Genomic DNA, 57,671 nt, shown 5'->3' on the forward strand with positions numbered 1-57,671 from the left:
ATCCCGGCCACTGGGGGCGGCGGCGCTACTCCGGCTCCGGGAGGCACCGGGGCCACCCCCGCGGCGAGGGGCGGCGGAACCGCTCCGGGCGGGAGGGCAGGTGGGGCCGCTCCGGCTGGAAGGGGTAGTGGGCCCGCGGGAGGCACCCCTCCGGCCGGGAGAGGGGGCGGGGCAGCGCCGGCCGGGGGAGGAGGCGGGGCAGCGCCGGCCGGGAGAGAGGGTGGGACCGCGCCGGCCGGGAGTGGTGGCGGGGCCGCGCCGGCCCGAAGCGGTGGCGGGGCCGCTTCGCCCACGACCGGAGCACCGGCCGTCGCGCCGCCCGGCGCTCGCAGGAGGGGCGGTGGTGTGAGCGGGGCGATGAAGATGAGGGGGACGGGGGAGACCCCGGGCGCGGGCGCCCCAGGAGGGGGAACAGGTCGCGCGGGCGGGGGCGCGGGGGCGACCCTCCGTCGGGCCGTGGCTCTGGGTGGCAGGGGAGCAGGGGCGCCCCGCTGCCCGGTCTGGGCCCTGGGCGGAGGCGGAGGCGGCGGAGGAGGCGGGGGTGGAGGCTGGACCCGAGGGGCCAGCAGGGTGAACTGCGCCGACGAGCGTGCCGTAAGGGGCGGGGGAGGGACCAGCGCACCGGTGCGCCCCAGCGTCGCGGTGCGGTCGCCTGCCTCGGCGAGGCCCCGGCTCACATAGGTGCCCGGCGCGGCCTGGACACCCGAACGGCAGGCCGCCGCACGCCCAGGGGGGAGCTGCGGCACGACGGGACGGCCGCCCCCGCAGTCGATGGCCTTCACCAAGGGCAGTGCGTCGCTGACACGGACGTCGTGAACCGTCAGGTCCCCCCGGTTGGTGACGACGTACTGGATGACGCCGAGCTGCTGAGTGACGCTCACCGTCTCGGCGAGGGCCAGGGCGCCGCCGACCCCGCGGTACCCGGCCCGGGCGCGGGCGCGGGACTGCGTGTGCAGGGAGGGGATCGCGCCGACGGCGGTGACGTCTCCCACGTGCACCCCGGTAAGGGCCCGCGTCTCGGCCGCGCACGTGGTCGAGCTGAGCCCGCGCAGCATCGCCACGGTGCCGCGGCCCGCGCAGGTGACGGTCGTCCCCCGGGGGAGGGCCGGGTCGCTCACCCGGACGTGATAGAGGTCGGCCCCGGTGCGATTGATCAGGCGGTAGACCTTGTGTACGGGGTCACCGACCCGGATGCCGGGCTGTAGCGCACCGGTTCCCGGCCGGGAGTTGATGTGCACTTGCAGTGCCAGGCCGCCGGTCCCCGCGCCGTCCGCTGTCGCGCGCCCTCCACCGGGTACGGCCACGGCGCAGACCAGAATCAGCAGTGCGGAGAGGTGAAGAAGCCACACGCGCTCCTTCTTCCTGCGGGTACGCATGCCGCCATGCTCGACGACACCCACCGTCCCAGCGGCCGGAACGCGCCCCCTCTCCCCGTTGCGGTGTGATTATCACTCCCATGGCCCTCGGTGGGGCCGACGCGGCACGTAGCCTGGGACGTCGCGCGAAGCCCGGGACGTCGCGCGAAGCCCAGGAGCGAGAGGAACCGCGGCCGCATGATGCACGGGACCGAGGACATCGAGCAGGAGAGGTGCCGCGTCGCCCGGCGCCCTGCCGCCCAGGACGCGCCCCCGGTGCTGTGCTGGTTCGACGTCGCCCCGACGGGGCCCGCCGACGCGTACGCGGCCCGGCTTCGGAACGTGCTCGACGCCGCGCTCGGACTGGCTCTCTCCGAGGACTTCGACGGGCCGACCTGCCCGTCGGCTCCGTCCCCGAGTGGTTCACCGCCGTGAGCGGTTCCGGGCACGCGGAGGCACCGGAGTTCGCGCGGCGGGGCAGGGAGCGCTACGCCGCGGCGATCCGGGGAGGATCCTGGGAACTCCAGGCCTGGCTCTACGAGTTCGACCCGGACTCCGGGACCCGGGGGTGGGCGTGGTGGGACCTGACGCACTCGGCGGACGACGGCACGACCCGGATCTGGGTGGACACCTGGGGCGAGTCCTTCTTCGCCTGCGACGAACTGCGCTGGCTCGCACTCGTCGCGGGCTCCGACGACGTGAGCGGCCCGTATCTCGCCAAGGTCGAGAGGTGGCATACGGCGGTCGCCGCGGAGCCGCCGCTCTCCAGCAGCGGGGATCAGGTAACCCGGCTCCGCCGGTGACCGGACCAGCTTTCCGACGTGATCGAATTCCCCGGACAACGTCCGTCATCACAGGTCACAAGGCCTTTCCTGGTGGGCGGTGCGTGTGCGGCAGGTCGCCGGTCGATGGGGTGGGCTTCAAAGGTTGAGCACAAGTTGCACACATCCCCTCTCCAGACGGGCGCCGATGGTCTAGATTGACCGTGCTTCACAGGTCTGGACACGAGGCGACACATTTCGAGGGATTCTTATGCCGTCCCGGCGATGAAAGAGCCGGATGGTATTCGAGAGGCGGGGGCCTCTCGAGGGGGAGGAACAGCGCGGCTCGGGAGGCGGGGTCTCCCGGGGAGAAACAGTGCGAGGCGAACACGTCGAACCACTGGTGACCTGGGGGGTCCCGTGCAGCAGGGGGAATTAGTCGACCCGTTTCCGTCGGCACGCGCGCGTCTGACGAACGGGACAATCAGCCAGTCCGCGATCGACTGGGAGCAGCGCTACCGCCGTACCGTCATCACCAGCGATACCGTGACCACCACGGTCGTCGTGGCGGCTATCGGCAACTTCTTCGGGGCCCGGGACGCGGCCAATTGGCATGAGAAATGGGTCATTCTCGCTTTCGGCACCGAACTCCTTGTGCTGGCGGCGCTCGCGGTGAGCCGGGCGTGGGCCCCGGCTGTTCTCGGCCAAGGGGCGGAGGAATTCCGCCGTCTCGGACGCTCACTGTTCACGGCGGCCGTCGTGCTCGCACTCGGCGGAATCGCCCTCACCTCACGCAATATCAAATTATGGATCTTCGTCGCGATTCCCGCGCTCGCGCTCGTCACCATGACCGCGCGATACCTGCTGCGCCTTTGGCTGCACAAACAGCGCAAAGAAGGACGGTGTCTGAGGCCGGTTCTCGCCGCGGGCAGCCCGGCCACCGTGCGCGACCTGATCAGCAGGGCCCGCAGATTCCCCCACCTCGGCTGGCGGGTGGAGGCGGTGTGCACGACGGACGGTCGCGGGCTCGACGGTGACCAACTGGAGGGAGTACCGGTCGTCGGCCGGCTGGCGGACGTCGCGGGCCACGTCCGCCGGGACGGCTACCGCGTCGTCGCGGTCACCCCGGACCCGCACTGGTCACCGGACCGGTTGCAGCGGCTGGCCTGGAACCTCGAAGGCAGCGATGCCGAGATGGTCGTGGCCCCCGTCCTCATGGAGGTGGCGGGACCGCGGCTGCACGTCGACGCGGTCCTCGGGATACCACTGCTGCGGGTCAGCATGCCGACCTTCAGCGGGGGCCGCCGAGTGGTCAAGGGGGTCGTCGACCGGCTGGGCGCCGCGATCCTGCTCATCCTGTTCGCGCCGCTGATGGTGCTCGTAGGACTGCTCGTGCTGCTGGACAGCCGGGGCGGGGCGCTCTACCGCCAGCGCAGAGTCGGCAAGGACGGCCGTGAGTTCACCATCTTCAAGTTCCGCACCATGGTCGCCGGGGCCCACGGCGCACGCGCCGCACTCGCCGACCGCAACGAAGGCGCCGGGCTGCTGTTCAAGCTCCGCCGCGACCCGCGGGTGACCCGGGTGGGAGCGGTGCTGCGCCGGTACTCGATCGACGAACTCCCGCAGCTCTTCAACGTACTCGGCGGGTCGATGTCGCTCGTCGGCCCGCGCCCGCCGTTACCGGAGGAGTCCGCCGCGTACGGCCCGGACATCCGGCGGCGGCTCCTCGTCAAGCCCGGCCTCACCGGCCTGTGGCAGATCAGCGGACGCAGCGACCTGCCGTGGGAGGAAGCGGTCCGGCTCGACCTGCGGTACGTGGAGGACTGGTCGCTCGCCCTGGACACAGTGATCTTGTGGAAGACGCTGCGTGCGGTGCTCCAGGGGCAGGGGGCCTACTGATGCGCGGGGAGCGTCGCCCGGTCGGCGCGCGGAGGCCAGGCCACAAGGGCCTGCCCGGGGGGAGGAACGCACTATGAAGGTCAGCGTCTTAGGGCTCGGCTATGTGGGCTGCGTGTCGGCCGCGTGCCTGGCCAGCATGGGCCACGAGGTCATCGGCGTGGACGTGAACCAGGTCAAGGTCGACCTGGTCAACGACGGCAAGGCCCCGGTGGTCGAGGAGCGGATCGGCGAACTCATCGCCGAGGTCGTGCGGACCGGCGCGCTGCGCGCCACCGTCGACGTCCGCGAGGCGATCACGGACAGCGAGGTGACCCTGGTCTGCGTGGGCACGCCATCGGAGCCCAACGGCAGCCTGTGCACCACGTACCTGGAGCGGGTCACCGAGGAGATCGGCGCCGTACTGGCGGATCGCCGTCAGCGCGGCGACGAGCGGCAGACCGTCGTGTTCCGCAGCACCATGCTGCCGGGCACCTGCCTGAACTTGCTGGTCCCGATCCTGGAGAAGCACGTCGGCGGCACGGCCGGGGTGGACTTCGGGGTCGCGGTCAACCCCGAGTTCCTGCGCGAGGGCACCAGCGTGCGGGACTTCTTCGACCCGCCGAAGACCGTCATCGGCGAGTTCGACCCGGCCAGCGGCGACGCGGTGGCGGCGCTGTACGACGGCCTGCCCGGGGAGGTGTTCAGGGTGCCGGTCCCGACGGCCGAGGCGATCAAGTACGCGGACAACGCCTTCCACGGCCTCAAGATCGGCTTCGCGAACGAGCTGGGCGCGGTGTGCCACGCGCTCGGGGTGGACTCCCACCAGGTGATCGACGTGTTCCTCGCCGACCGCAAGCTCAACATCAGCCCCGCCTACCTACGGCCCGGCTTCGCCTTCGGCGGCTCCTGCCTGCCCAAGGACCTGCGCAGCCTCGTCCACGCCGCGCAGCGGGCCGACGTCTCGGTCCCCATCCTCTCCCACGTGCTGCCCTCCAACTCCGCCCATCTGCAACGGGCCGTGGAGCTGGTCGAGCGCACCGGCAAGCGACGGGCGGGCCTGCTGGGCCTGTCCTTCAAACCCGGCACCGACGACCTTCGCGAGAGCCCGCTCGTGGAGCTGGCGGAGCGGCTCTTCGGCAAGGGGTACGACCTGAGGATCTACGACGCCAACGTGAGCCTCTCCCGGCTCCTCGGCGCGAACCGCGAGTACATCGAGACCCGGCTGCCCCACCTGGCACAGCTGCTCGCCGACTCCGTCGACGAGGTGCTCGACCACGCCGAGGTATGCCTGGTCGGCACCAGGGACCCGGCCGTGCTGTCGGCCCTGCCCCACGGCGGGGACGGCCCGGTGCTCATCGACCTCATCCACCTTCCCGACGCCGACGCGCGCCGAACCGAACCGGGGTACATGGGCCTTGCTTGGTGACACATCGCTCGACGACATATCCGGCGGCGACGGGCCCGGACGGCGCGCGCTGATCCTGGTGGAGAACCTGTCCGTGCCCTTCGACCGGCGCGTGTGGCAGGAGTGCACGACGCTGCGCGACGCGGGCTGGGAGGTGCACGTCATCTGCCCCCGCGGCAGTACGCGGGACACGGAACCGGAGGCGGAGATCGACGGGGTGCGGATCCACCGCTACCCGCTGCGCGCGGCCACCGGAGGCCCGGCCGGCTACCTGCGGGAGTACGGATCGGCGCTGTGGCACACGGCCCGGCTGGCCCGCAAGGTCGGACCGGTCGACGTGGTCCACGCCTGCAACCCGCCCGACCTGCTGTTCCTGCCCGCGCTATGGCTGAAGCGGCGCGGCGCGCGGTTCGTCTTCGACCAGCACGACCTGGTACCGGAGCTGTACCTCTCCCGCTTCGACCGCGGTGAGGACCTGCTCTACCGCGGCGTATGCGCGCTGGAACGGCTGACCTACCGGGCCGCGGACATCGTGCTCGCCACGAACGAGAGCTACCGGGACGTCGCGGTGCGCCGCGGCGGCCGACGACCGGACGACGTCTTCGTGGTGCGCAGCGCGCCCGCCACCGACCGGTTCCAACCGGTGCCGCCCGAACCGGACTTGAAGCGCGGCAAGCCCCATCTGCTGTGCTACCTCGGCGTCATGGGCCCCCAGGACGGCGTCGACTACGCCTTGCGGTCCCTCGCGAAGCTGCGCGACGAACTCGGCCGGACCGACTGGCACGCGGTGTTCGTCGGCGCCGGTGACGCCTTCGACGCGATGGTGCGGCTGGCCCGGCGGCTCGGACTCGATGAGCAGGTGCAGTTCACCGGGCGCGTCCCGGACGCCGACCTGGTGCGCTACCTATCCACGGCGGACGTATGCCTCTCTCCCGACCCGCGCAATCCCCTCAACGACGTGTCGACCATGAACAAGGTCCTCGAGTACATGGCGATGGGCCGCCCGATCGTCTCGTTCGACCTCCGGGAGGCACGCGTCTCCGCCGGTGACGCCGCCCTCTACGCGCCCGCCAACGACGAGTCCGCGTTCGCGGAACTCATCGCGCTGCTCCTCGACGATCCACACCAGCGGGCCCGGATGGGAAAGATCGGCCAGGACCGGATCAGCGGGCAGCTCTCCTGGCGCAACTCACAAGCGTCGCTGCTCGCCGCCTACGCCGCTGCCTGCCGTGACCGCACTCCCGTGGCGGCGCGCGCTTCGGCCCGGCGGGGGAGGAGGCCGCGCTCTTGAGCGACGATCCGATACGCCTGGTCACGATCGGGCGGATGCTCCGTCGGCGTTGGCGGCTGCTCGCCGTCCTCGCCGTCGTGGGCGCGCTCGTCGGCTACGGCGCCTCCGTGCTCTTCCCGCCGCGCTACACGGCGTCGGCGTCGGTCCTGCTGCCGGGGCAGTGGGAGGAGCGCGAGCTGCTGACCCAGGCGGAGATCGCGGCCAGTTCGGCCGTGGTCGACCGCACGGCCGCCTCGCTCGGCTGGCGGGACGTCAGCGGCGAGGAGTTGCGGGACCGGGTGAGCGCCGAGGCCGCCGACGGGAACATCATCAAGATCTCGGGCACGGCCGAGAACCCGGAGCGCGCGCAGCGGCTCGCCGACCGGCTGGCCCAGCAGTTCGTCGCGTTCGCGACGCGCGTCGCGGGCGGCGGCACCGACCCCGAGGCGGCCACGGGGCCCGACGCGCTGCGGCAGCAGGTGAGGGAGACCAACCGCCGCATCACCGACCTGGCAGAGGCGGCCGACCCCGGGCGGACCGTGGAGAGCGTGCAGGCGCGCACCTCGCTCGAAAAGCTGCGCACCGCGCTGGAGGAGGCCATGAAGAAGCTGGACCAGGCCGACCCGGCGGCCGCCAAGGCCGGCATGGTCGTCATGGGACCGGCGGCCCGGCCGACCGGCGAGGCGCCGCCCACCAGGACGCAGCTCATCGGCGGCGGAGCGCTGCTGTTCTTCCTGCTCGCGGTCGTCGGCCACCTCGCCGCCGCACGCGTGAACCGTCGGCCGCGCACCGAACCGGAGATCGCGGCGGCACTGGGCGCCCCGCTCCTCGGCACGGTCGACGTCCCCGGTGAGCGGCACCCCCACCGGCCCGAGGACCGCGGCCCGCTGGCCCGGACGCGCAGGTTCCTCGGCCTCGACACCCGGTGGGACACCCCCACCCCGCAGAGGTACGCCGACGAGGCCGCCACACGCGTCCGCTATCGGCGGGTGTGCGCGCGCCTCCGCGACCAACTGCCCGCCCCCCGACGGCTGCTGGTGGTCGTACCGGACGGCGACGCGATCGCCCGCCGGGCCGCCGGGCAGCTCGTGGCCGAGGCCGGGCGAGACCCGTCCCCGAGCGCTTCCAGAAGCCCAATCGGCAAGGGCTGTCCCAGACTGCGCGTAGTGGACGTCTCGGTGTCCCGGCCGATCGTGCCGGACCGCGACACCGAGTCCGGAGCCCTGGTCGTGCTCAGCGCGGGCAACTGCACCACGGCGGAACTCACCGGCGTCGCCGAGGCGTGCGCGGACGCCGGACACGAGGTCGTCGGCGTCGTCGTCGCCACCACGGTCCGTACCCGGCCGACACGATCCGCCGACCACCCTCCGAAGGACGCCACCCCGGCGCTCGCGGGCCGCGGCCGCGCGACGGGAGGCTCAGCGTGACGACGAGTACGACGTCCGAGCCGCCGGCAGCCGTTCCGCTCCTCGACCTCCAGGCACTGGTGGTGGCCGTACGCAGGCGCCGCCGCCTGTGGTGCCTCACGGCGGTGCTGGGCATGCTGATCGGCGCGGCGGTGGCGGTCCTGCTGCCACCGGCGCCGAGCGCGGTGGCCAAGGTGCTGGTCGTGCACCAGGACGACCAGCCCAACGACACCGGAACGCTCATCCGCACCGATGTCGAGCTGCTGGGAACCACCCGGATCGCCGACAAGGCCCTGCGGTCCCTCGGCTCACCGGAAAAACCGGAAGACTTCATGCGGGACTACCGGGGCACCGGCTTGACCAACAACCTGTTGCAGATCGACGTGACCGGTGACAGCGACACCGAAGCGGTGGCCCGCGCCAAGGCCCTGGCCGACGCGTTCGTCGCGGACCACGTACGGCGGATGCGGGAGACCGCGAAGGCCGAGGCCAAGGCACTGCTCGACCAGCGCGACCGCATGCGGGACGAACTCGCCCAGGTCAACAAGGCGATCGGGGACCGCTCACCCGACACCGACCCGAAGGCCTCGGCGAGCATCGAGACGCTCTTCGCCCGCCGCGCCGAACTCAACTCACGGATCGCCGATTTCGACGAGCGCGCCGCCGAGGCACGCACCGGCACGCCGGGGCTCATCGCCGGTACGCAGATCGTCGACGGCCCGCGTGCGGTGGGGCACTCCCTGCCCAAGGCCGCGGGCACCAACGCCGCGATCGGGCTCGTCCTCGGGCTCGTCCTCGGGCTCGTGCTGGCCGCGGTCGGCACGGTGGTGGCGGACCGCCCCGTGCTGCGCCGGGAGATCGCGGCGCACCTGGGAGCCTCGGTCATCGCGGAGGTGCCCCGCGCGCCCCGCCGCTGGGCCGAGCCGTGGCAGCGCCGACGCACCCGGACGGCACGGGAACGGCTCACCGCGACCCTGGCCCGCACCGTGCGCGGCTCCGCGGAACCGATGTCACTGCTGGAACTGGGCTGCGCCCGCACCACGAGCGCGATCGCCCTCGATGTCGCGAGGGCACTGGCGGCGCAGGGGCCGGTGGTCGTCGTCGACGGACTGCCCGGCCCACAGCTCGCCGACAGCCGCCGGAAGCCGGGAGAGCCGAACGTGGTCAGCGGCGAGCAGGCCGCGGCCGTGCCGCAGCAGACGCGCCGGCTCGGCGTCGGCTCGGTCGCGCCCGGCACGGCGTGGACCGACCTCCGCCACCTCGGCGGCCGGACCGTGCTCGTCGTGCGTGCCGGACACGGCAACGCCGCCTGGCTGCACACCGTGGCGCGCCAACTCGCGGACCAGGGCATCGCGGTGACCGGTGTGGTGCTGGTCGACCCCGATCCGCGTGACCCGACCGACGGCACGCTGTGGGACGGACCGCGCACGGCACCGCGCGGCCCGCATGAGCGGCCGGCCCGGCGGAACGGTGACGGTACCTCCCATGCCGTTGAGGCAGCGGGGGAAGGCCGGCCGCGTACGGAGCGGCCGTCGAGGGCGGCGGCGCGGGCCCCGTACAGCGACCAGGAGGTGCGGTAGGACATGTGTGGCATCGCAGGCACGTACCGGTGGCCGGACGGGAAGGCCGTGACCGACCGGCTCACCGACACCCTCGCCCACCGCGGCCCGGACGGAGCGGGCCGCTACGGCCACCCCACCGGTGACGGCGAGGTGCACCTCGGGCACCGCAGGCTGTCCATCATCGACCTGTCCGAGACCGGCGCCCAGCCGATGGTGTCGGGCGGCCTCGCCCTCACGTACAACGGCGAGTTGTACAACGCGCCCGAGCTGCGCGCCGAGCTGGCGGCCACCGGGGTGCGCTTTCGCGGTACCTCCGACACCGAGGTGCTCCTGGAGGCCTGGCGGCGCTGGGGCACCGACTGCCTGCCCCGGCTGCGCGGCATGTTCGCGTTCGGAATCTTCGACGAGCGCACCGGTGACCTGGTGCTCGCCCGCGACCAGCTCGGCATCAAACCACTGTTCCTGCTGCGGCGAGGCGAGGGCCTGATGTTCGCCTCCGAACTCAAGGCACTCGCCGCCGCGACGGGCGGGTCGCTGGAGGTGGACCAGGCCGCCCTGGTGGCGTCGCTGCTCTACTACTGGGTGCCCGACTCACGCTGCGCGTTGCGCGAAGCGGAGAAGCTGCCGCCGGGGAGCTGGCTGCGGTGCCGGCCCGACGGGCGGATCGAACGCGGCCGGTACTGGAACCTCAAGGACGTCGCGCGCGAGGCCCAGGAGCGGGCCCGCGCGGGCGAGCGGCCGGACGTGGCCGCCGTCGTCGAGGAGTCGACCCGGCGCCACCTGCTCTCCGACGTACCCGTGGCGACCTTCCTGTCCGGCGGCCTCGACTCCAGCTGGCTGACCGCGCTGGCCGCCCGCCACCGGCCCGGGATCTCCGCCTACACGATCGGATTCCGCGCCGAGGACGCCAAGTTCGAGGCGATGCCGGACGACCTGCGCTACGCCCGGCAGGTCGCCGAACGGTTCGGCGTCGACCTGCACGAGATCGAGATCGCCCCGAACGTGCTCGACCTGCTGCCGCGGATGACCTACCACTTGGACGAGCCCATCGGCGACCCCGCCGCGATCAACACGTACCTGATCTGTTCGGCCGCTCGGGAGGCCGGGGTCAAGGTGATGCTCTCGGGAATGGGCGCCGACGAGCTGTTCGCCGGGTACCGCAAGCACCTCGCCAACGTGCTCGCCCTGCGCTACCAGCGCATCCCGCGGCCCCTGCGGCGCGGCCTGTCGGCGGGCGTGGACCGGCTGCCGGTGGCCACCTCCCGCCGGGGCTACCGGTCGGTGCGCTTCGCCAAGCGGTTCCTGTCCTTCGCCGATCTGCCGGAGGAGACCGCGTTCCGCCGCAGCTACACCATGTACGACCAGGACGAACTGCTCGCCCTGGTCAATCCGGACCTGGCCGGGACGGTCCAGGACGTGCTGACCGAGCACGCCGACGTCTACCAGGACAACGACCTCGACGACTTCGTCAACCGCATGTGCCTGGGCGACGCCCGCATGTTCCTGCCGGGCCTGAACCTCGCCTACACGGACCGCTCCAGCATGGCGGCGTCGACCGAGGTGCGGGTGCCGTACGTGGACGTCGACGTGGTCCGGGCCGCGTTCACCGTCCCCGGCGACCGCAAGATCGTCGGACGGCAGGGCAAGGCGGTCCTCAAGGAAGCGGCCACCTCGATCCTGCCCCGGGAGATCGCGTACCGGCCCAAGGGCCTGTTCAGCGCCCCGCTGCGGGCGTGGATGAGCCGGGACCTGGCGCCGCTGGTGCGCGAGGTGGTGCACGACGGCGTGCTCGTCGGTTCCGGGCTGCTGCGCCGCGACGCGCTGGCGCGGATGGTCGCCGAGGACGCCGCCGGGCAGCGGGACTTCTCCAAGCATCTGTGGCACGTGCTGACCCTCGAGTACTGGTATCGCGACGCGACCTCTGGGTCCGGCCAGAGCACTCGGTTAACGGCTTAGGAATCAGAGGAGTTCGGGTGAAGCAGGTTGTACAGAACTACAAGAGCGGCGAGTTGGCGGTGCTCGACGTGCCGGTGCCGGGGTGCAAGCCGGGCGGTGTGCTGGTCCGCAGCGCCTACTCGCTGATATCCACCGGGACCGAGCTGATGAAGGTGTCCGAGGCCGGCATGTCGATGGTGGGCAAGGCCCGCTCCCGGCCGGACCAGGTGGCCAAGGTCATGCAGAGCGTGGCCACCAACGGAGTGCCCGCCACCTACCGCAAGGTGATGGGCAAGCTGGACTCCTACACGCCCCTGGGCTACTCGCTGTGCGGCGTCGTCGAGCAGGTCGGTACCGGGATCGACGACGTGAAGGCCGGCGACCTCGTGGCGTGCGCCGGCAACGAACACGCGCTGCACGCCGAGCTGAACTGGGTGCCGAAGAACCTCTACGCCCAGCTGCCCGATGGCCTCGCACCGCGGCACGCGGCCTTCGGCACCGTCGGGTCGATCGCGTTGCAGGGCGTCCGCCGCGGCGAGCCTCAGCTCGGTGACGTGGCGCTGGTCATCGGCCTCGGCCTGATCGGCCAGCTGGTGGCGCAACTGCTCACCGCCTCGGGAGTCCGCGTCGTCGGGGCCGACCCCGATCCGGCGCGCTGCGAGCTGGCCGAGCGCCTGGGCGCCGCGGCCTGCGGCGACCCCTCGTCCGCCGCCGTGGAGACCGCCGTCGCCGAACTGACCGGCGGCCACGGCGTCGATCAGGTGTACCTGGCCGCGGGCGGCGGCAGCAACCAGCCCGTGGAGCTGGCCGCCCGGCTCTGCCGGGACCGCGGCAGGGTCGTCGACATCGGCAAGTGCCGTCTGGACCTGCCGTGGAACGCGTACTACGAGAAGGAACTGGACGTCCGCTTCTCCCGCTCCTACGGCCCCGGCCGCTACGACCCGGAGTACGAGCTGGAGGGGCGGGACTACCCGATCGGCTACGTACGCTGGACCGAGCGCCGCAACCTCGCGTGCTTCCTCGACCTCCTGGCCCGCGGCCGCGTCGACGTGGAGCCGCTCGTCTCCCACATAGCCGCGTTCGACGACGCCGTCGAGACCTACCAGCGCCTGAAGGACGGCGAACTGAAAGCCGTGGCCGTACTGTTCCGCTACCCCGACCCCGTCGAACACCCGGCGGAAGCGACGGCCCCGGCCGTGGCGGTACCCGCGGTGAACGTGCCCGCCGCGAACGTGCGGCGGAGCCCCGGCCGCGCCACCAGGACACCGGTGCGCCTCGCGTTCGTCGGCGCGGGAAACTACGCCACGTCGATGCTGCTGCCCCACCTGGCACAGCGCGACGGCGTCACGCTGTCGACCGTCGTCACAACGACGGCGCTGTCCGCGGCCAACGCGAAGCGCAAGTTCGGCTTCGCCGAGGCGACCACCGACCTCGACGCCGTCCTCGGCGACCCGGCCATCGACGCCGTGTTCGTGGTCACCCGCCACAGCTCGCACGCCGAACTGACCCGCAAAGCGCTCCTCGCCGACAAGGCCGTGTTCGTGGAGAAGCCCCTGGCCCTCACCGAGGACGAACTGGCCGGGGTGCTCGCGGCGGTGGAGGAGTCCGGCAACGACCGGCTCCAGGTGGGCTTCAACCGCCGTTTCGCGCCGCTCCTGCACGAGGCCCGCGCGCGGTTCGGCGCCCGGACCGGCCCGGCGAGCCTGCGCTACCTCGTCAACGCGGGCCGGTTGCAGCACGGCAGCTGGTACCTCCAACAGGGCACCGAGGGCTCGCGGTTCGCCGGTGAGGGCGGGCACTTCATCGACACGGCGAGCTGGCTGCTCGGGGCCGACCCGGTCTCGGTGTACGCCCTCGCCGCGCCCGGCAACGAAGACCTCCAGGTCGTACTGCGCTACCCCGACGGGTCCACCGCCACCCTCACCTACGTCACCACCGGCCCACCCGGCTTCCCCAAGGAGACGCTGGATCTGATCGCGGACGGCAAGGTGCTGCGGCTCGACGACTTCGCGCGCGCCGCCGTGTACGACGGCCGCCGCAGGCGGTGGGTCGGTTCACGGCTGCCCAAGGCCCGGGACAAGGGCCAGTCCGCCGAGCTGGCCGCGTTCATCAAGGCCGTGCGGACCGGCGGGCCGATGCCGGTACCGCTTGCGTCGCTGGCCGCCACCACGGCGGCCACCCTCGCCGTACGGGCCGCCCTGGTCGGCGGCGTCCCGGTGACGCTGGAGGGCGCGCGATGACCATGACCGCGGGCTGGTACCTGCGGCGGCTGTCCCGGATGGCGCCGCGGGAGGTCGGCGGCCGAATCGGGGACGCGGCGCGCAGACGGCGGTGGCGTGCGGCGCCGCCCGACTGCCCGAGCACGACCGGCGCCCGGTTCACCGCCGTACTGCCCGCCAAGACGCTCGCCGCGGTGCCACCGGACGCCGCGAAACGGCTCATCGCCGAGGCGGACAGGCTGATGGCCGGGCACGCCACGTACTTCGGAGTGGACCGCGACGACCTGGCCGACCCGGACTGGTGGTACGACCCGAGGACCGGGCGCCGCGCCCCGTGGGGCTACGCCTTCGACGTGCCGTACCGGGACGAGGACGTCGTCGGGGACATCAAGCAGATCTGGGAGCTGTCCCGGCACCAGTACCTCACCGTGCTCGCCGCCGCCTACGCGCTCACCAGGGACGAACGGTACGCCGAGCGCGTGGCCGAACACCTGCGGCTGTGGTGGGCGGCCAACGCGCCGCTGCGCGGAGTGCACTGGATCAGCGGCATCGAGCTGGGGATCCGGCTCCTGTCCTGGGTGTGGATCCGCAGGCTGCTCGACGGCTGGCCGGGCGCGGCCGGCCTGTTCGAGGACAACCCGGTGGCGCTGAACCAGATCTGGCACCACCAGCGCTGGCTCGCCGCCTTCCCCAGCCGGGGCTCCTCGGCGAACAACCACGCCGTCGCCGAGACGGCCGGGCAGTTCGCGGCGGCCTGCGCGTTCGGATGGTTCCCCTCCTCGGCGCGCTGGGGGGCCGACGCGCTGCGGTCGCTGGAGCGGCACCTGCGCGCCAACACCTTCGGCTCCGGACTCAACCGCGAGCTGGCCACCGAGTACCACGGCCTCGTCCTCGAACTCGGCCTGGCCGCGGTGGCCGAGGCCGACGCCGCCGGCGTACCGGTCCCCGGTGCCGTACGTCTGGTGCTGCTGCGCATGACCGACGCGCTCGCGGCCGTCGTCGACAACCGGCTGCGGCCGCCGCGCCAGGGGGACGCCGACGACGGGTACGGCCTGGTCGTGGACGGCGCGGGCACCGACCGCTGGGGCTCGCTCCTCGCCACCGGGGACGCCGTGTTCGGCCGGCTCTCCTGGTGGCCGACGGTGACCGGCACCGATGTGCGCACCCCTCTGCTCGCCGCGCTCATCCGGCCGTACGCGCAGCAGAGAACCGTGACCCGCCCGGTGAGCCGGCCGGCGCACTTCGCCGACGCGGGCATGACCGTCCTGCGCGGTCCCGAGGAGATCTGGTGCCGCTGCGACGGCGGCCCGCACGGCTTTCTGTCCATCGCCGCGCACGCCCACGCGGACGCACTGTCCGTGGAGGTCCGGCACGACGGGGTCGACGTGCTCGCCGACCCGGGGACGTTCTGCTACCACGGGCAGCCCCTGTGGCGGCAGTACTTCCGCTCGACGCTCGCCCACAACACCCTGCAACTGGACGGCGGCGACCAGTCCGTCTCCGGCGGCCCGTTCCTGTGGACCCGGCACGCCCGCACCCGCGTCCTCGCCGTGGACACAGCCGACGGGAACGTGGCCCGCTGGTGCGCCGAACACGACGGGTATCAGCGCTCGGTGCACCGCCGCAGGGTGGAGCTGACCGCCTCGGACAAGGAACTGCGGGTGATCGACGAGGTGCGCGGCCCGCTGCGTCCCGCGCGCCTGGCCTTCCACCTCGGGCCCGCGGTCACCGCTGACCTGAGCGGAAACCGGGCCGTCCTGACCTGGGCCCGGGACGGCGAGGAGCGCTCCGCCGTTCTGGAGCTGCCGGGGGAGCTGAGTTGGCGGGCGCATCGCGGCGAGACCGATCCGCCGCTCGGCTGGTACTCCGCCGGCTTCGGGCGCAAGGAGCCGTCCACCACGCTCATCGGTACCGGATTCGCCGACGGAGCGCGGGGGTTCACCACCGTGCTCAGGTTCCGCGGCTAGGGGGACGCGTGGGGATCAAGTGGCGGAACTGGGTGGTGCCGCTGGCGGCGCCGGCCCTGCTGGCGACCGCCTGTACGAGCGGTCCTGACCCGGAGGCGGAGCCACAGAGCGCGCCGTCCACGTCGGGGGCCCGGCCCGTGGCTCGGGTGTGCGCCAACCCCGCGACCGGTCCGGCGAAGGCCCCGGCGGGCGCGGTGACGGTCGACCCCGCGGTGGTCGGTGACCTGGCGGCGAAGACCAGGCGCCACCCTGCGAACACCACGTTCTGGCTGCGGCCGGGCAAGCACCGGCTCAAACCCGGCCGCTACTCCCAGGTCGTCCCCAAGAAGGGGAACCGCTATCTCGGCGCGCCGGGCGCGGTGCTCGACGGCCGGAAATCCAACCGGTACGCGTTCGGTGGCGAGGCCCGCGACGTCACCATCCGCCATCTGACCGTGCAGCGTTTCGTGGCGCCGCCGGACGAGGGCGTGGTCAACCACGACTCGGCCGACGGGTGGGTGATCGAGCACGCGACGATCCAGCACAACTCCGGTGCCGGGCTGATGGCCGGCGCCCGCCAGCGGGTGCGCGCGAGCTGCCTGCGCGCCAACGGCCAGTACGGCATGAACGCGTACCAGGCCGAAGGCCCCCTGCGCGACCTGGTGGTCGAGGGCAACGAGATCGTGGGCAACAACGCCGGCGACTGGGAGCGGCGGCGCAAGGGCTGCGGCTGCACCGGAGGCATCAAGTTCTGGGCCGTCGACGGCGCCGACATCCGCGGCAACTGGGTGCACGACAACCGCGGGGCCGGGCTGTGGGCGGACACCAACAACAACGACTTCCGCATCGAGAACAACGTGCTTGAGGCCAACGACGGTGCCGCGCTGATGTATGAGACCAGCTACAACGCGGTCATCCGCAAGAACACGATCCGGCGGAACAACTGGGTCGAGGGCCGCAAGTACGCCGAGCGCGGCGACAGCTTCCCCTTCGCGACCGTCTACCTGTCCGAGTCCGGCGGCGAACCACGGGTCCAGGCCCGCACGGACAAGATCGAGGTCTACCGGAACGTGCTGGAGGACAACTGGTCCGGAATCACCCTGTGGGAGAACGCCGACCGGTTCTGCAACAGCCCGGCCAACACCTCCACCGGCGACTGCACGCTGCTGGTGCGGCGCGACGACCGCTGCGAACGGCCCGCGATCGCCACCGCGCCCCTCTACTCCGACTGCCGGTGGAAGACCCAGCGGGTCGACATCCACCACAACCGCTTCGCGCTCGACAAGTCCGTCGTCAAGTGCACGGTGAAGTGCGACCGCATGGCGGTGCTCGCCAACTACGGCACCTACCCGGACTGGTCGCCCTACAAGGGCGAGCGGGTGGCCGAGGCGATCACCCACAAGCAGCACAACCGCTGGCACGACAACGTGTACGTCGGGCCATGGACATTCGTCGCCCACGACCCGAGCCGGGTGCTCGACTTCGGGCAGTGGCAGGGCACGCCGTACCGGCAGGACGCGGGCAGCACCTTCCGCGCACGGGACGGTGGTTGAGATGAGTTGGGCCTCCACGGAGCACAAGGAGCACACAGGCCACACGGGCCACACGCCGAAGATCGTCGGCACCGTCTGGGGCCTGCTGGTCCTCAACACGCTCGGCTCCGCCGGGGCGAGGACCATCATCCCGCTGCCCCGATCCCTCATCCAGATGGTCACCATGGGCGCGCTGGCGGCGGCGTTCGCGCTGGCGCTCGCGGTCAATCTCCGGTTACGCGTCCGGCCCAGCGCCTTCGTCCTGCTGCTCACGCTCCTGCTGGTGCCGAGCGTGATCTCCAGCGCGAACCTGGAGTCCGGGTTCGGCGCCCTGTTCCGCTGCGCGCGGCTGGCTCTCTTCGTCGGCACCCTGTGGCTGCTCAGCCGCTGGTGGGACGGCGGCCTGACGTTCGTACGGCACCACATCCGGATGTACTTCGCGGTGCTCGGGTCCGTCGCCGTCGGCGCGCTCGCCGCACCGGGCGCGGCCATGCCCGACCTCTACGGCGGCCGCCTCGTCGGCGCGCTGTGGCCGCTCACCCCGCCGCAGATCGGACAGTACGCCGCGGTCATCATCGGGCTCACCGTGCTGCTCGTCATCGGCCGCAGGACCGACAGGGCCGGCGCGGCGGTCATCATCGTGCCCTCACTCGTCCTGCTGGCGCTGACCCACACACGTACGGCCACGCTCGGCCTGCTCATCGGGCTGACGCTGGCGATCGGCTCGCTCCTGCTCACCAGCGCCGTCGCCCGCCGTTTCTTCACCTGGGCGGTGCTCTGCGCTGTGGTGGCCGCGGTGGGATTCGCCTCCGCGCTGCGGGCGTGGTTCCTGCGCGGGCAGCGCCAGGAGCACCTCACCAGCCTCACCGGACGGGCCAAGGTGTGGGACGCGCTGCTGGCGGCGCCCCGGACGACCACGGAGAAGGTGTTCGGCATGGGTCTCGGCGACAAGTCGTTCGGCGGGCTGCCGATCGACAACAGCTGGCTGGCCGTCTACCACGAGCAGGGCTGGACCGGCGTCACCCTCGTGGCGGCGGTCGTCCTCGTGCTGAGCGGCGTCGCGTTGCTGCGGCCGCCGTCCCTGGCGAGGGCCTGCGCGATCTTCCTGATCAGCTACTGCGCGATCGCGTCGTACACCGAGGCCGGGCTCGGCGACGCCTCCCCGTATCTGCTGCATCTGGCCGTGGCCGCCTCCCTGCTGGCGGCACCCGCCGCGGCCACGCCCCGCGCGACGCCGAGAACCCCCAAGAGACATGTCCCGCGATGGGCCCAGGATCGGAGGTGACGTCACACATGCACGTCCTCGTGGTGCACAACCGCTACTCCTCGGCACAGCCGAGCGGTGAGAACAGGGTCGTCGACCAGGAGGCGGAGCTGCTGCGCGCGGCCGGCCACCGGGTCGACATGTTCGAGCGGCGCAGCGACGACATCGCCACCCGGTCCCTGCTGGCCAAGGCCGCGGTGCCACTGCTCGTGCCGTGGAACCCGGCGGTCCGCACGGAACTCGCCGCCCGGCTGCGCGCCGAGCGACCGGACGTGGTGCACGTCCACAACGTCTTCCCGCTCCTGTCGCCCGCGGTCCTCGCCGCCTGCGCCGACGCCGGTGTACCCGCCGTCGCCACGCTGCACAACTACACCCAGATCTGCCCGCCCGGCACGCTCCAGCGGGACGGCCGGCCGTGCGCCGAGTGCGTCGGGACGACACCGCTGCCCGCCGTCCGGCACGGCTGCTACCGCGGCTCCCGGCTCGCGACGGTGCCGCTCGCGGTCAGCCTGTCGGTCAACCGGCGGCGGTGGTGGTCGGGCGTGGAGCGGTTCCTCTGCATCTCCGCGGCGCAGCGCGACGTCCTGGTGCGGGCGGGCCTGCCGGCCGGACGGCTGGCGGTGAAGCACAACTTCGTACCCGACTCGGGTCCGCCGCGATCGGGCACGGGCGAGCATCTGCTCTACCTCGGCCGGCTCGCGGAGACCAAGGGCGTACGACTGCTCATGGCGGCCTGGGACGAGATCGCGGCCAGCGGCGGTGTGGGCGTGCCGCTCGTGATGGTCGGCGGGGGGCCGCTGGAGGGGGAGGTGCGCGCCTGGGCGGCGGGCAGGGACGACGTGCGCTACCTCGGCCTGTACGACCCGGCGCGGTGCCGGGAGGTCATCGCGCGATCGGTCGCCGTGGTGGCGCCCTCGACCTGGCTGGAGGCGTTCGGCCTGGTGGTCGTGGAGGCGATGGCCGCGGGAGTCCCGGCCGTCGCGGCCGGTCACGGCGCCTTCGTCGAACTCGTCGAGGACGGAGTGGCCGGGCTGCTGCACCGGCCGGGCGAGTCCGCCTCGCTCGCGTCCTGTCTGCGCCGGATCACGGCCGATCCGGTGCGCAACCAGAAGATGGGCCGGGCGGCCCGGCGCCGATACGAGCAGGGCTTCAGCCCGGTCGTCGGCCTTGAGCGCCTGGTGGAGGAGTACCGCACCGCGATCGCGGGTCGGACGGAATCGGAACCAATGGGGGGCAACACATCAATGGGGGGCACTACATGACACGATGCCGACTCTGCGGCTCGGAAGCGATGGCGAGCGTCGTCGACCTCGGGGCGACACCACCCTGCGAGAGCTTTCTCGCCGCGGACCGACTGGACCAACCGGAACCCGCTTACCCGCTGCACCTGCGGGTCTGCACCGACTGCTGGCTCGCGCAGCTCCCGCCGCTGATCACGCCGGAGGAGACGTTCAGCGAGTACGCCTACTTCTCCTCCTTCTCGACCTCCTGGGTGGAGCACGCGCGCACCTTCGTCGCCGACACGGTGCGGCGCCTCGGTCTCGACCCCGCGGAGAAGGAAGCCTTCGTGGTCGAGGTGGCGAGCAACGACGGGTATCTCCTGAAGCATGTGAGGGACCGCGGGATCCGCTGCCTCGGCATCGAGCCGTCGGTGAACGTCGGCGCCGCGGCGCGGGACGCGGGCGTGCCGACGCTCACCGAGTTCCTGAGCCCGGCCACCGGCAAGGCCGTCCGCGCCGAGCACGGCCCGGCGGACCTGGTCGTGGCCAACAACGTGTACGCGCACATCCCCGACGTCGTCGGGTTCACCCAGGGGCTGCGCGCTCTGGTCGCCGACGACGGCTGGGTCTCCATCGAGGTGCAGCACCTGCTGACCCTGATCGAGGAGAACCAGTACGACACGATCTACCACGAGCACTTCCAGTACTACACGGTCGCGTCCGCGGTCCGGGCGCTTGCCAGCGGCGGACTTGCGCTCGTGGACGTCGAGTTGCTGCCCACGCACGGCGGCTCCATCCGGCTGTGGGCCCGGCCGGCCGAGGCGGCGGGCGAGCCCAGTCGCCGCGTGAGCGACGTCCTGGCCCGCGAGAAGGCCGCCGGACTCCAGGAACTCTCCGGGTACACCGAGTTCTCCGCCCGGGTGGCCAAGGTGCGCAGGGACCTTCTGAAGTTCCTCATCGAGGCGGCCGAGCGCGGCCAGACGGTCGTCGGCTACGGCGCCCCGGGCAAGGGCAACACCCTGCTCAACCACTGCGGCATCCGGCCCGATCTGCTCCCGTACACGGTCGACCGCAACCCCTACAAGCACGGCAGGTTCACCCCGGGCACCCGCATCCCGATCCTGCCGCCCGAGCGGATAGCCGCCGACCGACCCGACTACGTCCTCGTCCTCCCGTGGAACCTGCGGGCCGAACTGGTCGAGCAGCTGTCGTTCGTGCACGAGTGGGGCGGCCGGCTCGTCTTCCCCATCCCGGAACTGAGCATCGTCGAGGTGACGTCATGAAGGTCGTACTGTTCTGCGGCGGTTACGGGATGCGGATGCGCAGCGGTGCCGCGGACGACGTGCCCAAGCCGATGGCGATGGTCGGCCCGCGCCCGCTGATCTGGCACGTCATGCGCTACTACGCGCATTTCGGGCACACGGAGTTCATCCTGTGCCTCGGCTACGGGGCGCACCACATCAAGAACTTCTTCCTCACCTACGAGGAGACGACGTCCAACGACTTCGTGCTGCGGGGCGGGCGCACCGAGCTGCTCTCCACCGACATAGCCGACTGGACGATCACGTTCGCGCAGACCGGCATCGAGTCGCCGATCGGGGAGCGGCTGCGCCGGGTGCGGCACCACCTGGACGGCGACGAGATGTTCCTCGCCAACTACGCCGACGTGCTGACCGACGCCCCGCTGCCGCGGATGATCGACCAGTTCGCCGGGCGTGACGCCGGCGCGTCGATGATGGTGGTGCCGCCACAGTCCTCGTTCCACTGCGTGGACCTGGGCGAGAACGGTCTCGTGGGAGGCATCACCGCGGTGAGCGATCTGCCGCTGTGGGAGAACGGCGGCTACTTCGTACTCCGCCAGGAGGTCTTCGACCACATCCCGGAGGGCGGGGACCTGGTCGCCGACGGATGCGCCCAACTGGCCAAGCGCGGCCGTCTCGTGGCGCACCAGCACCGCGGCTTCTGGAAGCCGACCGACACCGTGAAGGAGCGGGCCGCGCTCGACGACGCCTACGCCAGGGGTGACCGTCCCTGGGCCGTGTGGGAGCGGGACGGCGCGGGGGCGAGGGCGTGATCCGGCTCGGCACCGGACGCCTGGACCGGCTCGTCGCGGTGGGCGCGCACTGCGACGACATCGCCATCGGCGCAGGCGGCACGCTGCTGACGATGTGCCTGGCCCGGCCGGGCCTCCGCGTCGACGCGCTGGTGCTCACCGGCGGTGGCTGCGAGCGGGAGCGGGAGGAGCGGGCCGCGCTGGCCGCCTTCTGCCCGGGCGCCGATCTGCGGCTGACCGTGCTCAAGCTGCCGGACGGCCGGCTGCCCGCCCACTGGGAGGAGGCCAAGGCCGCCGTCGAGGAGCTGCGCGAGCGGACCGAACCGGATCTCCTGCTCGCACCGCGCACCGACGACGCGCACCAGGACCACCGCGGCCTGGCACGCCTGCTGCCCACCGCGTTCCGCGACCACCTCGTGCTCGGCTACGAGATCGTCAAATGGGACGGCGACCTCGGCCGCATGGGCGTGTACCAGCCGCTCTCACCGGAGGTCGCCGAACAGAAGGTGCGGTTGTTGCAGGAGCACTACCCCTCGCAGCGGCACCGGCCCTGGTACGACCGGGAGGCATTCCTCGGCCTCGCGCGGATCCGCGGTATCGAATGCCACGCGCGCTACGCCGAGGCGTTCGCCACCACCAAACTCACGCTCGATCTCGGCACCTTCCATCAGGGGGAATGAATGCGCGTACTGCTCACCGGACACCAGGGCTACCTGGGCACCGTGATGGCCCCGGTCCTCACGGCCGCCGGACACGAGGTCGTCGGCCTCGACGCCGGCCTCTTCGCCGACTGCGTCCTCGGCCCGCCACCCGCCGACCCGGCCGGGCACCGGGTGGACCTTCGCGATCTCACGGCCGAACACGTGGCCGGGGTGGACGCCGTGATCCACCTGGCCGCGCTCTCCAACGACCCACTCGGCTCGCTGGCGCCACAACTCACCTACGACATCAACCACCACGCCTCCGTACGCCTCGCCCGCCTCGCCCGCGACGCCGGTGTGCGGCGCTTCCTGTACGCGTCGACCTGCTCGGTCTACGGTGCCGCGGGCGGCGGCGACCTGGTGACGGAGGACGCCCCGCTGCGCCCGGTGACGCCGTACGCGGAGTCCAAGGTGCGGGTGGAGGACGATCTGCACGCGCTGGCCGACGGCGACTTCAGCCCCGTGTACATGCGCAACGCCACCGCCTTCGGCTACTCACCCCGGCTGCGCGCCGACATCGTGCTGAACAACCTGGTGGGCCACGCCCTCCTGTCCGGCGAGGTGCTGGTGATGTCCGACGGCACCCCGTGGCGCCCGCTGGTGCACGCCGCCGACATCGCGCGGGCCTTCACGGCCGCACTGACCGCGCCCCGAGAGGCCGTGCACGACCGGGCGTTCAACATCGGCAGCGAGACCAACAACGTCACGGTCGCCGAGATCGCCGAGCAGGTCGCCGCGGCGGTGTCCGGCTCGAAGGTGGTGATCACCGGGGAGACCGGTGCCGATCCGCGGTCGTACCGGGTGGACTTCTCCCGGTTCCGCGCCGCGATACCCGGCTTCGACTGCGAGTGGACCGTGAAGCAGGGCGCCCTCGAACTCGCCGACGCCTACCGCACGTTCGGCCTCACCCGGGAGGACTTCGAGCAACGCTTCACCCGGCTCGCGGTGCTGCGCGCGGCGCTCGCTCAGGAGGGCGGCGCCGGAGCCGTCGACGACACCCTGCGCTGGCGCCGATGACCACACCCGGCGAGGAGATGCACGCCCTGGTGGAGCGGCTGTACCCGCTGTGCCGGAGCATCACCGGCGACGGCGTACGTGCCACCCTGAAGATCGTCGACGAGTACGTCCCGCTGACCGTGCACGAGGTGCCGACCGGGACGCAGGTGCTCGACTGGACGGTGCCGCAGGAGTGGAACATCCGCGACGCGTACATCGCCGACAGCGCGGGCGACCGGGTCGTCGACTTCGCCGCGTCCAGTCTGCACGTACTCGGCTACAGCGTTCCGGTGGCGGCGACCATGCCGCTGGCCGAGCTGCGGGAACACCTGCACACCCTGCCGGACCACCCGGCGTGGGTGCCGTACCGCACCAGCTACTACCAGCCGCGATGGGGATTCTGCCTGGCGCAGGAGACCCTGGACGCGATGCCGGACGGCGAGTACGAGGTGCGCGTCGACTCCACGCTCGCCGACGGTCATCTCACCTACGCCGAGCATGTCATCCCCGGGCAGGTCGCCGACGAGGTGATCGTCTCCTGCCACGTCTGCCACCCGTCCCTCGCCAACGACAACCTCGCCGGCATCGCGGTGGCCACGTTCCTGGCCCGGTCCCTCGCGGAGCGAACGCCGTACTACACCTACCGGTTCATCTACGCGCCCGGCACCATCGGGGCGATCACGTGGCTGGCCCGTAACGCGGAGCGGATCGAGAAGGTCAAGCACGGCCTGGTACTGGCATGCGCCGGGGACGCGGGTCGGCTGACGTACAAACAGAGCAGACGCGGCGACGCCGAGATCGACCGGGTGATGCGGCACGTCCTCGCCGCCGACGAACGCCCGCACGAGATACGGGAGTTCACTCCCTACGGCTACGACGAGCGCCAGTACTGCTCGCCCGGCTTCGACCTCGGCGTCGGCTCGCTCAGCAGGACCCCCTACGCCGACTACCCCGAATACCACACCTCGGCCGACAACCCCGACTTCGTCTCCCCGCAGGCCATGGCGGACACGCTCACCGTCTGCCGCGAGGCCTTCGCCGTTCTCGACCGCAACCGGCGGTACGTCAACCTCAGCCCCTACGGCGAACCCCAGCTGGGCCGACGGGGGTTGTACGACGCGCTCGGCGGCCGCAGCGACACCAAGCAGGCCCAAATGGCCCTGCTCTGGACGCTCAGCCTCTCCGACGGCCGGCACAGTCTGCTGGACATCGCCGAGCGGTCCGGCCTGCCCTTCGACACCGTCGCCGAAGCGGCCGACGCCCTGCACGGCGCCGGGCTGCTCAAGGCGTGACGCCGATGACCGCCGAGGGGGAGAAGCGGAGCGCCGGGCGGGCCATGGCCGGCCGGCTGTCCTGGGGCCTCGCCGACCAGGCGGCCTCCAGCATGACCAACTTCGCCGTGGGCATCTACGTGGCACGCTCCCTGGGGCTCGCCGCGTTCGGCGTGTTCAGCCTGGCCTGGGTGACCTACGGCGTGGTGCTCAACGTCTCCCGCGGACTCGCCACCGATCCGCTCGTGGTGCGCTTCAGCGGTCCGCCGGACGCGTCCTGGCGCACGGCGGTGGCCAGGTCCTCGGGCGCCGCGCTCGGCATGGGCACCGCGCTCGGCGCGGCGTGCGTGCTGATCGGCCTCGGCCTCGGCGGCCGCGTGGGGCCCGCGTTCGTCTGCCTCGGCGTCGTCCTGCCCGCACTGCTGCTCCAGGACGCCTGGCGGTTCGCGTTCTTCGCCGCGGGCACCGGGCGAAAGGCGTTCACCAACGACCTCGTGTGGGGCGTCGCGCTCGTCCCGGCCATGGTGGTGGCGGCCCACGTGGGCAGCGTGGCCGCGTTCGTGCTCGCCTGGGGCGCGTCCGCGGCGGTGGCCGCGGTGTACGGCTGCCTCCAGTCCGGCATCCGGCCCCAGGTGACCGGTGCGCGCGCATGGCTCCGCGCGCACCGCGACCTCGGCTACCGGTACCTCGTCGAGAACACCTGCGTCAGCGGCGCGAGCCAGCTGCGCGCGTACGGGCTCGGCGCGATCGTCGGCGTCGGCGCGGTGGGCGCGGTCCGGGGCGCCGAACTCCTGCTCGGCCCGTTCCTCGCCGTACTGATGGGCCTGTCCCTGGTCACCGTCGCCGAGGCGGCCCGCGTGCTGCGGCGGGCCCCGCACCGCCTCGCCAGGTTCTGCCTCCTCCTCGGCGGCGGCCAGGCCGCCGCCGCGCTGCTGTGGGGCGCGGCGCTGCTGCTGATGCCGGACCGGTTCGGCGAACTCGTCCTCGGCGGCGTATGGCACTCCGCGTCGGAACTCATCGTCCCGGCCACGCTCGGCGTCGTGGGCGCCGGCCTCGGCACCGGCGCGGCGGCCGGGCTGCGCGCGCTCGCCGCGGCCCGCCGCAGCCTGCGCAGCCAGCTGTTCGCCTCCGCCTGCTACGTCGGCGGTGGGCTCGGCGGGGCCGCCGCCGCGGGCACGGTCGGCTCGGCCTGGGGCGTCGCCGCCGCGACCGTCGGCGGATCGGCCGTGTGGTGGCTGCACCTGCGGTCGGCCCTGCGCGAGCGCCACCACAACCCCATCCCCGAAGTGAGGACCACATGACCGCCCACCCCCGGCTGAGCATCGGCCTGCCCGTGTACAACGGCGAGGAGTACCTCGCCGAGGCGCTCGACGCCCTGCTCGGCCAGACCTACGAGGACTTCGAGCTGGTCGTCTCCGACAACGCCTCGACCGACGCGACGCAGGACATCTGCCGCGAGTACGCCGCCCGGGACCCGCGCATCCGGTACATCAGGCTGCCCCGGAACATCGGCGCCGCGCCGAACCACAACTACGTGTTCACCGAGTGCCGCGGCGAACTGTTCAAGTGGGCCTCGCACGACGACCTGTACGCCCGCGACCTGCTGCTGCGCTGCGTGACAGCGCTGGACGAACGGCCGGACGCCGTCCTCGCGCACAGCGGCCAGGCCGTCATCGACGGCGACGGCCAGGTGAAGGTCCCCTACGCGTACGGGCTGGCCACCGACTCGCCGCACCCACCGGAGCGCTTCCGCAGCCTGCTGTTCGAGCCCGGCGGCGACGACTTCTACGGAGTGATGCGGGCCGACATGCTGCGCCGGGTGAAGCCGCACGACAGCTACCACCACGCCGACCGCACGTTCGTCGCCGAGATCACCCTGCACGGCCCCTTCCACCAGGTGCCGGAACTGCTGTACTTCCGCCGCGACCACCCCACGCGCGCCGAGCGGGCGAACCCCTCCAAACGCTCCCGCTGCGTCAACCTGGACCCGCGCCGGGCGGGCCCGCTGCACCCGACGCCCCGGCTGCTCGCCGAGTACGTCTGGGGCTTCGCCTCGGCGATCCGGCGGGCGCCGCTGTCCACGGCCGACCGGCGCGCCTGCTACCGCCACCTGGCCGCGTGGATGGCCAGCAGGGTCCGGCCGGGCGCCGGCGAGAGGGTCGAGGACCGCGCCCCGGCCGACCCGGCCGAGTCCACGGTCTCCGTCGACGCCCTCGTCGCGGGCCGTGAGGGCAGGCGGACGTGACACCGGTGCGGGTAGGGGTCTTCGGCCTGCTCGGGTCCGGCAACCTCGGCAACGACGGCTCGCTGGAGGCCGTCCTCGGCTACCTCCGCGCCGAGCATCCGCGGGCCGTCGTCGACGCGCTGTGCGGCGGGCCCGGGACCGTCACGGCCCGGTACGGCATTCCCGCGACACGGCTGCACTGGTACCGGGGGGAGTACCGCACCGCGTCACGGGCGGGCGCGGTCGCGGGGAAGGGCCTCGGCAAACTCGTCGACGCCTTCCGCACCGCCGCCTGGGTGCGAAGGCACGACGTGGTGATCGTGCCGGGCATGGGCGTCCTGGAGGCCACGCTGCCGCTGCGGCCGTGGGGTTTCCCGTACGCGCTGTTCCTGCTCTGCGCGTCCGGGCGGCTCCTCGGCACCCGCGTCGCGCTGGTCGGCGTCGGCGCCGCCCCGATCGGCAACCGGGCGACCCGGGCCCTGGTGCGCTGGTCGGCACGGTCAGCCGCCTACCGGTCGTACCGGGACACCCTGTCCCGCGACGCGATGCGGGCGATGGGCGTGGACACCGCGCGCGACGAGGTCTACCCCGACCTCGCGTTCGCCCTGCCGGCGCCGCCCACGGGCACCTCCACGGGCACGGTCTGCGTCGGCGTCATGGACTTCCACGGCGGCGACGACGACCGGGACAGAGCCGAGGAGATCCACCGGCGCTACCTCGAAGGAACGACCCGCTTCGTCCGCGCACTCGCCGAGGGCGGCCGACCGGTCCGGCTGCTCACCGGCGACGCGTGCGACGCGCCGGTGGTCGCCGCGATCCTCGACGCGGTGGACTCGCCGCTGGTCACCGCCGCCGAGGCGGCCTCGCTCGCCGATCTGATGAAGGAGACGGCGGCCGCCGACGCCGTGGTGGCGACCCGGTACCACAACCTGGTCTGCGCGCTGAAGGCCGGCACACCCACGCTCGCACTCGGGTACGCGGCGAAGAGCGACGCGCTCATGGCGCGGATGGGCCTCGGCGCGTACTGCCACCCGGCCGGCGAGATCGACACCGACCGGCTGCTGGAACAGTTCCGGGAGCTGGAGGGGCGATCGGCGGAGCTACGGCAGACCCTCACCGAGCGGAACAAGCACACCGCACAGCAACTAGACGACCAGTTCACCGCCTTGACCAGAACGCTGTTCAAGGCCACCGCCCGGCAGGAGACACCATGAAAGCCACCGAAGTCCCGGCGATCCGGGGCGCTCACCTCTTCGAGCCCACGCCGTACGCCGACGAGCGCGGCTTCTTCTGCCGCACCTTCGACGCCGACGTGGTCCGCTCCGCGGGCCTCGACCCGGACGCCTTCGTCCAGGACAGCCTGTCCCGCTCGGTCCGGGGCGTGCTGCGCGGCCTGCACCTGCGCTCCGGAGCGGGCGAGGCCAAGCTGGTGCGGTGCTCGTACGGGAAGATCTTCGACGTCGTCGTGGACCTGCGGGCGGACTCGCCGACCTACCGCAACGTGGCCTCCTTCGAGCTGTCCGGCGACACGCAGGCGACCCTGTACGTCCCCGCGGGATGCGCGCACGGCTTCCAGGCGCTGACCGAGACCGCCGACACCTCCTACCGGATCGACCGCCCGCACGATCCGGCCGAGGACGTGACGATCGCGTTCGACGACCCGGAACTCGCCATCCCCTGGCCGCTGCCGGTCACCTCGATGTCCCGGCGGGACCGGGAGGCACCGAGCCTCGCCGAGGTCCTGAAGCGGACAGAGAGCTGAGGGCGGCCGTGGACACCGAAGCCTTCCGCCTGCCCCGCTCCCGGGCCGCCAACGAGCGGCTGCACGCCATGGTCCCCGGCGGCGCGCACACGTACGCCAAGGGCGACGACCAGTACCCCGAGAACCTGGCCCCGGTCATCAGCCACGGCCGCGGCGCCCACGTATGGGACATCGACGGCAACCGCTACATCGAGTACGGGTCCGGCCTGCGGTCGGTCAGCCTCGGCCACGCCCACCCGCGCGTCCTCGAAGCGGTGCGCCGCGAACTCGACCGCGGCAGCAATTTCGTCCGGCCGTCCATCGTGGAGGTCGAGGCCGCGGAGCGCTTCCTGGCCACGGTGCCGACCGCCGAGATGGTGAAGTTCGCGAAGAACGGCTCGGACGCCACCACCGCGGCGGTGCGCCTCGCCCGCGCCGCCACCGGGCGCCCACGGGTGGCCGTCTGCGGCGACCACCCGTTCTTCTCCGTCGACGACTGGTTCATCGGTACGACACCGATGTCCGCCGGAATTCCGGCGGCGACCAACGAACTCACGGTGTCCTTCCCGTACGGGGACCTGGCCGCCACGGAGGAGCTGCTGTCCCGGTACCGGGACGAGGTGGCCTGCCTGATCCTCGAACCTGTCGGACCCTCACCGGGGTACCTCGCGGGCCTGCGCGAGCTGGCCGACCGGCACGGCTGCGTCCTCGTCTTCGACGAGATGATCACCGGCTTCCGCTGGTCCGAGGCGGGCGCCCAGGGCTTGTACGGCGTGGTCCCCGACCTCTCCACGTTCGGCAAGGCACTGGGCAACGGCTTCGCCGTCTCCGCGCTGGCCGGGCGCCGCGACCTGATGGAGCGGGGCGGGCTGCGTCACTCCGGTGACCGGGTCTTCCTGCTGTCCACCACGCACGGCGCGGAGACACACTCCCTGGCGGCCGCGATGGCCGTACAGACCACCTACGCCGAGGAGGGCATCACCGCGCGACTGCACACCCTCGGCGAGCGGTTGGCCGCCGGTGTCCGCGAAGCCGCGGCCGCCATGGGCGTCGGCGACCACCTCACCGTCCGGGGCCGGTCCAGCAACCTGGTCTTCGCCACCCTCGACGAGCACCGGCAGCCGTCGCAGCGGTACCGCACCCTGTTCCTGCGCCAACTCCTCGCGGGCGGTGTGCTCGCCCCGTCGTTCGTGGTGAGCAGCGCCCTCGACGACGCCGACATCGACCGCACCGTCGATGTGGTGGGCCAGGCGTGTGCGGTGTACCGGAAGGCACTGGACGCCGCCGACCCGACCCCCTGGCTGGCCGGGCGCCCGGTGAAGCCGGTCTTCCGCCGCCTGGCGTGAGGCGGGGCGACGGCGCGTCAGGGACGCTCCCGCCGACCGGCGTCGACCATCGGGCCGACTCTGCGGTCGCCCAGCCGGTCCGCCACCTGGTCCGCCGCCCGGTCGACCAGCCACGCGGTCGCCGGAACGACCGCCAGCGCAGTGCACCAGCCGCCGAGGACGTCGGTCGGGTAGTGCGCGCCCAGGGCGACCTGCGCCCAGCCCATGGCACTGCCCGCGCCCAGGGACGCGGCGAGCACGAGCGACGCGCCCGCCGTCCGGCCGAGGCGCAACCGACTGACCGTCAGCAACGCCACCACGAGGGCGAACGCGGTGAGAAAGGCGGTGTGACCGCTCGGGTAGGAAAGGTTTCCCTCGCCGTGGATGGTGCGTCCCACCAGGGGCTTGAGCAGCGACGTCGTCCCCACGGTCAGACCGGTGCCGGCGACGACGAGCACCGCCGCGCGAGGACGCCGCAGCAGCAGGCAGCCCGCCACGGCGGCGACGACGAGCATCACCGCCCCGGCGGGCTCCGCCAAGAAGTCCGCGGCCAGGGCGACGCCCCGCCACGGCGGCCGCACACTGTCCGCCGTCGGCCGGCTGATCCACCTGTCCACCCCGTCGGGCTCGCCGTGACCGGCGTACAGGACGCCGAGCACGACGACCACCAGCGAGGCGAGGAGGGCAGTCGGCCCGAGCCACGCGCCGAGCGACGGGGGGAGCACCGCGGGCACCGGCCGGCCGGTCGCACGCTCACCGCGCCCGGTCGGCCCACGGTGGTCCGCTCCGGTCAAGTCAGCCAACCCGAGCCCCCTCCGTCGCGTCCGGTCCACCCTTCCGGTCACCCTAACCGTCAACCCGGCAGCAGCGGTCAGACGCGGTCGGCCGCGATCAGGACGTACTGGAAGGAGCCGTCCTTGTACGACTCGATGAACGCCTCCTCGATGCCGGTGACCAGCGACGACGTGGCCCGCAGCTCCCAGTAGGGCAGGGTCGCGGGAGTCAGGTCGACGACGGCCTGCGGTACGAGGCGGTTGTCGGCCATGGCGCGCAGATACTCCCGGCGGGAGTGGATGTTGCACTCGAAGTGGGCGTTGATCTGGGAGACCCACTTCGAGGGCTGGCCGTAACGCGGGTTCCAGCAGCCGGTGATGGTCACATAGCGGCCGCCGACCTCGAGGATCCGGGAGTGCTCGGCGAAGAGGTCGTGCAGGTCGACGTACATGCTCGATTCGTTGTTCCACGAGCCCGCGGCCTGCCCCGTCCCGAAGGGCATGTCGAGCATGTTGCACACCCGGGCGCGGACGTGGTCGGGAATGCGCAGTTCCTGGGCGCGCCGGTTGCCGAAGTCCGCCTGCTTGGCCGACAGGGTGACGCCCTCGACCTTGCATCCGAAGCGCTGGTGAGCCATGACCATGGAACCGCCCCGGCCGCAGCCGGCGTCCACGAGCGTGTCGTCACGCCCGATGTCACCGAGGTGGTCCAGGAGCACCTCGGCCTGCGCCGACTCCAGGCGGTGGAGTTCGGCGATCAGCTTCTTCTCGTACTCGGAGTCGTCGGCGTCGCCCAGCGCGGCGTGGTCGACCTCACCGATGCCGTAGTGGTGGTGGTAGAGGCCGTCGACGTCGCCGAGGCGCAGGTTCACGGGCCTGGCCTCCCCGTCCCAGTAGCGGGCGATGTCGCCCTGGTAGGGCGTCGCCGGGCCGGGGACGCGCAGGCGGGTGTCGGCGGAGGTGGCGCTGAGCTGGGTGCTGGTCACAGATGAGTCCATTCTCTTACCGCGAGATCTCTTACCAGAAGTCGGGCAGGCTGTATCGGTAGGTGTTGGTGCGGTGCCAGTAGTGGTTGCCGTCGACCCATGCGGCCACGCCCTTCAGGAAGCGCAGCGCGCTCGGGACGGGACACGCGGCGGCCAGGGCGGCGGCTTCGGCCTCGAAGTCCTTCATGAGGTCGTTGTGGACCTCGACGGCCTTCAGGTAGGCGTCCCGCTCGGAGAGGCCCTCACGGTCGGCGAGCACGGTGGGCAGGTTCAAGTGCCGACCGGGCGCGTCGAGTTCCTTGGTGTACGAGTACAGGTCGTTCACGATGGTCGTCGCGTTACCGGCGAGCGCGATGACCTTCTGCATGGCGGCCTGGGCGTGCAGGTCCGCCGGCAGTTCATAGCCGCCGACGGTGTCGGTGATGGTCGGGCAGGGGCGGAAGTTGTTGAACTGGCGCATCGCCAGGTACTCCCACACCTCGGGTACGTACTCCGTCTGGGCCCAGGCGGCTTCGGCGAGGTATCCCAGGTGGAGTCGGGCCATGTCGTGCCGGTAGCGGTCGGCCTGAGCGGGGCCGGCCGTCTGGACGAAGTACTCCATGGCGGAGCGGTAGGCACGCCGTGGGGCGTCCGCGTGCAGCGACTGTGCCCACTGCGGCTGGTACTCCTGCGTCGTGTACAGGGGGTCGAGCGCGGTGTGCGCGAGGAGGAGGCGCCCGCCGAGGCCGACGGGTGAGCCTCCGTGGTCCTCGCAGTAGCAGTCGTCCACCGCGTTCTCGGCGACCATCAGCCGGGTGGCCACCATCAGGTGCTCGATGCTCGGGGCGTCCGGATGGCAGGCCACCATGTAGCGGCCCACGGAGAAGCCGTCGAACTCCTCCTCCCAGTCCTCGGGATACAGGGTGACCTCGTCCAGCGCCCAGGACTTGATTCTGCGGCTGACCTCCTCGACCTTCGCCGGGTCGGGCTCGGGCACCGGGTGGTGGTAGAGACCCGGCACGGGCGTGCCCTCCGCCGGGCTCTTTGCCGGGGCCGCCGGTGGTTGCGAAGGCATCGCCGGTGCTTCGCGCGGGATCAGGCGCAGGCCCGCCGTCCCCAGGCCGCTGGGTCCGCGCAGGACCCGCTCCAGGTCAGCTCCCGTCGCCGGTACGGCGGCTGCCGGAGCGCTGGGGGGAGGAGCGTCCAGCACGGGCGGGGCGGGCGGGGCGGGTAGGGAGAACGCGGGCGGGGAGAGCGCGGGCGGGCCGGGCGAGGAGGACGCACGAGTCGGGCCGCCGGTGGCGGCCTTGAGGTCGTGGGCTCGGGCCGCGGCGTCGGCGAGGACGTGCGCCCCGAAGGGTGCGGCCTCTGGCGGGCCGGACTGCGGAGGTGTCAGCTCGGGCGCGGGCATCCATGGCTCCTTGTCGGGTGGGCTGCGGCTGGCCGGGTCCGCTAGGGCCTGTCCGGCGGATCAGGCCGTACTTCGGGTGGCGGTCACCCTTCTGTGCAGGTGAGCGGGGTCTGGTGCGTCGAGATGCAAGGCGGAGGAGGGCGGCAACGCGATGGGGGTGCCCCCTGCTCGAGCGAAGCCGAGAGCTTGGGGAAGTGCCAGGCCCCGCGGCCCGCGGCATGATCCGCCGGACAGGCCCTAGCTGGGCCAGTGGGCGATCTGCACGTTCTCCAGTACGCCGACCGCGTCCGGCACGAGGATGGCGGCGGAGTAGTAGGCGCTGACGAGGTAGGAGGTGATCGCCTTCTCGTCGAGACCCATGAAACGGACCGACAGGCCCGGTTCGAACTCCTCCGGCAGGCCGGTCTGGTGCAGCCCGATGACTCCCTGGTTCTCCTCCCCGGTACGCATGCAGAGGATCGAGCTGGTCCGCTCCTCGGTGATGGGGATCTTGTTGCAGGGAAGGATCGGGACCCCTCGCCAGGCAGGGACCTGCTGACCCCCGAGGTCGACGTGGTCCGGGTAGAGCCCGCGCGCGTTGAACTCACGTCCGATCGCCGCGATCGTCCTGGGGTGGGCCAGGAAGAACTTCGACCCGCGGCGGCGGCAGAGCAGGTCGTCGAGGTCGTCCGGGGTCGGCGGGCCGGAGTGCGGCTGGATCCGCTGCTTGAAGTCGGCGTTGTGGAGCAGGCCGAACTCCCGGTTGTTGATCAGCTCGTGCTCCTGGCGCTCGCGCAGCGCCTCGATGGTGAGCCTGAGCTGCTCCTCCGTCTGGTTCATCGGCCCGTTGTAGAGGTCGGCGACCCGTGTGTGGACGCGCAGGATCGTCTGCGCGACGGAGAGTTCGTACTCGCGCGGCTTCAGTTCGTAGTCGACGAAGGCGCCGGGCAACTCGTGCTCGCCGGTGTGCCCGGCCGACATCGCGATCTCCGCCTCACCGCGGTGGTTCTGCCGCCGGCGGGAACGCGACGTGAAGTCTTCGAGGTGGTCTCGCAGGCTCGGCGCCGTGGCCAGCACGGCCGCGAGGTCGGCGCGGGACAGGGTCAGCAGGGTGCCGGGCGTCTCGGCGGTCGCGGTCTGCTCCCACGTGGCGTCCTCGTCCAGCAGAGCGTGCTCTCCGAAGTGGTCGCCGTCGGCGAGTACCCCAAGGGCCACCTCGCCGCCGTACCTGCCGACGGTGGTCTGGCCGATGCGGCCGTGGGCGATCAGGTACAGCTCGTCCGCGGGCCTGCCGCGCTCCACCAGCCTCTCACCGCTGCGGAAGTCGCGTTGGACGCACCGGTCGGCGATGGCGGTCAGCACCTCCACGTCGTCGAAGCCGCGCAGCAGCGCCAGTTCACCGAGTTCGCGGGGGATCACCCGGACCTCGGCGCCGTCCTGGACGAACTCCACGGACCCGTCGCCGACGGTGTAGCTCAGGCGCCGGTTCACGCGGTAGGCGCCGCCCTTGGTCTCCACCCAGGGGAGCATCCGCAGCAGCCAGCGGGAGGTGATCTCCTGCATCTGCGGGGCGGACTTGGTCGTGGTGGTGAGGTTGCGGGCAGCGTCCGTGCCCAGGCTGGACTGGCGGGGCAGCTCCAGCTCCGTATCCGGGCTCGAGTCAACAGTCATCGGGCGAGGTCTCCTTGGTCAGGGGTGTGACGCGTGTGGGGGCAGGGCCGGGCGCAAGGGGTGAGGAGAAAGGAAAGGGGTAAATGGGCGAGAGTCCGCCCAGATCCAGAAGAACACTAAGGCCCGCCTCGCCTCCCACACCTAGGAAAGTCGGCGACATTAGCTCGATGCGATGATCCGGCCCGCGCGATGTTTGCCCGGGTACCAGCGGAATCCAGCCGTAGTTGGCGGCGCGTCCCGGCGAGCGGCGCGCCGACTTTCGCGGCGCGGGGCCGGACAGCAGGGTCGGAGAACGGGGTCGGAAAAACGACTGGGCCCGGTCGGGCACCGTCATGGCTGCGGCGATACTCCGGTGAACGCCGTTGCGAGCATGCGGGCTTACGACTTACCGCTTACGGGCTTACGGGCTTATCGGCTTCGGGCTCGCGGACCAGGGGACGGGATCCGGCATGGCCAAGAATCAGCACAGCTCGTCGCCCGGCGCCCGCTGGGAGCGGGCCGTCGTCATCGGTGGCGGCTACGCCGGGCTCGTGACCGCGCGAGTCCTGGCCGATCACTTCGACGAGGTACTCGTCCTGGAGCGGGATCCGCTGCGCTCGGACACGGGCGTGCATCCCCACGTTCCGCAGGGCTATCACGCGCACGCGTTGCTCGCGCGCGGCGGTGACGCGCTGGAGGGTCTCTTTCCCGGGCTGCGGGCGGAACTGGCGGACGTGGGCGCGCCCGTCCTGGACTACGGCGAGCGGATGAGCTTCCTGCTGCCGACCGGCTACGCGCCGACCGACCCGGTGGGCGTATCGATCCAGACCTTCACGCGCGACGAACTCGAACGCCGCCTGCGGCAAAGGGTGTCGGCCCTCGAGGCGGTGCGACTGCTCGCGGCGACCCACTGCGAGACGGTGACGGCGAGTGCCCCCGGCCGTCTGGACCGGGTCCGCTACCGCACCCATGACGCCTCCCGCCCCCATGACGCCGCCGAGTCCGTCGAAGTCACCGCTGATCTGGTCGTCGACGCCTCGGGCCGCTCCACGTCCGTCGACCGGTGGCTCGCCGACGCGGAGTTGCCGGTGTCCGCCAAGAACGTCGTCAAAGCGAAGATCACATACACCTCGGCGTGTTACGAACGTCCGCCGCGGGACCAGCGGGACTTCGACGTCGCGTACCAGATGACCTTCGCGCCCGGCGTTCCGCGCGGCGGGGTGGTGCTGGCCGTGGAGCACCATCGCTGGATGTGCTCACTGTTCGGCTTCGACCAGCACGTGCCGCCCACCGACGACGAGGGTTACCTCGACTTCGCCCACAGCCTCGGCAATTCCCGTCTCGCCGAACAGATCAAGCGCGGCGCCCGCCGGGGAGAGATCCACCGCTACACCAACCCCGGCAACGAATGGCGCCTGCACCACAAGAACCCCCGCTGGCCCGAACGGCTGATCGCGGTCGGTGACTCGCTCTGCGTCTTCAACCCGGTCTACGGACAAGGGCTCACGGTCGCCGCGCTCGAAGCGGAGCTGCTCGGCCGACTGCTGCGCGCCCGCAGGGCCGGCGCGTCCGGCCTCGACGGCCTCAGCCGCGCCTACCACCGCGCCGCGGCCCGTGTCGTCCACGTCCCCTGGACCATGGCCACCAGCTCCGACCTCATGTGGACCCCCACCGGACAACCGCTGACCGCACGCTTCGCCCACTGGTACAACCAGCAGGTCTTCGCGCTCGCCGTGCACGACCCGGGCGTCTGGGCGCGGTTCGTCCGCGTGCTGAACATGACGGCCGCGCCCTCGCTGCTGTTCCGTCCGGCCGTGCTCGCCAAGGTGCTGCGCCGCGTACTCACGCGCCGCGCGAGCTGAGGCGGCGATGCCCCTCGGGCGCTCACCTGTGCGGCGCTCCGGGCCGCGCGTCCTCAGTCCGCCTCCAGTCGGCGCAGGCAGTCATCGGCGCGCCCGCGTCGTTCCGCGAGGGGCAGTTCCCACCACGCCGTGCCACGTTCCCCCAGCCCCGTCTTCGCGAGCTGTACGCGGGCTCGGGCCGCCTTGCGCGCGGCTTCGTCGCCGCGCGCGGCGGCGACCGCCCGGCGGGCCGCCATCAGATGATGGACCAGGCGCTCCTTCACGTCCTCGGCCAGGGCGGGGTCCGTGGCCCGCCACCGCCGCCCCTTGACGATGATGTAGTGACCGTCTTCGGTGTGTTCGACCTTCTCTGTTGTCACGAGGGCATCATGACCCGTCGGCCCGGTCCAGCCGCTCCTCGGCCGCGGCCGTCCGGCCGGTGAGCAGCAGGAGCAGGGCGGAGACCGGTCCGCGGATCTCCTCGCCCGTGCCGCGGGCCCAGTCGGTGTCGGTGGCGACCAGGCGGGCCTTCGGCAGCGGCCAGGGGCGGGGCGGGAACCGCATCGTCCAGACCCGCTCGGCGGCGTCGCGGGCGGCGTGCGCGGGCATCGGGCGGTCGCGTCCGAGGGCGCGGGCGATGTCCTGCCCGTGCACGAGGATGTCCAGGAGGGGCTCGCGTGAGGTGGTGCCGGGCGCGAGGTGACGGGAGCCGATGGTCCCGCGGAGATTGGCCACGATCTCGGCGGTGGGCCGATCGGCCTCCCGGACCGCGGAGTCGTGGATCATCCGGTCGACGTTCCCGCGTGCGCGCACGAACTCACGCAGTACCCAGCGGTAGGTGGAGCGCGCCGCGACGGTCAGATGCGCGGCCACGTCCCGCACCCGCCAGTCACCGCACTGGGTGGGCCTCTCCCAGTCCTCGGGGCTCAGGCTCTCCAGCAGCTCCGCGAGGCTCGCCCGCTCGCGGTCGATGACCTGCCAGCGCTCATCGGTTCCGAGGACAGTGGTCTTGGAGGCAGCGGTCATGGGGATCACCCACTCAAGTGGTAAGGTTCTCTGACTAAAGTAGTCAGGGAAGCTGACCAAAGTCAAGGCTGCGGCCGATCATGGTGGGGAGTGGGTCGAGGATGGTTCCGGAGAGTGAGCTGACCACGGGCGTGCTCCTGTTCATCCCGTACCGGGCCCTGGAGGACCGGATCTTCGCCGCGCTGGCGGACGCCGGTTTCGACGACTTCACGCCGGCGCAGGCACGGGTCATGCAGCGTGTCGGCCCGGACGGCACCCGGCTGACGGAGCTGGCCGCGCAGGCCCAGATCACCAAGCAGACGGCCGGCTTCCTGGTCGACCAGTTGGAGAAGTCCGGCTATGTGCGACGCGTGCCGGACCCCACCGACCGGCGGGCCCGGCTGGTGCGGGGAGCGGAGAAGGCGTGGGCGGCGAAGCGGATCGCCGACACGGTGGTCGCCGAGGTCGAGCGGGAGTGGGAGGAGCACCTCGGCAAGCGGCGCATGAAGCAGCTGCGGGAGGCGCTGACGCTGCTGCGCGAGATCACCGACCCCTGGGCCTGAGTCCCATCACCCGTGTTTTTGGAGCATGTCGCCGACTTCCCCGGCGAGGCCGTCGAGGCCGTGCTGGAAGTAGAAGTGACCTCCCTCCCAGGTCCTTTGGGTGAACTCTCCCGTCGTGAGCGCCGACCAGTGCGGGAGTTCGGCAGGCGGAGACACCTCGTCGCCACGGGCCCCCATCGCCAGAAGCGGGCAGGATACGGCGGCGCTGTTCCCTCTCCTGAGGTGCTCACGCACCAGCCCGAGGTCAGCGCGGAGTTGCGGCAGGAAAAGGTCCAGGAGGGCACGCTCCTGGCGGACTTGCGGATGGATTCCGCCTCGCGCGTCGAGCGTTTTGATGAGTTCCGCGTCCGTGAGGTCCACTGACAGAGGTACGTCGCTCAGTGGTACTCCCCGGTGGGGTGGGTGACCCGCGGAGGCCAGCAGGAGCTGGGGTGAGGCGCCATGCCGCTGGAGTTCCGTGGCCGTGCAGTGCGCGATCAGGGCCCCCATGCTGTGACCGATCAGCAAGGGCGCGGACATCCCGAGGGACAGCAGATCGCGTACTGCCGCATAGGCCAGCTCTCGCAGCGACCGCGCGAAGGGCTCGGCCTGCCGTCGGCCTCTGCCCGGGTACTGGACCACGACCGTCCGCCACGCCGGGGCGAACTCGACGACCCATTCGTTCATCGAGTGACCGCCCCCACCGGCGAACGGGAAGATCAGGGCGACCGGAAGCCCCTCCCGCTCCGGGGCGGCGCCGAACTCCAACAGGCCCTTGGTCAGGTGCACTTGCTTCATGTACGTATAGCTCGCCTTCTGCTTCTTCCGCTTCGCCGTACGGCCCTGCCCTACAGCGCCGTACCGAACGCCGACGTGGTGGCGCCGGCCGTCTCACCGCCGTCGATCACCAGTTCCTGACCGGTGATGAACCGCGCCTCCTCGGAGGCGAGGTAGAAGAACGCTCCCGCGATCTCCGCGGGGTCGGCGTGCCGGCCCGCCGGGATCTGCGCGTTCGTCGCGGCGAACATCTCGTCGGTGTACTCGGCCTGCTGCATGGGTGTCAGTACGGCACCGGGGCTGACGCACACGGCGCGCACCCGGGGGCTCAGCTCCATGGCGAAGGTCTGGGCCAGGGCGCGGATGCCCGCCTTGGTGGCGTTGTAGTCGGCGTAACGCGGGTAGCCCCGGCTGCCGTTGACCGATGCCGTGGCCAGCAGGGTGCCGTGTCCCTGCGCCGCCATGACGCGCGCCGCGCACTGCCAGAGGCCCAGCACACCCAGCAGGTTGACGTCGACGATCCGGCGGGCGTCCGCCTCGCGCAGCTCAAGGACTCCGTGCCGGACGCTGATGCCCGCGTTCGCGATCACCACGTCCAGGCGTCCGGTCTCCTGATGGACCTCCTCGACCGCCGCCCGCACGTGCGCCCAGTCGGACACGTCCACGTGCCGCCATGTGCCGGCCGCCGCCGTGGCGTCCTCCGGTGGTTTGACGTCCAGGTTCACGACTCGGTCCCCGGCCCGGGTGAAGCGTTCGGCGGTGGCCCGGCCGATGCCGCTTGAGGCTCCTGAGATGACGATGGTGCGCACGACGCGTGCTCCCTTTTCTCTGCGGTGGGGCGTTCTCTGAGGGCGGTGAGGGTGGTGAGGGCGGTGACGAGGGGCGGGGAGCGGCGGTCAGAAGAGGACGCGGCGGTTGCCGGACAGGTTCACGGCGGCGCCCTTGCGCAGATCACGACTGACGATCATGCGCTTGAGCCACCGGTCGGTGCCGTCGTAGCGAGCCCGGAAGGGCTTGCGGCCGTGTACGGCCAGGTAGTTGTCGATGACCAGCAGACTGCCCTGGTCGACGACGACCGAGTGCTGCACCCGCTCCAGCTCCTCCATCAGCGCCGCGAGGGCGTGCCGGGCCCGCGGGGCGTCGTCCCGGCAGCGCATGAACGGCAGGTCCACGCGCAGGTAGGGGCGGTCCCGGTCGCCGAAGAGCACCGGCACGGACGGCGGGTTGTCCCGCATGTCCTCGGTGCGGGCCAGCGCGGGGTGGTCCGGATAGCGGGCCTCCAGCTGGCGGATGTGCTCGTCGTCCGGCCGGATCTCGAAGTCCGGGCGCATCAGGGCGTCGAGGTCGCGATCGCTGAGCTTGATGTCCCGCAGCGAGGCCATGATGGTCGGCGCCCGCTCGTGGTTGCGGATGCCGAACAGCAGCAGATAGTCGCAGCGGCCCGGGTGGAAGCCGTCCTCGGTGTGGAACTCGAGCAGGGTCTCGCTGCCGTGCCCGCTCTGCCGCCGCTCGTCGCCGCGGATCGGGAGGATGTCCGTGATCATGCGGCCGAGTTGGAGCGTTGCCCAGGTGAACGGCTCGCCGAGCGCGGTACCGCACATGGCGAGGAACAGTTCGTGCTCCAGGGTGGCCGGGATCCCCCGGCTCTCCTCCCAGTGCCCCGGGGTCGGCCCCACGGCCACGTCGTCCACGGGGAAGCCCTCGATCACGAGCCCCGCGCTCGACTCGGTACGGCGGAAGGTGTGCAGGAAACGCCGCAGGCGCGGGGGCAGCCCGGTGTCCGCGAACAGGTGGTGGTCGTACAGCGCGGGGTCGCAGGGGTCGGCCAGAGTGGTCGCGAGGGTGTGCGCCTCGGCGCGTATGTGGTCGGCCTCCGCGGTGGAGAGCTGGTAGCGGGCGACCGTCTCGTACAGCATGCGAGGTTCCTTTGATGACGATGTCGGATCAGGTGGGAGCGCGGCCGTGACACGCGTGGGGGGCGGTTTCCGGCGGGCCTCAGCGGGCGGCCGTGCCGCTCGCGGGCTGCGGGGCCCCGGGCTCGTAGCTCTGCTCGGGCAGTTCACGGCGCTTGCGGATCGGGGAGAGGAGGATCGGCACGCAGCCCAGTGCGAGGTAGCAGCCGCCCGTCCACAGCGCCGTGTGCAGCGAGGTGACTTCGCTGACCAGGCCGGCCACGGCGGCCCCGACGGCGTGGGCCCCGTACAGCAGCACACGGAACGTGGCGTTCATCCGGCCGAGGAGCGAGTCGGGCGTGAGGCGCTGGCGCAGGGTGACGCCGAGGACGTTCTGGGTGCCCGTGTTGACCATGACCAGGAGCCAGGCGGTGCCCGCGACCCACAGCCACACACCGTGGTCGATGACCGGCACCAGAAGCCCGGCCGGGGTCAGGCATACCCCGAAGGCGGCGAGTGCGCGCCCGTGGCCGAGGCGCGCGGCGACCGGGCGGGCACAGCGGGAGCCGAGGAAGATGCCGAGTCCGCCGACCGCCCAGAACAGGCCCAAGGCACCCGCGGGCAGTTCGAGTTCCCGGACGAAGACCAGCGGCAGCAGGACGTTGATGGTCTGCGTACCGAGGTTGATGGCGACCCCGGCGAGGACGAGCGCCCGCAGTTCGACGTTGCCGAACACATGCCGCAGCCCCTCGGCGATCTCGACCCGCAGCCGTGTCCGGCGCCGGGCGGCGGACGGCGGCGGGGGAGTGCTGCGGATCCCCATGAGGCGCAGCGCGGACAGCAGATAGCTCACGGCGGCGCACACGATGGCCACGGGCGCGGTGAGCAGCTGGACGAGGCCGCCGCCCGCGCCACGGCCGGCCACGTTGCCGACGGCCTGGAGTCCGATGACGGCGGCGTTGGCCCGCACCAGGGACTCGCGGTCGACGAGCTTCGGCAGGATGCTCTGTGAGCCCACGTCGAAGAACACCGTGGCACAGCCGTTCAGCAGGACGACCACGTACAGCTGGCCAAGGGAGAGGACGTCGAACGCCCACGCCACGGGGACGGAGGCGAACAGCGCTGCCCGCGCGAAGTCCGCGGCGATCAGCACGCTGCGCTGCCGCATGCGGTCCATCCACGCGCCGGCGGGCAGGCCGATGAGGAGGAAGGCCAGCGTGCTCAGCGAGGCCAGCGCACCGACCTGGCCGGCGGAGGCATCCAGGGCGGATACGGCGATCAGGGGGATGGCGACGTAGGAGACGTTGGTGCCCAGCTCACTGAGCACGGTGGCCGAGAACAGGACGCGGAAGTCCGCGATCCGCCGGGGCGAGGACGAGGTCACGACGTTCACCCCCCTTCCGCAGCGCCGGAGCGGGCAGGCGGGAACTGCGGCAGCAGGGCCTTCTCCAGGACCCGGCCGATCTCCGCCATGGGCCCGGCCTGCGCCATCTCCAGGTGCCGGCAGTCGATGGGGTGCTCCTCGATCCGCCCCGTCACAAAGCGCCGCCACTTGTCGGCCGGGCGCGGGCCGGTCCTGGCCGGCTCGCGGGCCGCGCTGAAGAACAGCACGTCGCCCTGGAAGAGGCCGGGCGTCGACTCGGCCATGAGGCGTGCGTTGTTCACGCAGATGTCGACCGCGCAGGACAGTTGCTCCTCGTCGAGGAGCGTCAAGTGGCCCTGGCCCGTCCGGACGCGGGCCAGCGCCCCCTCGCGGCCGGTTCGCCGCACGTCCTCGTCCGAGGTGTGCACACCGGCCGACGTGAGCAGGAGCCTCAGGGCGTCCTCCTCCGTGAAGCCGCCGTCCAGGGCCTCGCCGGGGTGGCTGTCCATGAGGGCGAGCAGCGCGACGTCCTTGCCCGTCTGCTGGAGCTGGACGGCCATCTCGTGCGCGACCACACCGCCGAAGGACCAGCCCAGGAGCTGGTAGGGGCCTTCCGGCTGCACGGCGAGGAGCTGATCGACGTACTCCCGTGCCATCTGCGCCAGCTTGGCCGGGCGGTCGGCGGGACGTTCCAGGCCGGCCGCTTGGAAGCCGTACACGGGCTGACCGGCACCGAGGTGGGGCAGCAGTCCCGCGTAGCCGATGCTGACACCCTCGACCGGGTGCACGCAGAACAGGGGCGGGCGGGTGCCCTGCGCGCGCAGCGGCAGCAGGCCCTCGTGCCCGGACGACGGCTCCCGGTCCGCCTGCTCGATCCGCGTGGCCAGCTGCTCCACCGTGGGCGCCGCGAACAGCGCGCGCACCGGCAGACTGACGCCCAGCGTGGTGCGCAGCCTGGCGATGAGCCGGGTCGCGCTGAGCGAGTTGCCGCCCAGTTCGAAGAAGCCGGAGTCGATCCCGAGCCGGTCGATTCCGAGCACGTCGGCGAAGAGGGCGCACAGGACCTCCTCGCGGGCGTCACGCGGCCCCCGGTGGTTCTCCCGCGCGCCGAAGTCCGGTGCGGGCAGGGCGCGCCGGTCCAGCTTGCCGTGCGCGGTCAGGGGCAGTTCGTCGAGGACGAGTACGGCGGCCGGGACCATCCACTCCGGAAGGGACCGGCCCAGTGCGCTGCGCAGATCCGCCGGGTCCGGATCGGCGCCGGACGCGGGCACGACGTAGCCGACGAGCTGGTCCGCTCCCGCGCGGGCCGAGCGGACCACGACCGCGGCCCGCGCCACCTCCGGGTGGGCGGTCAGGGCCGCCTCCACCTCGCCCAGTTCGATCCTGAAGCCGCGCAGCTTCACCTGGTCGTCCACCCGCCCGAGATACTCGACGCGCCCGTTGCGACGTCGGCGCACCCGGTCGCCGGTGCGGTACATGCGGGTGCCCGGGGGCCCGAACGGGTCGGCCACGAAGCGCTCGGCCGTCAGGCCGGGGCGGTGGAGATAGCCGCGCGCCAGGCCCGCCCCCGCGAGGTACAGCTCACCGGGCACGCCCGCGGGCACGGGGCACAGCGCCGCGTCCAGGACGTAGGCCCGGGTGTTGGCTATCGGCTCGCCCACGACGGGTTCGGCGTCGTCGTCGAGCCGGGCCACGAGCGAGTCGACCGTGCACTCGGTGGGGCCGTACATGTTGTGCACATCGCAGTCGGGGAGCGCGCGCAGCTGCTGCCACAGTGACTTGCCCACGGCCTCACCGCCGAGGAACACCACGCGCGGCAGGGGGTGTCCGGCCGATCCGAGACCGGCCTCACGGAGCTGTTCGAGGTGGGAGGGAGTGGTGTCGACGATGTCGATGCCGGCCTCGGTGAGGTAGCGCACCAGAGCGGCCGGTTCCCCGCGGAGGGTGTCGTCGATCAGGTGCAGCTCCTGGCCCGCGACCATCCACAGCAGCAGGTTCCACGAGGCGTCGAAGGACAAGGAGGCGGTCAGCGCCATCCGGTACGGGCGTTCGGCGGCGGCGAGTTCCGCGGCGTAGCGGCCTTGCGCACGGAAGTGGTCGTGGAACAGGTTGGCCACGCTCGCGTGCTCGACCACCACGCCCTTGGGCCGCCCCGTCGAGCCGGACGTGTAGAGGACGTACGCCGCGTGGCAGGACCGCAGGGGCGCCGTCCGCTCGCTGTCGGCGATCGCACCACCGGGGTGGGCGCCGAGCCGGGTGCGCAGGGCGGGATCGTCCACGGTGACCCGCGGCACGGCACGGGCCCGTTCCGGCAGCCCCGCGGCGACCTCCCGCGTGGTCAGCAGCAGTACGGGCGTCGAGTCACCGAGCAGGTGGGCGATGCGCTCGGCCGGGTAGGCGGTGTCGACGGGCACGTAGGTCCCACCGGCCTTGAGGATCGCGAGGAGGGCCACCACCGTGTCGGCCGAGCGCGGCAGGGCCACCGCGACTCGGCGCTCCGGGCCGACGCCGCGGCCGATCAGATACCTGGCGAGCCGGTTGGCGGCCGCTTCCAGGGTCCCGAAGCTGATCCGGGAAGCGCCGCTGACCAGCGCGGTGGCGTCCGGGGTACGGGCGGCCCGCGCGGTGAAGACGTCGTGCAGCAGAGCCGGGGCCGGGGTGGTCGTGGTGGCGTTCCACTCGTTCAGCACCAGCTCCCGTTCGGCGGGGCCGAGGATGTCGATGCGGCTGAGGGGGACGTCCGGGGACGCGGCCATCGAGCCGAGGAACCGCACCAGCCGCGCCGCGAGTTCCTCGCCCGTCTCCCGGTCGAAGAGTTCGGTGGCGTACTCCAGCTGCCCGGAGAGGCCCGCGGGCCGCCCCGCGTCGTCGCGTTCCTCGACGAGCGTGAACGTGAGATCGAACTTGGCCACGGCCAGGCCCACGGGGACAGCCGTCACGTCGAGTCCGGGCAGCCGCCAGGCCCCCAAGTCGTTCTGTTCGAGCACCAGCATCACCTGGAACAGGGGGTGTCTGGCGGCGGAGCGTTCCGGATTGAGCAGGTCCACCAGGTGCTCGAAGGGCACCTCCTGGTGGGCGTGGGCGTCGAGGGCGCTCTCGCGCACGCGCCCGAGCAGCTCGCGCGGACTCGGGTCGCCCGACAGGTCTGTCCGCAGGACCAGAGTGTTGATGAAGCACCCGACGAGGTCGTCGAGGGCCTCCTCGGAGCGTCCCGCGACGGGCGTTCCGATGGGGATGTCGTCCCCCGCCCCCAGCCGGGACAGGAGCGCCGCGACCGCGGCCTGCAACACCATGTGCAGGCTGACGCGGTGCGCGTCGGCCAGGGCCAGCAGGGCCTGGTGCACCGACGCGTCACAGGCGAACGCGGCGACTTCGCCGTGGAAGGACGCCGTCGCCGGGCGGGGCCGGTCGGTGGGCAGCTCCAGCTGCTCGGGCAGCCCGGCCAGGGCCCGCGCCCAGTACGCGCTCTGGACGCGCAGTCGACTGCCGGGGTCCTCGGCGCTGCCGAGCAGCTCGCGCTCCCACAGCGCGTAGTCCGCGTACTGCACCGGCAGCTCCTCCCACCGCGGGGCGCCACCCGAGAGCCGGGCCGCGTACGCCGACGACAGGTCGCGGGCCAAGGGGGCCATGGACCAGCCGTCCGCGACGATGTGGTGCAACAGGACCAGCAGGACGTGGTCGGTCTCCGAGAGGGCGAAGACCCGCACCCGCAGCGGCAGTTCGGCCTCCAGGTCGAATCCCCGCCGCGCGCAGGCGGCCAGGGCGGCGTCGAGTTCCGCAGGCGTCGTCCGTACCACCTCGAAGGGCGGCTCGGCGTCGGCCGCCGCCACGATGTGCTGGTAGGGCTCGCCCTGGGCGTCGGCGGGGAACAGGGTGCGCAGGCTCTCGTGCCGCGTGAGGACGTCCCGCAGCGCGGAGCGCAGCGCGTGGACATCGAGCGCACCGGACAGGCGCAGCGCGACGGGAACGTTGTAGACGGCTCGGGACTCCTCGAACCGATTCAGGAACCACATCCGGTGCTGTGCGAACGACAGCGGAATCATCACGTCTCCTAGGGGTCTGGGGCCCGGGCGCGGCCGGATCGCCGGTGGGCACCGAGGGCGCCCACCGGCGGGGCGCCCCCCGCCGGCGCGAGCCCCTCGACGGTCGGGGTCTCGAACACGGCCCGTACGGACAGCTCCTGGCCGAGGGCCGCGCGCGCCCTGCTCACCAGCTTGGTGGCGAGCAGGGAGTTGCCGCCCAGCGCGAAGAAGCTGGTGGAGACGCCGACCCGGTCGAGGCCGAGTACGTCCGCGAACAGCCCGCACAGGACCGTTTCCCGCTCGGTGCGCGGCTCCTGGTCGACGACACCCGCCCGGTAGTCGGGGGCGGGCAGCGCCGCGCGGTCGACCTTGCCGTTGCCCGTCAGGGGCAGCTGGTCCAGGACCACCACGGCCGCGGGCACCATGTACTCCGGAAGCTGCCGCGCCGTGTGGCGGCGCAGGGCGCCCGGGTCCACCGTGCCGTCGGCGGCGGGCACCACGTAGGCCACCAGGCGCTTGTCGCCGGGCCTGTCCTCACGCAGGATCACGGCCGCCCGGCCCACCCCGTCCGCCTGGGCCAGCACGTGCTCGATCTCGCCCGGTTCGATGCGGAACCCGCGGAGCTTGACCTGGCCGTCGGCGCGGCCCACGAACTCCAGATCGCCGTCGGCTCCCCAGCGCGCCAGGTCCCCGGTGCGGTACATGCGGGTGCCCGGATCACCGAACGGGTCGGCGACGAACCGCTCCGCCGTCGACGCGGGCCGGTTGAGGTAGCCGCGCGCCAGACCCGCGCCCGCTACGTACAGCTCGCCGGTGACCCCGGCGGGGACCGGGTGGAGCCCCTCGTCGAGGACGTACACCCGCGTGTTGTCCAGCGGCTTGCCGATCGGCAGCGGCCGGGGTACTTCCGTGTCCCGCCGGACCCGGAAGCTGGTGGCGAACGTGGTGGTCTCCGTCGGCCCGTAGGCGTCGACGACCGTCGTCCGCGGGCTCTCCCGAAGCACCTTGGCCACGGATGCCGCCGGGACGACGTCGCCGCCGGTCCACACCTCCTGGAGGGTGGCGAAGGCACTGGGCAGTTCCTCCGCCACGAGGCTGAACAGACCGCTGGTGAGGAATGTGCCGGTGATCTCGTGCTCGGTGAGCAGCGCGCGCAGGCCGTGCGGGGACAGTTCGCCGGGCGGAGCCACCACGATCCGTCCGCCGCTCAGGAGCGGCGCCCACAGCTCGTACGTGGAGGCGTCGAAGGCGTGCGGCGAGTGCATTAGGACCCGCTGGTGCGCGCCGCCCCGCCACGAGCGGTCCAGGGCGAGGGCGATCACCGCGCGCTGCTCGGTGGCGACGCCCTTGGGCTGCCCGGTGGAGCCGGAGGTGTACATGACGTAGGCGAGCCGGTCGGCGTGGTGCACGAGTTCCGGCGCGGTGTCCGGCTCCGGGGACTGGCCGTCGTTCGCGTCCACCACGACGACGTCGAGGTCGCCCCGGGGCACGCGGTCGGCCATGGCGCGATCCGTGAGCAGTACCCGGGCCCCGGTGTCGGCGAGCACCAGGGCGAGCCGCTCGGCGGGATAGCCGTGGTGCAGCGGCAGGTAGCAACCGCCCGCCTTGAGGACGGCCAGAGTGGCCACCACCACGTCGGCGGAACGCTCCATCAGCAGCGGTACGGGCGTCTCGGCGCCCACCCCGAGCCGGACGAGGCGGTGCGCCAGCCGGTTGGCACGCGCGTCGAGCTGGGCGTAGGTCAGCTCCCCGCTCACGGCGGACACCGCGACCGCGTCCGGTGTACGGGCCACCTGTGCCGCGAACAGCTCGGGCAGCGACTCCCGCGGCAGCGGCTGACCGGTGGCGTTCCAGTCGGCCAGGATGCGCTGCCGCTCGGCGCCCTGGAGGAGATCCACGTCCCGCACACGGGTGTCGGCGTCGGTGGCCATCGCGTCGATGACGGCGAGCAGCCGGCGCCCGATGCCCTGGACGGTCGTCGCGTCGAAGACGTCGGTGGCGTACTCCAGGAGGACGTCGAGGCCGCCGGGATTGCGGGTGCCGCTCGTGGTCGTGGTCGTGTACGTCTCGTTGACGTTGACCAGGAGATCGAACTTGGCGATCCGGGGGTTGACCGGCTCGACGGTGCCGGACGCCGTACCGAGCGCCAGGTCCGTCACCACGTTGTCCCGCAGCATCAGCATGACCTGGAACAGCGGCGTGCGGCCGGGGGACCGCGTGGTGACCAGCTCCTCGACCACGCGGTCGAAGGGGACGTCCTGGTGGGCGAAGGCGCCGAGCGCCGTCCGGCGTGCCCGGGCCAGCAGCTCGGTGAAGGTCGGGTCCCCGGAGGCGTCGGTGCGCAGGACCAGGGTGTTGATGAAGAAGCCGATCACGTCGTCGAGGGCCTCGTCGCCGCGGCCGGCCACACCGGTGCCGATGGGCAGGTCGTCACCGGCCCCGAGCCGCTTGAGGAGCGCGGCCAGGGCCGTCTGGAGCACCATGAAGAGGGTGCTGTCGTTGTCCCGCGCCAGCTTGCGCAGGGCCTCGTGCCGCGCGGCGTCGATGCGGAAGGTCACCTGGTCGCCCTCGTGGGAGGGCGTCGCCGGGGCCGGGCGGTCGAACGGCAGGTCGAGGGCGGCCGGAGCGCCGTCGAGAGCACCGCGCCAGTACGCCAGCTCCTGGCTGAGGACGCTCGTGTCGTCGGCGTCGCTGCCCAGCAGCTCCTGCTGCCACAGGACGTAGTCGCTGTACTGCACCGGCAGCGGCTCCCAGCCGGGGTGCCGGCCTTGCGTACGCGCCTCGTACGCCGTCGCCAGATCGCGCAGGAGCACACCCTCGGAGGTGCCGTCACTGGCGATGTGATGCGTCACCACCAGCAGGACGTGGTGGTCCGCGGACACGGTGAACAACCAGGCCCGGACCGGGACTTCGCCGCTCAGGTCGAAGCAGTACCGGGCCGCCTCGGACACCTGCCGGTCCACGCTCCGTGCCGAACTCTCCACCACGTCGAGGACGGGACCGACCTCGTGTGCGGGCAGCACGTGCTGTACGGGGACGTCATCGACCTCCGCATACGTCGTACGGAGCACCTCGTGCCGGGTCAGCAGATCGGTGAACGCCTGCTGGAGCGCCTCGTGGTCGAGGGCGCCGCGCACCACGACGGACTGCTGGATGTTGTACGTCGGGCTCGGGCCCGCCAGCTGGTTCAGGAACCACATGCGCTTCTGCCCACCGGACAGCGGATACCCCGAGGTCTGCTTCCTCGTGAGGGCGGGGCGCGGCGTGGCGGACGTGGCGTCGTCGGTGTCGATGAGGGCGGCGAGGCCGCGGACGGTGGCGTCGGCGATGAACTGCGGCATGCGCACGCGGCGTTCGAAGAGCGTCTGCACCCGGGTGAGCATCTGCACCGCGGCCAGCGAGTGGCCGCCCGCACCGAAGAAGCTGTCCGTGACGCCGAAGTCGCCGTGGCCGAGCAGCTCCTCCCACAGGGCCAGCAGCGCCTCCTCGGTCCGGGTGGCGGGCTCCACCCGCTCGGCGGCGGCCGTACGGTGCGGGGGCAGACCGGCGTAGTCGACCTTGCCGTTGGCGGTGACGGGGATCTCGGTGAGCCGAACGCTGTAGGCCGGTATGGCGTACGCGGGCAGGAACTCGGTGAGGAAGGCCGTCAGGGCGGAGTGATCGAGCGCGGCCGAGTCGTTCCGGGGCAGCCAGTAGGCGACGAGGGCGTTGTTGCCGTCCGCCTCGCGCACGCTGCGGACGATGACCTCCTTGACGTCCTCGTGGGCGCGTACCGCCGCCGCGACCTCGCCCAGCTCGATCCGGTGGCCCCGGATCTTCACCTGGTCGTCCTCGCGGCCGAGGAACTGGAGTTCGCCGTGGCCGAGGTGACGGACCAGGTCGCCGGTGCGGTAGAGCTTGTCGGCACCGCCGGGCACGAACGGGTCGTCGAGGAAGCGGTCGGCCGTGGTCGCGGGGTCACCGAAGTAGCCGTCGGCCGTGCAGACGCCGCCGATGTACAGCTCGCCCGGCACGCCGGTGGGCTGCGGGTTGCCCTGGGCGTCCAGCACGTAGTAACGGCAGTTCTGCATCGGGCGCCCGTAGGGGATGCTCGGCCACCAGGGGTAGACCTGGTCCACGACGTGGTAGTTCGACCAGATGGTCGCCTCGGTGGCGCCGCCCATGGCGAGCACGGTGGGGTTGTCGAAGTACCGCCTCATGGTGTCCGGGAGCGTGACCGGGATCCAGTCGCCGGAGAGCATCACCAGCCGCAGCGCACTGCTCTTGAGCGCGTCGCCGCACAGCTCGAAGAGCGAGGTGAGGCGCTGGAGGGCGGCGGGTGCCGAGTCCCAGACGGTGACCTGCTCGGTGCGCAGGATGTCCACCAGGTGCTGCGGGTCGGACAGCTCGGTCTCGTCGGCGAGACGGATGCAGGCGCCCGCGGTGAGGGAGCCCCACACGTCGTACACCGACAGGTCGAAGCTGAAGGAGGTGACCAGCAGGACGCGGTCGGCCGCCGTGACCTCCTGGGTGCGGTTGACCCAGTCGACCAGGTTGGCCAGCCGCCGGTGGGCCACGACGACGCCCTTGGGCTCACCCGTCGACCCCGATGTGAAGATCACGTAGGCGGGGTCGGTGGCCGCCGCCCGCGAGGTGACGTCGTCGGCGGGCGGCAGCGCGGCCAGCTGCGTGTCGAGGCGCAGCAGTGCCGCGTCCGTACAGTTCTCGGGCAGGACCAGCCGGTCGGCCCAGGAGCCCGAGACGATGACGGCGCGGGGCTCGATGCGGCCGACCACCGAGGTGATCTTGGCGCTCGGCAGGGCGGTGTTCAGCGGCACGTAGGCCGCGCCGGTCAGGGCCACGCCCACCATCGCGGCGACCGCGTCGAGGCGGCGGTCGAGGTACAGCGGGACGAAGTCACCGGGGCCGACCCCGTGGCCGGTCAGCCAGCGGGCGATGCGCCCGGCGCGGTCGGCGAGTTCCGCGTACGTCAGCTGCTCGTGGGCGGAGCGCAGCGCCACGGCGTCGGGCGTCTTGGCGGCCTGGCGCAGGAACCGCGTGACGACCGTGGTGCCGGCGTCGTAGGACCGCTCGGTGGCGTTGAACTCCACGACGGTGCGCCGGTATTCGGTGTCGGACATGACCGGCACCCGGGTGAGGTCGGCGGAGGGCTCGGAGCACAGCCGTGCCAGCAGTGCCTCCAGGCGCTCGAAGAACAGCTCGATGTCCAGCTCGGCGAAGAGTTCCGGCCTGAACCGCAGGACACAGGTCCCCCGGGCGTAGTCGAGCCAGGACAGCGCGAGGTCGTAGGCATGGGTGGCGGTGTCCTCGACGCGCAGCGTGACGCCGGGGGTCGCGGCGGCCTCCGCGATGCCGAAGTCGGCGCGGAGCCGGGCAGCGGCGGGGAGTACGCCGTCCAGAGACGGCAGGGCCAGCGCGTGCTCGGCGATCTGTTCGAGGTGGCTGGTGAGTTCGCCCTGCACCGCGGTGAAGTCCCGGCCGGTGACGTCCGCGAGTACGGTCGGCACGTCGAAGGTGAGGGGGCCGAAGACACCCGCCAGCTCGGGGTAGGCGTCGCGGGCCGACCAGTTCAGGGCGACCGTGGAGGGGCGGCCGGTGAGCCGCTGCACCAGGGTGTGGAGCGCACCGAACACGATGTTCCGGTACGACCAGCCGGTGCGCTCCGCCAGGTGATGCACCTGGGCGTTCACCCCGGCGTCGAGCGTGAAGTGCAGTTCGCTCACGCCTGCTTCGTCGTATCCGACCGTGGGCAGGGCGACATCCTCGGTCCGGTCGGCGAGCGCGCGCCAGAACTGCTGGGCCTCGGCGTCCTCGCCGGCTCCGGCGAGGAACTGGGCCACGTCGGCGTAGCGCGGGTACTCCTCCGCCGCGGGGGCCTCGGCGGTGCCGAGTGCGCCGGCCAGCTCCGCGGTGAACCGGGCCAGTGAGGCCGGGTCGGCGAGGAAGCCGGACAGGGCGAGCTTCAGGGTCCTCGGGCCTTCGCCGTGCTCGCCGCCGAGGACGGGGCGCAGTTCGAACGACTCGTTGATCCGTAGCGCGGGCCCGGTCTCGGTCTTGGTCCCGGTCTCGGTCCCGGTGGTGTCGGAGTCGAACCGGACCGCTGCTGCGCCGCGCACGACCTGGGCGGGTTCCGCCATGCCGGGGAGCTGCCGGAAGTCCGAACACAGCAGGTCGTGGCGGTGGGCTACGTCGGTGATGGCGTGCCGGAGTTCTTCGGAGGTGATCCGGGCGGGCAGTTCGATGTGGGCCGTGATGTCCCGCGGCAGCTCGGCGGCGCCGGTGTGACGGCGCAGGATCTGGCGCTGGATGGGCGAGATGGCGTAGCCGTCCACCTGGGATGAGCTGGACGGGTCGGCGTGCGTGGTCATCGTGCGTGGTTCCTTTTGCTCAGGCAGAGGTTCGCTCAGGCGGAAGTCAGCTCGGGCGGAAGTCAGCTCAGGCGGAAGTCAGCTCGGGCGGAGGTCAGCTCAGGGCGAGGGCGTTGACGCGGTCGTAGAACTCGCAGACACCGACGTTCACGCGCTGGGGGGCGAGGATGGGCCGGCGGCCGTGCACGCAGCGGATGTTGTCGATGAGCAGCACGTCGCCCTCCTGCCACTCGAAGGACACCTCGTTGGCCAGGTAGATGTCCCGCAGAGTGGCCATGTCCCGCGCAGAGATCGGCGTGCCGTCGCCCCAGAAGGTGTTCACCGGCAGCTCATCGGTGGCGTAGTCGCTCAGCAGCTGCTCGCGGATGGTCTGCTCGACCATGGCGATGTTGCTGAAGGTGATGTTGTTGCCCCACACCTTGATGCCGAGCGCGGGATGCTCGAACGACGGGGCGAAGCGGACGGAGAAGCCGGTCAGTACGTCTCCGTCCCACCGCACGTCGAACGCGTCGAGGAGCGCCAGCTGGCGGAGGATCTCGCCGGTGTCGTCCGTCTTGAAGTAGCCCTTCGCGTCCACGCCGATGCCGGGGTGGAAGCGGCGCTGGAGGATCCATCCCTCGGCCTCGAACCGGTCCCTGATCCGCGCGGGCAGCTGCTGGTAGACGCGTGTGGTGTCGACGAAGGGTGTCTCGCCGCCCGAGGCGTTCGTCAGCTCGCACCAGAAGATCAGGTACCGGGGCCACTTGGCGCGGTCGCAGTAGTCGTTGTGGAACCAGACGTCCTCGCCGTCCGTGACGAACTGGTTGTGACTGTTCTGATCCTCGATCATGTACGGCGTGCCGCCGCTGAACGCCTTGACGACGGGGGCGAATTCGGCCTCGGTGGGCACGGAGAACCCGCGGAAGAGCAGGGCGCCGGTCTGTGCGTGCAACGTCTCGACCTCGGCCTTGTTGTGAGCGATCCACTCGGCGAGGTCGCTGGCGCCGGTCGCGGTGATCACATGCAGGCGTCCCTCATGGGTGGACGTGCGGCGCACCAGGTTCTCGGTCGAGACGCGGGTGGTCGTGGCCTTGCCGATCTGGAGCTTCATCGGGTCTCCTCGGTGCGGATGGCCCGGCAGTCGACGGAGTCGGTCATGGCGACGATGACGCGGCGCGGGCCTTCGTAGGTGTCGCGGGCGTGGGCGCAGGAGAGGTTGTCCACGAGGAGCATGTCGCCGGCCTCCCACGGGAAGCGGTACAGCGCCTGGTCGTAGGCGGCCCGGATGGCCGCGAGGTCCTCGTCGGTGATGTCCTCGCCGTTGCCGAGGTAGGTGTTGCGGGGCAGGTTGTCCTTGCCGAACATCGCCATCAGCGAGGCCGCGCCCTCGGCCCCGACGCGGGTGTGGTGGAAGAGGTGGGCCTGGTTGAACCAGGAAAGCTCCCCCGTCTGCGGGTTCTTCACCACGGCGTGGCACAGCTGGCGGGTCCGCAGGTGGTCGTCGCCGACCCACTCCCACTCCATGCCCTGTTGTGCGCAGTAGGCCTCCACCTCGGCCTTGCTGTCGGTGTTGAAGACCTCCTGCCACGGCAGGTCCATGTCCGGGTAGTAGTTGCGGACGTAGAGGATCCCGTGCCGGGCGAACCTCTCCTTGAGCCCGTCCGGCAGCAGCCGCAGGATCTTGCGGGTGTCGGCGATCGGTGTCGCTCCGTCGCGCCGAGCCGGCTCCAGACAGCAGAACCACAGGTAGCGGGGGGCCGTGTGCGTCCAGGACAGTTCGTTGTGGAGCGGGATCACCTGGTCCGGGGGGTATTCGGTCGAGGTGTAGATTCCGCCTTCGAGCCGGGTGCGCGGCGTGGAGCGGTGCGAGTATTCGAGCAGGTCCCCGGAGAAGGCCCGGACGGCCTCGTTGAAGTCGTCGGGTCCCGCGGTGCCGAAGCCCCGGAAGAGCAGAGCGCCGTGCTGGTGCAGATCGGCCGCGAACTCCTCGCGGCGGTCGCGGATGATCTCGGACGCGGTCAGCTGGGGGCCCTGGGGGCGCACGATCTTCAGCAGACCGTCGCTGTCGGGTGCCACTTCGCTGGACAGCATGTCCCGCGTACCGATGGGGGAGGCGGAGCCGATCCTCAGGCGTCCTTTGGTGTGCATCACAAGTCCCTCTTCCAGATCGCCGGTCAGACCGCGCCGTTGTCCTGCGGCACCATCGGGCGCAGGTCGGTCCAGACGGCCTCGATGTGATCCAGGCAGGCCTGCCGCGACGCGGGTCCGTGCACGGCCGACCAGCCGGCGGGTACGGCGCTCGAAGCGGGCCACAGGGAGTGCTGGCGCAGGTCGTTGACGAGTACGAGGTAGGTGCCGTCGGCATCCTCGAAGGGATTTGTCATGAAGTCCTCCCCCTGCCTGCCCTCCTCGCACATACGCGGGTCCGGGCAGGCGCTTTGGTGGTCCGAAAAATGGATAAGCCGCGATTACCGCAGGTAATGCGGGCAGTTGAGAAGCGGAAGGTGAGAGCGGAGAAGGCCCTTCCGGGGGCGGTTCCCTCACCTGTTCAGAGAGGCGCGCGGCGCTGCTCTTCTCTGGCGCCTGGAAGCCAACCATGCAGCTCAGACGGGTGTCAACAGATTGTTGAAGAAGGAGTTACCCGCGTTCGGTCTTCTCGCCGGGTGCCTTATGGCAGCCCAAAGCGGGAGTTATATTCCTTCATGCAAAGGGCAGTTGGCGGTCTGGTGGGATCCGACTAGTACGCCGGGGGTCCGGCCAGCAGGTCGGGGCCGATATCGCCCAGAGAGGCGACTCCGGCCAGGGCCATCGCCTCGGAGAGCCGACCGCGGTAGTCCGTGAACAACTCCCGTACGGCGTCGGAGCCTCCGGTGGCCAGGGCCCACAGGACGGGGCGCCCCACGAGGACGGCCCGTGCGCCCAGGGCCAGGGCCGTCAGGATGTCCGCGCCCGTACGGATTCCTCCGTCCACCAGGACGGGCACGGTGTCACCCACCGCCCGCGCGACGTGCGGCAGGGCCGACGCGGTCGAGACGGCGCGGTCCAGCTGGCGCCCGCCGTGGTTGGAGACGATCACACCGGCCGCGCCCGCGTCGACGCACATCTTGGCGTCGTCGGCGCGGAGCACGCCCTTGACGAGGACGGGCAGCCCGGACAGCCCGGCGAGGCGGCCGATGGCGTCCGGGCCGATGGACGGGTCCTGTTCCCAGTCCCGGGTCCGGGTGTCCACGCCGACGGCACGGGCGAGCGGATCCGCTGCGGGAAGGGGCAGGGGAATGCGTACGCGCGGCTTATGGGCGACGTACGGGGCGTCGACGGTGAGGACCAGGGCGCGGGCACCGGCGGCCACGGCCCGCTCCACCTGGCGGGCGGTCAGCTCGCGGTCGCGCAGCACATAGACCTGGTACCACCAGGGCCCCGCGACCGCCGCCACCTCCTCCACCGGCCGCGTCGCCCGGGAGGACAGCACCAGGAGCGAGCCCGCGCGGGCCAGGCCACTGGCCGTGGCGACCTCCCCGTCGGGGTGGGCCATGGTGTGGAAGGCGGTGGGTGCCGCCAGGACCGGCGCGCTCAGGCGGGTGCCCAGGAGGTCGAGCGAGGTGTCCACGTGGGAGACGTCCCGCAGCACTCTCGGCAGGAAACGGCGGGTGCGCCAGGACCGTTCGGCTTCGCCGAGGGTCAGTTCCTCGTCCGCGCCGGCGGCATAGAAGTCATGGGCGCCGGGAGGCAGCACGGCGCGTGCCGCCTCCTCGGCCTCCCGGATGCGAAGACTGTCCTCGCCTGACACATGCGGCTCCTCTGCAAGGGGAAAGGTGTGCGTGCAAGGGGGAAGGGAGGCGGGGGAGTCGCGCCGACGCGGCAGCGGTCAGCAGCAGCCGTCGTACTGGAGCGGGTCGCGGTCGCGGCGGTCGAGGCGTTCGCGCTCGAAGGCCTGGCGCGGCAGCACGGGCCGGCGGGCGTCGCGCGCCCGCGCCGCGTAACGCTCGTACGCGTGCTCCCCATTGAGTTCGGCGACGTACCAACGCAGCCAGGCCAGGCCGCGGCGCAGCAGGGTGACGCCGCGGCGCAGCACGGTCATGCCGCGGCTCAACGCTTCGGCCGGGCCCGTGGCGGCGACCGAGGCCCACCTCACCGCGAAGCCCCGGTGCCGGCCGGCTCGGGCTCGGGCGTCCGCCCGGTGCCGGTGCCGGTGCCGGTGGCGCTGCCGTTGCCGGTGGTGGGCGCCGGGATCCGCGACTCCACGTACTCCGTCTCGGTCAGCGGCAGGGAGCCGCCGTTGCGGACGGCCTTGACGCACACCCATGCGCAGGAGGCGACCACCACGAGGGTCAGTACGGCGAAGACGACCGACAGGACGCCGGTGACCGTGGAGTTGTGGACGACGGTGGCCATGTCGTCCAGGGACTTGGCCGGTGCGAGGACCTTGCCGTCCTCCAACGCGTCCTGGTACTTGGCGCGTTGGGCGAAGAAGCCCAGGGCCGGGTTGTCGGAGAACACCTTGTGCCAGGAGGCCGTCATGGTCACCGCCAGCGCCCAGGCCAGGGGAGCGCCGGTGACCCAGGCCCACTTCAGGCGGCCGGACTTGACCAGGAGGGCCGTGCACACGGCGAGGGCGACGCAGGCGAGGAGCTGGTTGGCGGTGCCGAACAGGGGGAAGAGCTGGTTGATGCCGCCCAGCGGGTCGGTGACGCCGACCCAGAGGAAGTAGCCCCAGGCCAGGACGACCGCGGCGGAGGCGATCCAGATGCCGGGCCGCCAGTCCTTGTCCCGGAAGCGGGGCACGACGTTGCCGAGCATGTCCTGGAGCATGAACCGGCCCACGCGGGTGGCGGCGTCGACGGCGGTCAGGATGAACAGTGCCTCGAACATGATCGCGAAGTGGTACCAGAACGACATCATGCCCTCGCTGCCGAAGGCCGAGGCGAGGATCTGCGCCATGCCGACCGCGAGGGTCGGGGCGCCGCCCGTGCGCGAGACGAGGGACTCCTCGCCGACCGAGTCGGCCGCCTGGGCCAGTTGGTCGGGCGTGATGTGGAAGCC

The 57,671-nt window shown here is 72.0% G+C and carries 43 protein-coding genes and 1 pseudogene (1 of these 44 running past the window's edge); 25 read left to right on the plus strand and 19 right to left on the minus strand.

The features are described 5' to 3' along the window. A pseudogene (locus tag IG54_RS42940) lies at positions 1-1,376 on the minus strand (hypothetical protein); the annotation flags it as partial. A 177-nt stretch (positions 1,377-1,553) separates the two neighbouring features. Between IG54_RS42940 and IG54_RS42945 the strand changes: the two are divergent. The 23 genes from IG54_RS42945 to IG54_RS0119255 all read left to right on the plus strand — a co-directional run bounded on the left by IG54_RS42945 (position 1,554) and on the right by IG54_RS0119255 (position 30,085). Next, a complete protein-coding gene (locus tag IG54_RS42945) occupies positions 1,554-1,790 on the plus strand; it encodes a hypothetical protein (RefSeq protein WP_063756238.1) in 237 nt (78 codons plus the stop codon). Continuing rightward, entirely contained in the window at positions 1,787-2,158 is a 372-nt protein-coding gene (locus tag IG54_RS42950) for a hypothetical protein (protein ID WP_063756239.1), read from the plus strand. The genes IG54_RS42945 and IG54_RS42950 overlap by 4 nt, the downstream gene beginning before the upstream one ends. Before the next feature lie 378 nt (positions 2,159-2,536). Further along, entirely contained in the window at positions 2,537-4,015 is a 1,479-nt protein-coding gene (locus IG54_RS0119155; protein WP_030785367.1) for a sugar transferase, read from the plus strand. A 73-nt stretch (positions 4,016-4,088) separates the two neighbouring features. Beyond that, on the plus strand, positions 4,089-5,420 hold the full coding sequence (locus tag IG54_RS0119160; RefSeq protein WP_030785371.1) for a nucleotide sugar dehydrogenase: 1,332 nt from the start codon (positions 4,089-4,091) through the stop codon (positions 5,418-5,420). After that, a complete protein-coding gene (locus tag IG54_RS0119165; RefSeq protein WP_030785373.1) occupies positions 5,410-6,690 on the plus strand; it encodes a glycosyltransferase family 4 protein in 1,281 nt (426 codons plus the stop codon). The genes IG54_RS0119160 and IG54_RS0119165 overlap by 11 nt, the downstream gene beginning before the upstream one ends. Beyond that, the gene (locus IG54_RS0119170) at positions 6,687-8,096 is read left to right on the plus strand and encodes a Wzz/FepE/Etk N-terminal domain-containing protein (RefSeq protein ID WP_030785376.1); all 1,410 of its coding nucleotides are present in this window, start codon (positions 6,687-6,689) and stop codon (positions 8,094-8,096) included. Before IG54_RS0119165 ends, IG54_RS0119170 begins: the two co-directional genes overlap by 4 nt. Continuing rightward, complete coding sequence (locus tag IG54_RS0119175) at positions 8,093-9,655, plus strand: Wzz/FepE/Etk N-terminal domain-containing protein (protein ID WP_030785379.1); 1,563 nt, start codon at positions 8,093-8,095, stop codon at positions 9,653-9,655. The genes IG54_RS0119170 and IG54_RS0119175 overlap by 4 nt, the downstream gene beginning before the upstream one ends. A gap of 3 nt (positions 9,656-9,658) precedes the next feature. Next, positions 9,659-11,593, plus strand: a complete 1,935-nt coding sequence (gene asnB, locus IG54_RS0119180) for an asparagine synthase (glutamine-hydrolyzing) (RefSeq protein ID WP_030785382.1) — start codon at positions 9,659-9,661, stop codon at positions 11,591-11,593. 17 nt (positions 11,594-11,610) lie between these two features. Further along, on the plus strand, positions 11,611-13,812 hold the full coding sequence (locus IG54_RS0119185) for a bi-domain-containing oxidoreductase (protein ID WP_030785385.1): 2,202 nt from the start codon (positions 11,611-11,613) through the stop codon (positions 13,810-13,812). Further along, positions 13,809-15,758, plus strand: coding sequence for a heparinase II/III family protein (locus tag IG54_RS0119190; protein WP_030785388.1), 1,950 nt, complete (start codon positions 13,809-13,811; stop codon positions 15,756-15,758). The genes IG54_RS0119185 and IG54_RS0119190 overlap by 4 nt, the downstream gene beginning before the upstream one ends. 8 nt (positions 15,759-15,766) lie before the next feature. Further along, positions 15,767-17,290, plus strand: coding sequence for a right-handed parallel beta-helix repeat-containing protein (locus IG54_RS0119195; protein WP_030785395.1), 1,524 nt, complete (start codon positions 15,767-15,769; stop codon positions 17,288-17,290). A gap of 1 nt (position 17,291) precedes the next feature. After that, positions 17,292-18,554 (plus strand): hypothetical protein, encoded by a 1,263-nt coding sequence (locus IG54_RS0119200; RefSeq protein WP_051819665.1) that lies wholly within the window; start codon positions 17,292-17,294, stop codon positions 18,552-18,554. An 8-nt stretch (positions 18,555-18,562) separates the two neighbouring features. Continuing rightward, on the plus strand, positions 18,563-19,795 hold the full coding sequence (locus IG54_RS0119205; RefSeq protein ID WP_030785402.1) for a glycosyltransferase: 1,233 nt from the start codon (positions 18,563-18,565) through the stop codon (positions 19,793-19,795). Continuing rightward, positions 19,792-21,036: a class I SAM-dependent methyltransferase gene (locus IG54_RS0119210; protein WP_030785406.1), complete on the plus strand. Its 1,245-nt coding sequence runs from the start codon at positions 19,792-19,794 to the stop codon at positions 21,034-21,036. Before IG54_RS0119205 ends, IG54_RS0119210 begins: the two co-directional genes overlap by 4 nt. After that, the gene (locus IG54_RS0119215; RefSeq protein WP_030785409.1) at positions 21,033-21,827 is read left to right on the plus strand and encodes a glucose-1-phosphate cytidylyltransferase; all 795 of its coding nucleotides are present in this window, start codon (positions 21,033-21,035) and stop codon (positions 21,825-21,827) included. Before IG54_RS0119210 ends, IG54_RS0119215 begins: the two co-directional genes overlap by 4 nt. Continuing rightward, positions 21,824-22,486, plus strand: coding sequence for a PIG-L deacetylase family protein (locus IG54_RS0119220; RefSeq protein WP_030785411.1), 663 nt, complete (start codon positions 21,824-21,826; stop codon positions 22,484-22,486). The genes IG54_RS0119215 and IG54_RS0119220 overlap by 4 nt, the downstream gene beginning before the upstream one ends. Beyond that, entirely contained in the window at positions 22,487-23,524 is a 1,038-nt protein-coding gene (locus tag IG54_RS0119225) for an NAD-dependent epimerase/dehydratase family protein (RefSeq protein WP_030785412.1), read from the plus strand. After that, entirely contained in the window at positions 23,512-24,795 is a 1,284-nt protein-coding gene (locus IG54_RS0119230) for a DUF4910 domain-containing protein (protein WP_037897442.1), read from the plus strand. Before IG54_RS0119225 ends, IG54_RS0119230 begins: the two co-directional genes overlap by 13 nt. 5 nt (positions 24,796-24,800) lie before the next feature. Further along, positions 24,801-26,075: a membrane protein gene (locus tag IG54_RS0119235; protein WP_030785414.1), complete on the plus strand. Its 1,275-nt coding sequence runs from the start codon at positions 24,801-24,803 to the stop codon at positions 26,073-26,075. Continuing rightward, a complete protein-coding gene (locus IG54_RS0119240; protein WP_030785416.1) occupies positions 26,072-27,019 on the plus strand; it encodes a glycosyltransferase family 2 protein in 948 nt (315 codons plus the stop codon). Before IG54_RS0119235 ends, IG54_RS0119240 begins: the two co-directional genes overlap by 4 nt. Further along, positions 27,016-28,212 (plus strand): polysaccharide pyruvyl transferase family protein, encoded by a 1,197-nt coding sequence (locus IG54_RS0119245; RefSeq protein WP_030785418.1) that lies wholly within the window; start codon positions 27,016-27,018, stop codon positions 28,210-28,212. Before IG54_RS0119240 ends, IG54_RS0119245 begins: the two co-directional genes overlap by 4 nt. Then, complete coding sequence (gene rfbC, locus IG54_RS0119250) at positions 28,209-28,760, plus strand: dTDP-4-dehydrorhamnose 3,5-epimerase (protein ID WP_030785420.1); 552 nt, start codon at positions 28,209-28,211, stop codon at positions 28,758-28,760. The genes IG54_RS0119245 and rfbC overlap by 4 nt, the downstream gene beginning before the upstream one ends. A gap of 8 nt (positions 28,761-28,768) precedes the next feature. Beyond that, positions 28,769-30,085, plus strand: coding sequence for a glutamate-1-semialdehyde 2,1-aminomutase (locus IG54_RS0119255; protein ID WP_030785423.1), 1,317 nt, complete (start codon positions 28,769-28,771; stop codon positions 30,083-30,085). Positions 30,086-30,102: 17 nt separating this feature from the next. Here IG54_RS0119255 and IG54_RS0119260 read toward each other — a convergent pair whose 3' ends face one another. From IG54_RS0119260 to IG54_RS0119275, 4 genes are all read right to left on the minus strand, one after another. After that, entirely contained in the window at positions 30,103-30,867 is a 765-nt protein-coding gene (locus tag IG54_RS0119260; RefSeq protein WP_078594270.1) for a phosphatase PAP2 family protein, read from the minus strand. A gap of 68 nt (positions 30,868-30,935) precedes the next feature. Beyond that, positions 30,936-31,835: a geranyl diphosphate 2-C-methyltransferase gene (locus IG54_RS0119265; RefSeq protein WP_106977043.1), complete on the minus strand. Its 900-nt coding sequence runs from the start codon at positions 31,833-31,835 to the stop codon at positions 30,936-30,938. Between the two features lie 19 nt (positions 31,836-31,854). Then, complete coding sequence (locus IG54_RS0119270; protein WP_030785430.1) at positions 31,855-33,213, minus strand: family 2 encapsulin nanocompartment cargo protein terpene cyclase; 1,359 nt, start codon at positions 33,211-33,213, stop codon at positions 31,855-31,857. Positions 33,214-33,450: 237 nt separating this feature from the next. After that, positions 33,451-34,863: a family 2B encapsulin nanocompartment shell protein gene (locus tag IG54_RS0119275; RefSeq protein WP_030785432.1), complete on the minus strand. Its 1,413-nt coding sequence runs from the start codon at positions 34,861-34,863 to the stop codon at positions 33,451-33,453. A 449-nt stretch (positions 34,864-35,312) separates the two neighbouring features. Between IG54_RS0119275 and IG54_RS0119280 the strand changes: the two genes are divergently transcribed. Beyond that, positions 35,313-36,704, plus strand: coding sequence for an FAD-dependent oxidoreductase (locus IG54_RS0119280; RefSeq protein ID WP_030785433.1), 1,392 nt, complete (start codon positions 35,313-35,315; stop codon positions 36,702-36,704). A gap of 53 nt (positions 36,705-36,757) precedes the next feature. Here IG54_RS0119280 and IG54_RS0119285 read toward each other — a convergent pair whose 3' ends face one another. Together IG54_RS0119285 and IG54_RS0119290 are read right to left on the minus strand one after the other, a co-directional pair. After that, on the minus strand, positions 36,758-37,063 hold the full coding sequence (locus IG54_RS0119285; RefSeq protein ID WP_030785437.1) for a hypothetical protein: 306 nt from the start codon (positions 37,061-37,063) through the stop codon (positions 36,758-36,760). Positions 37,064-37,070: 7 nt separating this feature from the next. Further along, positions 37,071-37,709: a maleylpyruvate isomerase family mycothiol-dependent enzyme gene (locus IG54_RS0119290; protein WP_030785440.1), complete on the minus strand. Its 639-nt coding sequence runs from the start codon at positions 37,707-37,709 to the stop codon at positions 37,071-37,073. 101 nt (positions 37,710-37,810) lie between these two features. On the opposite strand from IG54_RS0119290, the gene IG54_RS0119295 reads away from it, so the two are divergent. Further along, positions 37,811-38,251, plus strand: coding sequence for a MarR family winged helix-turn-helix transcriptional regulator (locus IG54_RS0119295; RefSeq protein WP_030785442.1), 441 nt, complete (start codon positions 37,811-37,813; stop codon positions 38,249-38,251). A 6-nt stretch (positions 38,252-38,257) separates the two neighbouring features. Here IG54_RS0119295 and IG54_RS0119300 read toward each other — a convergent pair whose 3' ends face one another. From IG54_RS0119300 to IG54_RS0119355, 12 genes are all read right to left on the minus strand, one after another. Next, positions 38,258-39,028: a thioesterase II family protein gene (locus IG54_RS0119300; protein ID WP_078594272.1), complete on the minus strand. Its 771-nt coding sequence runs from the start codon at positions 39,026-39,028 to the stop codon at positions 38,258-38,260. Positions 39,029-39,078: 50 nt separating this feature from the next. Further along, the gene (locus tag IG54_RS0119305; protein ID WP_030785450.1) at positions 39,079-39,816 is read right to left on the minus strand and encodes an SDR family NAD(P)-dependent oxidoreductase; all 738 of its coding nucleotides are present in this window, start codon (positions 39,814-39,816) and stop codon (positions 39,079-39,081) included. Between the two features lie 87 nt (positions 39,817-39,903). Beyond that, the gene (gene gntD, locus IG54_RS0119310; protein ID WP_030785453.1) at positions 39,904-40,923 is read right to left on the minus strand and encodes a guanitoxin biosynthesis L-enduracididine beta-hydroxylase GntD; all 1,020 of its coding nucleotides are present in this window, start codon (positions 40,921-40,923) and stop codon (positions 39,904-39,906) included. Positions 40,924-41,002: 79 nt separating this feature from the next. Further along, positions 41,003-42,283, minus strand: a complete 1,281-nt coding sequence (locus tag IG54_RS0119315; RefSeq protein ID WP_030785457.1) for an MFS transporter — start codon at positions 42,281-42,283, stop codon at positions 41,003-41,005. 5 nt (positions 42,284-42,288) lie between these two features. Beyond that, entirely contained in the window at positions 42,289-46,305 is a 4,017-nt protein-coding gene (locus IG54_RS0119320) for a non-ribosomal peptide synthetase (RefSeq protein WP_030785460.1), read from the minus strand. Positions 46,306-46,313: 8 nt separating this feature from the next. Then, positions 46,314-52,652 carry a non-ribosomal peptide synthetase gene (locus IG54_RS0119325; protein ID WP_051819670.1) on the minus strand — a complete coding sequence of 2,113 codons (6,339 nt, stop codon included), beginning with the start codon at positions 52,650-52,652 and terminating at the stop codon, positions 46,314-46,316. Between the two features lie 94 nt (positions 52,653-52,746). Next, positions 52,747-53,742, minus strand: coding sequence for a TauD/TfdA family dioxygenase (locus tag IG54_RS0119330; protein WP_030785464.1), 996 nt, complete (start codon positions 53,740-53,742; stop codon positions 52,747-52,749). Further along, positions 53,739-54,779 carry a TauD/TfdA family dioxygenase gene (locus tag IG54_RS0119335; RefSeq protein ID WP_030785467.1) on the minus strand — a complete coding sequence of 347 codons (1,041 nt, stop codon included), beginning with the start codon at positions 54,777-54,779 and terminating at the stop codon, positions 53,739-53,741. Before IG54_RS0119335 ends, IG54_RS0119330 begins: the two co-directional genes overlap by 4 nt. Before the next feature lie 26 nt (positions 54,780-54,805). Beyond that, a complete protein-coding gene (locus tag IG54_RS0119340) occupies positions 54,806-55,015 on the minus strand; it encodes an MbtH family protein (RefSeq protein WP_030785470.1) in 210 nt (69 codons plus the stop codon). A gap of 353 nt (positions 55,016-55,368) precedes the next feature. After that, complete coding sequence (locus IG54_RS0119345; protein WP_030785473.1) at positions 55,369-56,418, minus strand: alpha-hydroxy acid oxidase; 1,050 nt, start codon at positions 56,416-56,418, stop codon at positions 55,369-55,371. A 78-nt stretch (positions 56,419-56,496) separates the two neighbouring features. Next, entirely contained in the window at positions 56,497-56,709 is a 213-nt protein-coding gene (locus IG54_RS0119350; protein WP_030785475.1) for a CstA-like transporter-associated (seleno)protein, read from the minus strand. Positions 56,710-56,759: 50 nt separating this feature from the next. After that, on the minus strand, positions 56,760-57,671 hold the final stretch of the coding sequence (locus IG54_RS0119355; RefSeq protein WP_234336251.1) for a carbon starvation CstA family protein. It continues 1,251 nt past the right edge of the window; the window shows 912 of its 2,163 coding nt (coding positions 1,252-2,163); the start codon falls outside the window, past its right edge; it ends in the stop codon at positions 56,760-56,762.

Source organism: Streptomyces sp. NRRL S-920 (genome assembly GCF_000717945.1).
In the GTDB taxonomy this organism is placed as follows: Bacteria; Actinomycetota; Actinomycetes; order Streptomycetales; family Streptomycetaceae; genus Streptomyces; species Streptomyces alboniger.

Excerpts from the sequence above, each read along its gene's own strand:
- IG54_RS0119325 (WP_051819670.1), bottom strand. The coding sequence starts at position 52,652 with ATGACCACGCACGCCGACCCGTCCAGCTCATCCCAGGTGGACGGCTAC.
- IG54_RS0119340 (WP_030785470.1), bottom strand. The coding sequence starts at position 55,015 with ATGACAAATCCCTTCGAGGATGCCGACGGCACCTACCTCGTACTCGTC.
- IG54_RS0119215 (WP_030785409.1), top strand. The coding sequence starts at position 21,033 with ATGAAGGTCGTACTGTTCTGCGGCGGTTACGGGATGCGGATGCGCAGC.
- rfbC (WP_030785420.1), top strand. The coding sequence starts at position 28,209 with ATGAAAGCCACCGAAGTCCCGGCGATCCGGGGCGCTCACCTCTTCGAG.
- IG54_RS0119190 (WP_030785388.1), top strand. The coding sequence starts at position 13,809 with ATGACCATGACCGCGGGCTGGTACCTGCGGCGGCTGTCCCGGATGGCG.
- IG54_RS0119350 (WP_030785475.1), bottom strand. The coding sequence starts at position 56,709 with ATGACCGTGCTGCGCCGCGGCGTCACCCTGCTGCGCCGCGGCCTGGCC.
- IG54_RS0119235 (WP_030785414.1), top strand. The coding sequence starts at position 24,801 with ATGACCGCCGAGGGGGAGAAGCGGAGCGCCGGGCGGGCCATGGCCGGC.
- IG54_RS0119335 (WP_030785467.1), bottom strand. The coding sequence starts at position 54,779 with ATGCACACCAAAGGACGCCTGAGGATCGGCTCCGCCTCCCCCATCGGT.
- IG54_RS0119270 (WP_030785430.1), bottom strand. The coding sequence starts at position 33,213 with ATGCCCGCGCCCGAGCTGACACCTCCGCAGTCCGGCCCGCCAGAGGCC.
- IG54_RS0119300 (WP_078594272.1), bottom strand. The coding sequence starts at position 39,028 with ATGAAGCAAGTGCACCTGACCAAGGGCCTGTTGGAGTTCGGCGCCGCC.
- asnB (WP_030785382.1), top strand. The coding sequence starts at position 9,659 with ATGTGTGGCATCGCAGGCACGTACCGGTGGCCGGACGGGAAGGCCGTG.
- gntD (WP_030785453.1), bottom strand. The coding sequence starts at position 40,923 with ATGCTGTACGAGACGGTCGCCCGCTACCAGCTCTCCACCGCGGAGGCC.
- IG54_RS0119330 (WP_030785464.1), bottom strand. The coding sequence starts at position 53,742 with ATGAAGCTCCAGATCGGCAAGGCCACGACCACCCGCGTCTCGACCGAG.
- IG54_RS0119240 (WP_030785416.1), top strand. The coding sequence starts at position 26,072 with ATGACCGCCCACCCCCGGCTGAGCATCGGCCTGCCCGTGTACAACGGC.
- IG54_RS0119210 (WP_030785406.1), top strand. The coding sequence starts at position 19,792 with ATGACACGATGCCGACTCTGCGGCTCGGAAGCGATGGCGAGCGTCGTC.
- IG54_RS0119320 (WP_030785460.1), bottom strand. The coding sequence starts at position 46,305 with ATGATTCCGCTGTCGTTCGCACAGCACCGGATGTGGTTCCTGAATCGG.
- IG54_RS0119275 (WP_030785432.1), bottom strand. The coding sequence starts at position 34,863 with ATGACTGTTGACTCGAGCCCGGATACGGAGCTGGAGCTGCCCCGCCAG.
- IG54_RS0119280 (WP_030785433.1), top strand. The coding sequence starts at position 35,313 with ATGGCCAAGAATCAGCACAGCTCGTCGCCCGGCGCCCGCTGGGAGCGG.
- IG54_RS0119225 (WP_030785412.1), top strand. The coding sequence starts at position 22,487 with ATGCGCGTACTGCTCACCGGACACCAGGGCTACCTGGGCACCGTGATG.
- IG54_RS0119265 (WP_106977043.1), bottom strand. The coding sequence starts at position 31,835 with ATGGACTCATCTGTGACCAGCACCCAGCTCAGCGCCACCTCCGCCGAC.
- IG54_RS42945 (WP_063756238.1), top strand. The coding sequence starts at position 1,554 with ATGATGCACGGGACCGAGGACATCGAGCAGGAGAGGTGCCGCGTCGCC.
- IG54_RS0119295 (WP_030785442.1), top strand. The coding sequence starts at position 37,811 with ATGGTTCCGGAGAGTGAGCTGACCACGGGCGTGCTCCTGTTCATCCCG.
- IG54_RS0119160 (WP_030785371.1), top strand. The coding sequence starts at position 4,089 with ATGAAGGTCAGCGTCTTAGGGCTCGGCTATGTGGGCTGCGTGTCGGCC.
- IG54_RS0119290 (WP_030785440.1), bottom strand. The coding sequence starts at position 37,709 with ATGACCGCTGCCTCCAAGACCACTGTCCTCGGAACCGATGAGCGCTGG.
- IG54_RS0119205 (WP_030785402.1), top strand. The coding sequence starts at position 18,563 with ATGCACGTCCTCGTGGTGCACAACCGCTACTCCTCGGCACAGCCGAGC.
- IG54_RS0119200 (WP_051819665.1), top strand. The coding sequence starts at position 17,292 with ATGAGTTGGGCCTCCACGGAGCACAAGGAGCACACAGGCCACACGGGC.